Origin of the sequence: Streptomyces sp. NPDC060064, assembly GCF_042736455.1 — a bacterium.
Taxonomy (GTDB): domain Bacteria; phylum Actinomycetota; class Actinomycetes; order Streptomycetales; family Streptomycetaceae; genus Streptomyces.
Window position 1 is genome coordinate 1 of the sequence record NZ_JBHWWF010000038.1, and the last position, 53,928, is coordinate 53,928.

64 protein-coding genes (1 of these 64 only partly in view) are annotated in these 53,928 nt (G+C 69.0%); 18 read left to right on the forward strand and 46 right to left on the reverse strand.

The window, feature by feature from the left end:
• Positions 1 to 91: 91 nt before the first annotated feature.
• The 4 genes from ACFWDI_RS33260 to ACFWDI_RS33275 all read right to left on the reverse strand — a co-directional run bounded on the left by ACFWDI_RS33260 (position 92) and on the right by ACFWDI_RS33275 (position 4,438).
• Positions 92 to 1,216 (reverse strand): GuaB3 family IMP dehydrogenase-related protein, encoded by a 1,125-nt coding sequence (locus tag ACFWDI_RS33260; protein WP_362678409.1) that lies wholly within the window; start codon positions 1,214 to 1,216, stop codon positions 92 to 94.
• Positions 1,217 to 1,329: 113 nt separating this feature from the next.
• Positions 1,330 to 2,832: an IMP dehydrogenase gene (gene guaB, locus ACFWDI_RS33265; protein ID WP_385309808.1), complete on the reverse strand. Its 1,503-nt coding sequence runs from the start codon at positions 2,830 to 2,832 to the stop codon at positions 1,330 to 1,332.
• 164 nt (positions 2,833 to 2,996) lie between these two features.
• Positions 2,997 to 3,572: a sigma-70 family RNA polymerase sigma factor gene (locus ACFWDI_RS33270; RefSeq protein WP_385309810.1), complete on the reverse strand. Its 576-nt coding sequence runs from the start codon at positions 3,570 to 3,572 to the stop codon at positions 2,997 to 2,999.
• Positions 3,573 to 3,826: 254 nt separating this feature from the next.
• Positions 3,827 to 4,438 (reverse strand): response regulator transcription factor, encoded by a 612-nt coding sequence (locus ACFWDI_RS33275; RefSeq protein ID WP_003948568.1) that lies wholly within the window; start codon positions 4,436 to 4,438, stop codon positions 3,827 to 3,829.
• 430 nt (positions 4,439 to 4,868) lie between these two features.
• Between ACFWDI_RS33275 and ACFWDI_RS33280 the strand changes: the two genes are divergently transcribed.
• Entirely contained in the window at positions 4,869 to 5,192 is a 324-nt protein-coding gene (locus ACFWDI_RS33280) for a WhiB family transcriptional regulator (protein WP_327325527.1), read from the forward strand.
• 63 nt (positions 5,193 to 5,255) lie between these two features.
• On the opposite strand, the gene ACFWDI_RS33285 is transcribed toward ACFWDI_RS33280, so the two are convergent.
• Positions 5,256 to 6,152 (reverse strand): LysR family transcriptional regulator, encoded by an 897-nt coding sequence (locus ACFWDI_RS33285; RefSeq protein ID WP_327325526.1) that lies wholly within the window; start codon positions 6,150 to 6,152, stop codon positions 5,256 to 5,258.
• Positions 6,153 to 6,231: 79 nt separating this feature from the next.
• On the opposite strand from ACFWDI_RS33285, the gene ACFWDI_RS33290 reads away from it, so the two are divergent.
• From ACFWDI_RS33290 to ACFWDI_RS33305, 4 genes are all read left to right on the forward strand, one after another.
• On the forward strand, positions 6,232 to 6,900 hold the full coding sequence (locus ACFWDI_RS33290) for an MOSC domain-containing protein (RefSeq protein WP_385309812.1): 669 nt from the start codon (positions 6,232 to 6,234) through the stop codon (positions 6,898 to 6,900).
• A 94-nt stretch (positions 6,901 to 6,994) separates the two neighbouring features.
• The gene (locus ACFWDI_RS33295; RefSeq protein ID WP_385309814.1) at positions 6,995 to 7,768 is read left to right on the forward strand and encodes an SDR family NAD(P)-dependent oxidoreductase; all 774 of its coding nucleotides are present in this window, start codon (positions 6,995 to 6,997) and stop codon (positions 7,766 to 7,768) included.
• A gap of 188 nt (positions 7,769 to 7,956) precedes the next feature.
• The gene (locus tag ACFWDI_RS33300; RefSeq protein WP_385309898.1) at positions 7,957 to 8,943 is read left to right on the forward strand and encodes a hydroxyacid dehydrogenase; all 987 of its coding nucleotides are present in this window, start codon (positions 7,957 to 7,959) and stop codon (positions 8,941 to 8,943) included.
• A gap of 61 nt (positions 8,944 to 9,004) precedes the next feature.
• Positions 9,005 to 9,700 carry an ester cyclase gene (locus tag ACFWDI_RS33305; RefSeq protein ID WP_385309816.1) on the forward strand — a complete coding sequence of 232 codons (696 nt, stop codon included), beginning with the start codon at positions 9,005 to 9,007 and terminating at the stop codon, positions 9,698 to 9,700.
• Between the two features lie 103 nt (positions 9,701 to 9,803).
• Here the strand turns inward: ACFWDI_RS33305 and groL are convergent, their stop codons facing one another.
• The 4 genes from groL to ACFWDI_RS33325 all read right to left on the reverse strand — a co-directional run bounded on the left by groL (position 9,804) and on the right by ACFWDI_RS33325 (position 13,725).
• A complete protein-coding gene (groL, locus tag ACFWDI_RS33310; RefSeq protein WP_385309818.1) occupies positions 9,804 to 11,432 on the reverse strand; it encodes a chaperonin GroEL in 1,629 nt (542 codons plus the stop codon).
• Positions 11,433 to 11,528: 96 nt separating this feature from the next.
• The gene (gene groES / locus ACFWDI_RS33315) at positions 11,529 to 11,837 is read right to left on the reverse strand and encodes a co-chaperone GroES (protein ID WP_266486653.1); all 309 of its coding nucleotides are present in this window, start codon (positions 11,835 to 11,837) and stop codon (positions 11,529 to 11,531) included.
• 326 nt (positions 11,838 to 12,163) lie between these two features.
• Entirely contained in the window at positions 12,164 to 12,802 is a 639-nt protein-coding gene (locus tag ACFWDI_RS33320; RefSeq protein WP_385309820.1) for a polysaccharide deacetylase family protein, read from the reverse strand.
• Positions 12,799 to 13,725 carry a polysaccharide deacetylase family protein gene (locus ACFWDI_RS33325; RefSeq protein ID WP_385309822.1) on the reverse strand — a complete coding sequence of 309 codons (927 nt, stop codon included), beginning with the start codon at positions 13,723 to 13,725 and terminating at the stop codon, positions 12,799 to 12,801. Before ACFWDI_RS33325 ends, ACFWDI_RS33320 begins: the two co-directional genes overlap by 4 nt.
• Positions 13,726 to 13,835: 110 nt before the next feature.
• Here ACFWDI_RS33325 and ACFWDI_RS33330 point away from each other — a divergent pair, with 110 nt between their 5' ends.
• The 9 genes from ACFWDI_RS33330 (at position 13,836) to ACFWDI_RS33370 (ending at position 20,480) form a co-directional block, all read left to right on the forward strand.
• Entirely contained in the window at positions 13,836 to 15,014 is a 1,179-nt protein-coding gene (locus ACFWDI_RS33330) for a methyltransferase domain-containing protein (protein WP_385309824.1), read from the forward strand.
• Positions 15,015 to 15,115: 101 nt separating this feature from the next.
• Positions 15,116 to 15,505, forward strand: coding sequence for a WXG100 family type VII secretion target (locus ACFWDI_RS33335; RefSeq protein ID WP_385309826.1), 390 nt, complete (start codon positions 15,116 to 15,118; stop codon positions 15,503 to 15,505).
• 26 nt (positions 15,506 to 15,531) lie between these two features.
• The gene (locus ACFWDI_RS33340) at positions 15,532 to 15,831 is read left to right on the forward strand and encodes a WXG100 family type VII secretion target (RefSeq protein ID WP_385309828.1); all 300 of its coding nucleotides are present in this window, start codon (positions 15,532 to 15,534) and stop codon (positions 15,829 to 15,831) included.
• Positions 15,831 to 17,501 carry an RNase A-like domain-containing protein gene (locus ACFWDI_RS33345; RefSeq protein WP_385309830.1) on the forward strand — a complete coding sequence of 557 codons (1,671 nt, stop codon included), beginning with the start codon at positions 15,831 to 15,833 and terminating at the stop codon, positions 17,499 to 17,501. The genes ACFWDI_RS33340 and ACFWDI_RS33345 overlap by 1 nt, the downstream gene beginning before the upstream one ends.
• Before the next feature lie 9 nt (positions 17,502 to 17,510).
• A complete protein-coding gene (locus ACFWDI_RS33350) occupies positions 17,511 to 18,155 on the forward strand; it encodes a hypothetical protein (RefSeq protein ID WP_385309831.1) in 645 nt (214 codons plus the stop codon).
• Between the two features lie 37 nt (positions 18,156 to 18,192).
• Complete coding sequence (locus ACFWDI_RS33355; protein WP_385309832.1) at positions 18,193 to 18,492, forward strand: RNase A-like domain-containing protein; 300 nt, start codon at positions 18,193 to 18,195, stop codon at positions 18,490 to 18,492.
• Positions 18,493 to 18,500: 8 nt separating this feature from the next.
• Positions 18,501 to 19,151, forward strand: coding sequence for a contact-dependent growth inhibition system immunity protein (locus ACFWDI_RS33360; protein WP_385309833.1), 651 nt, complete (start codon positions 18,501 to 18,503; stop codon positions 19,149 to 19,151).
• A gap of 17 nt (positions 19,152 to 19,168) precedes the next feature.
• The gene (locus tag ACFWDI_RS33365) at positions 19,169 to 19,825 is read left to right on the forward strand and encodes a hypothetical protein (RefSeq protein WP_385309835.1); all 657 of its coding nucleotides are present in this window, start codon (positions 19,169 to 19,171) and stop codon (positions 19,823 to 19,825) included.
• Positions 19,826 to 19,913: 88 nt separating this feature from the next.
• Entirely contained in the window at positions 19,914 to 20,480 is a 567-nt protein-coding gene (locus ACFWDI_RS33370; RefSeq protein ID WP_385309837.1) for a hypothetical protein, read from the forward strand.
• Positions 20,481 to 20,487: 7 nt separating this feature from the next.
• On the opposite strand, the gene ACFWDI_RS33375 is transcribed toward ACFWDI_RS33370, so the two are convergent.
• From ACFWDI_RS33375 to tsaB, 7 genes are all read right to left on the reverse strand, one after another.
• On the reverse strand, positions 20,488 to 21,135 hold the full coding sequence (locus ACFWDI_RS33375; RefSeq protein ID WP_385309839.1) for a hypothetical protein: 648 nt from the start codon (positions 21,133 to 21,135) through the stop codon (positions 20,488 to 20,490).
• A gap of 62 nt (positions 21,136 to 21,197) precedes the next feature.
• Positions 21,198 to 22,442: an RNA polymerase sigma factor gene (locus tag ACFWDI_RS33380; protein WP_385309840.1), complete on the reverse strand. Its 1,245-nt coding sequence runs from the start codon at positions 22,440 to 22,442 to the stop codon at positions 21,198 to 21,200.
• Positions 22,443 to 22,484: 42 nt separating this feature from the next.
• The gene (locus tag ACFWDI_RS33385; protein WP_385309842.1) at positions 22,485 to 22,841 is read right to left on the reverse strand and encodes a YciI family protein; all 357 of its coding nucleotides are present in this window, start codon (positions 22,839 to 22,841) and stop codon (positions 22,485 to 22,487) included.
• Between the two features lie 107 nt (positions 22,842 to 22,948).
• The gene (locus ACFWDI_RS33390; protein ID WP_385309844.1) at positions 22,949 to 23,203 is read right to left on the reverse strand and encodes a hypothetical protein; all 255 of its coding nucleotides are present in this window, start codon (positions 23,201 to 23,203) and stop codon (positions 22,949 to 22,951) included.
• Between the two features lie 13 nt (positions 23,204 to 23,216).
• Positions 23,217 to 24,326 carry a tRNA (adenosine(37)-N6)-threonylcarbamoyltransferase complex transferase subunit TsaD gene (gene tsaD, locus ACFWDI_RS33395; protein ID WP_385309846.1) on the reverse strand — a complete coding sequence of 370 codons (1,110 nt, stop codon included), beginning with the start codon at positions 24,324 to 24,326 and terminating at the stop codon, positions 23,217 to 23,219.
• 15 nt (positions 24,327 to 24,341) lie between these two features.
• Positions 24,342 to 24,797 carry a ribosomal protein S18-alanine N-acetyltransferase gene (gene rimI / locus ACFWDI_RS33400; protein WP_385309900.1) on the reverse strand — a complete coding sequence of 152 codons (456 nt, stop codon included), beginning with the start codon at positions 24,795 to 24,797 and terminating at the stop codon, positions 24,342 to 24,344.
• 29 nt (positions 24,798 to 24,826) lie between these two features.
• Positions 24,827 to 25,501, reverse strand: coding sequence for a tRNA (adenosine(37)-N6)-threonylcarbamoyltransferase complex dimerization subunit type 1 TsaB (gene tsaB / locus ACFWDI_RS33405; protein WP_385309848.1), 675 nt, complete (start codon positions 25,499 to 25,501; stop codon positions 24,827 to 24,829).
• A 105-nt stretch (positions 25,502 to 25,606) separates the two neighbouring features.
• Here tsaB and ACFWDI_RS33410 point away from each other — a divergent pair, with 105 nt between their 5' ends.
• Positions 25,607 to 26,167, forward strand: coding sequence for a L,D-transpeptidase (locus ACFWDI_RS33410; RefSeq protein ID WP_385309850.1), 561 nt, complete (start codon positions 25,607 to 25,609; stop codon positions 26,165 to 26,167).
• Positions 26,168 to 26,314: 147 nt separating this feature from the next.
• Here ACFWDI_RS33410 and ACFWDI_RS33415 read toward each other — a convergent pair whose 3' ends face one another.
• The 8 genes from ACFWDI_RS33415 to ACFWDI_RS33450 form a co-directional block, all read right to left on the reverse strand.
• Positions 26,315 to 26,497, reverse strand: coding sequence for a hypothetical protein (locus tag ACFWDI_RS33415; protein WP_327325508.1), 183 nt, complete (start codon positions 26,495 to 26,497; stop codon positions 26,315 to 26,317).
• A 149-nt stretch (positions 26,498 to 26,646) separates the two neighbouring features.
• Positions 26,647 to 27,189, reverse strand: coding sequence for a tRNA (adenosine(37)-N6)-threonylcarbamoyltransferase complex ATPase subunit type 1 TsaE (gene tsaE, locus ACFWDI_RS33420; protein ID WP_385309852.1), 543 nt, complete (start codon positions 27,187 to 27,189; stop codon positions 26,647 to 26,649).
• Positions 27,161 to 28,387: an alpha/beta fold hydrolase gene (locus ACFWDI_RS33425; RefSeq protein WP_385309854.1), complete on the reverse strand. Its 1,227-nt coding sequence runs from the start codon at positions 28,385 to 28,387 to the stop codon at positions 27,161 to 27,163. The genes tsaE and ACFWDI_RS33425 overlap by 29 nt, the downstream gene beginning before the upstream one ends.
• 10 nt (positions 28,388 to 28,397) lie before the next feature.
• Positions 28,398 to 29,555, reverse strand: a complete 1,158-nt coding sequence (gene alr, locus ACFWDI_RS33430) for an alanine racemase (protein ID WP_385309856.1) — start codon at positions 29,553 to 29,555, stop codon at positions 28,398 to 28,400.
• Between the two features lie 155 nt (positions 29,556 to 29,710).
• Positions 29,711 to 31,147 carry an NAD(P)H-hydrate dehydratase gene (locus ACFWDI_RS33435; protein WP_385309858.1) on the reverse strand — a complete coding sequence of 479 codons (1,437 nt, stop codon included), beginning with the start codon at positions 31,145 to 31,147 and terminating at the stop codon, positions 29,711 to 29,713.
• 4 nt (positions 31,148 to 31,151) lie between these two features.
• Positions 31,152 to 31,520 (reverse strand): holo-ACP synthase, encoded by a 369-nt coding sequence (locus ACFWDI_RS33440; RefSeq protein WP_327325503.1) that lies wholly within the window; start codon positions 31,518 to 31,520, stop codon positions 31,152 to 31,154.
• Positions 31,517 to 33,364, reverse strand: a complete 1,848-nt coding sequence (gene glmS / locus ACFWDI_RS33445) for a glutamine--fructose-6-phosphate transaminase (isomerizing) (RefSeq protein WP_327325502.1) — start codon at positions 33,362 to 33,364, stop codon at positions 31,517 to 31,519. The genes ACFWDI_RS33440 and glmS overlap by 4 nt, the downstream gene beginning before the upstream one ends.
• Before the next feature lie 107 nt (positions 33,365 to 33,471).
• The gene (locus ACFWDI_RS33450) at positions 33,472 to 35,439 is read right to left on the reverse strand and encodes an Ig-like domain repeat protein (protein ID WP_385309860.1); all 1,968 of its coding nucleotides are present in this window, start codon (positions 35,437 to 35,439) and stop codon (positions 33,472 to 33,474) included.
• A gap of 235 nt (positions 35,440 to 35,674) precedes the next feature.
• On the opposite strand from ACFWDI_RS33450, the gene coaA reads away from it, so the two are divergent.
• Together coaA and ACFWDI_RS33460 are read left to right on the forward strand one after the other, a co-directional pair.
• Complete coding sequence (gene coaA / locus ACFWDI_RS33455; RefSeq protein ID WP_385309861.1) at positions 35,675 to 36,670, forward strand: type I pantothenate kinase; 996 nt, start codon at positions 35,675 to 35,677, stop codon at positions 36,668 to 36,670.
• 21 nt (positions 36,671 to 36,691) lie between these two features.
• Positions 36,692 to 37,639 (forward strand): DUF389 domain-containing protein, encoded by a 948-nt coding sequence (locus tag ACFWDI_RS33460; protein WP_385309863.1) that lies wholly within the window; start codon positions 36,692 to 36,694, stop codon positions 37,637 to 37,639.
• Positions 37,640 to 37,746: 107 nt separating this feature from the next.
• On the opposite strand, the gene glmM is transcribed toward ACFWDI_RS33460, so the two are convergent.
• From glmM to ACFWDI_RS33480, 4 genes are all read right to left on the reverse strand, one after another.
• Positions 37,747 to 39,105, reverse strand: a complete 1,359-nt coding sequence (glmM, locus tag ACFWDI_RS33465) for a phosphoglucosamine mutase (protein WP_385309865.1) — start codon at positions 39,103 to 39,105, stop codon at positions 37,747 to 37,749.
• Between the two features lie 145 nt (positions 39,106 to 39,250).
• Entirely contained in the window at positions 39,251 to 39,778 is a 528-nt protein-coding gene (rpsI, locus tag ACFWDI_RS33470) for a 30S ribosomal protein S9 (protein ID WP_362678348.1), read from the reverse strand.
• A 44-nt stretch (positions 39,779 to 39,822) separates the two neighbouring features.
• Entirely contained in the window at positions 39,823 to 40,266 is a 444-nt protein-coding gene (rplM, locus tag ACFWDI_RS33475; RefSeq protein WP_005313471.1) for a 50S ribosomal protein L13, read from the reverse strand.
• Between the two features lie 357 nt (positions 40,267 to 40,623).
• Positions 40,624 to 42,246 (reverse strand): ABC-F family ATP-binding cassette domain-containing protein, encoded by a 1,623-nt coding sequence (locus tag ACFWDI_RS33480; protein WP_385309867.1) that lies wholly within the window; start codon positions 42,244 to 42,246, stop codon positions 40,624 to 40,626.
• Positions 42,247 to 42,301: 55 nt separating this feature from the next.
• Here ACFWDI_RS33480 and ACFWDI_RS33485 point away from each other — a divergent pair, with 55 nt between their 5' ends.
• Positions 42,302 to 43,300, forward strand: a complete 999-nt coding sequence (locus tag ACFWDI_RS33485) for a hypothetical protein (RefSeq protein ID WP_385309869.1) — start codon at positions 42,302 to 42,304, stop codon at positions 43,298 to 43,300.
• On the opposite strand, the gene truA is transcribed toward ACFWDI_RS33485, so the two are convergent.
• From truA to rplE, 18 genes are all read right to left on the reverse strand, one after another.
• Positions 43,268 to 44,146, reverse strand: a complete 879-nt coding sequence (gene truA / locus ACFWDI_RS33490) for a tRNA pseudouridine(38-40) synthase TruA (protein WP_385309871.1) — start codon at positions 44,144 to 44,146, stop codon at positions 43,268 to 43,270. The two genes, ACFWDI_RS33485 and truA, sit on opposite strands and share 33 nt — an antisense overlap.
• A gap of 74 nt (positions 44,147 to 44,220) precedes the next feature.
• A complete protein-coding gene (rplQ, locus tag ACFWDI_RS33495) occupies positions 44,221 to 44,703 on the reverse strand; it encodes a 50S ribosomal protein L17 (RefSeq protein WP_385309873.1) in 483 nt (160 codons plus the stop codon).
• A 185-nt stretch (positions 44,704 to 44,888) separates the two neighbouring features.
• Positions 44,889 to 45,911, reverse strand: a complete 1,023-nt coding sequence (locus ACFWDI_RS33500) for a DNA-directed RNA polymerase subunit alpha (RefSeq protein WP_003956430.1) — start codon at positions 45,909 to 45,911, stop codon at positions 44,889 to 44,891.
• 131 nt (positions 45,912 to 46,042) lie between these two features.
• Positions 46,043 to 46,447, reverse strand: coding sequence for a 30S ribosomal protein S11 (rpsK, locus tag ACFWDI_RS33505; protein WP_003956432.1), 405 nt, complete (start codon positions 46,445 to 46,447; stop codon positions 46,043 to 46,045).
• A gap of 103 nt (positions 46,448 to 46,550) precedes the next feature.
• A complete protein-coding gene (gene rpsM, locus ACFWDI_RS33510; protein ID WP_307661669.1) occupies positions 46,551 to 46,931 on the reverse strand; it encodes a 30S ribosomal protein S13 in 381 nt (126 codons plus the stop codon).
• A 189-nt stretch (positions 46,932 to 47,120) separates the two neighbouring features.
• Complete coding sequence (gene rpmJ, locus ACFWDI_RS33515; RefSeq protein ID WP_003956441.1) at positions 47,121 to 47,234, reverse strand: 50S ribosomal protein L36; 114 nt, start codon at positions 47,232 to 47,234, stop codon at positions 47,121 to 47,123.
• Positions 47,235 to 47,294: 60 nt separating this feature from the next.
• On the reverse strand, positions 47,295 to 47,516 hold the full coding sequence (gene infA, locus ACFWDI_RS33520; RefSeq protein ID WP_003956442.1) for a translation initiation factor IF-1: 222 nt from the start codon (positions 47,514 to 47,516) through the stop codon (positions 47,295 to 47,297).
• Positions 47,517 to 47,656: 140 nt separating this feature from the next.
• On the reverse strand, positions 47,657 to 48,499 hold the full coding sequence (gene map / locus ACFWDI_RS33525; RefSeq protein WP_327325492.1) for a type I methionyl aminopeptidase: 843 nt from the start codon (positions 48,497 to 48,499) through the stop codon (positions 47,657 to 47,659).
• Between the two features lie 98 nt (positions 48,500 to 48,597).
• Complete coding sequence (locus ACFWDI_RS33530; RefSeq protein WP_385309875.1) at positions 48,598 to 49,263, reverse strand: adenylate kinase; 666 nt, start codon at positions 49,261 to 49,263, stop codon at positions 48,598 to 48,600.
• On the reverse strand, positions 49,263 to 50,582 hold the full coding sequence (gene secY / locus ACFWDI_RS33535) for a preprotein translocase subunit SecY (RefSeq protein ID WP_385309877.1): 1,320 nt from the start codon (positions 50,580 to 50,582) through the stop codon (positions 49,263 to 49,265). Before secY ends, ACFWDI_RS33530 begins: the two co-directional genes overlap by 1 nt.
• Before the next feature lie 249 nt (positions 50,583 to 50,831).
• The gene (gene rplO, locus ACFWDI_RS33540) at positions 50,832 to 51,287 is read right to left on the reverse strand and encodes a 50S ribosomal protein L15 (RefSeq protein ID WP_114037182.1); all 456 of its coding nucleotides are present in this window, start codon (positions 51,285 to 51,287) and stop codon (positions 50,832 to 50,834) included.
• Between the two features lies 1 nt (position 51,288).
• On the reverse strand, positions 51,289 to 51,471 hold the full coding sequence (gene rpmD / locus ACFWDI_RS33545) for a 50S ribosomal protein L30 (RefSeq protein WP_385309879.1): 183 nt from the start codon (positions 51,469 to 51,471) through the stop codon (positions 51,289 to 51,291).
• Complete coding sequence (gene rpsE / locus ACFWDI_RS33550) at positions 51,471 to 52,073, reverse strand: 30S ribosomal protein S5 (RefSeq protein WP_385309881.1); 603 nt, start codon at positions 52,071 to 52,073, stop codon at positions 51,471 to 51,473. The genes rpmD and rpsE overlap by 1 nt, the downstream gene beginning before the upstream one ends.
• 46 nt (positions 52,074 to 52,119) lie before the next feature.
• Positions 52,120 to 52,503, reverse strand: coding sequence for a 50S ribosomal protein L18 (rplR, locus tag ACFWDI_RS33555; RefSeq protein WP_093799540.1), 384 nt, complete (start codon positions 52,501 to 52,503; stop codon positions 52,120 to 52,122).
• 3 nt (positions 52,504 to 52,506) lie between these two features.
• The gene (gene rplF / locus ACFWDI_RS33560) at positions 52,507 to 53,046 is read right to left on the reverse strand and encodes a 50S ribosomal protein L6 (protein WP_108151519.1); all 540 of its coding nucleotides are present in this window, start codon (positions 53,044 to 53,046) and stop codon (positions 52,507 to 52,509) included.
• Positions 53,047 to 53,067: 21 nt separating this feature from the next.
• Positions 53,068 to 53,466, reverse strand: coding sequence for a 30S ribosomal protein S8 (rpsH, locus tag ACFWDI_RS33565; protein WP_003966947.1), 399 nt, complete (start codon positions 53,464 to 53,466; stop codon positions 53,068 to 53,070).
• Between the two features lie 210 nt (positions 53,467 to 53,676).
• Positions 53,677 to 53,862, reverse strand: a complete 186-nt coding sequence (locus tag ACFWDI_RS33570) for a type Z 30S ribosomal protein S14 (protein WP_003956452.1) — start codon at positions 53,860 to 53,862, stop codon at positions 53,677 to 53,679.
• Positions 53,863 to 53,864: 2 nt separating this feature from the next.
• Positions 53,865 to 53,928: the end of a 50S ribosomal protein L5 gene (gene rplE / locus ACFWDI_RS33575; protein ID WP_385309884.1), read on the reverse strand. It continues 494 nt past the right edge of the window; only the last 64 of its 558 coding nucleotides appear in the window; the start codon falls outside the window, past its right edge — the gene reads right to left on this strand; it ends in the stop codon at positions 53,865 to 53,867.

Genomic DNA, 53,928 nt, shown 5'->3' on the forward strand with positions numbered 1-53,928 from the left:
CCACCAGGTGCGGGGCCCCTTCTACGTACTGACCGTACGAGCCGTACCAGCCGTACGACCCGTACAGACCGTACGACCGACGGCGGCGGCGTCAGCGGCGGTGCTGCGAGTCCGCCACCGTCACCTCGACGCGCTGGAACTCCTTGAGCTCGCTGTAGCCCGTCGTCGCCATCGCCCGGCGCAGCGCGCCGAAGAAGTTCATCGAGCCGTCGGGGCTGTGCGAGGGACCGGTGAGGACCTCCTCGGTCGTGCCCACGATGCCCAGGTCCACCAGCTTGCCGCGCGGCACGTCCTCGTGGACTGCCTCCATGCCCCAGTGGTGGCCCTTGCCCGGCGCGTCCGTCGCACGGACCAGCGGGGAGCCGATCATCACCGAGTCCGCGCCGCAGGCGATCGCCTTCGGCAGATCGCCGGACCAGCCCACGCCGCCGTCCGCGATGACGTGGACGTACCGGCCGCCGGACTCGTCCATGTAGTCGCGGCGGGCCGCGGCCACATCGGCGACAGCGGTCGCCATCGGAACCTGGATGCCCAGGACGTTGCGCGTGGTGTGCGCGGCGCCGCCGCCGAAGCCGACCAGGACGCCCGCGGCGCCCGTACGCATCAGGTGCAGCGCGGCCGTGTAGGTGGCGCAGCCGCCCACGATGACCGGCACATCGAGCTCGTAGATGAACTGCTTCAGGTTCAGCGGCTCGGCGGCGCCTGAGACATGCTCGGCGGAGACCGTCGTACCGCGGATGACGAAGATGTCGACGCCCGCGTCCACCACGGCCTTCGAGAACTGCGCGGTGCGCCCCGGCGAGAGCGCGGCGGCGGTCACCACACCCGAGTCGCGCACCTCCTTGATCCGCTGCCCGATCAGCTCCTCCTTGATCGGGGCTGCGTAGATCTCCTGCAGACGGCGGGTCGCGGCGTCCTCGTCGAGCTCAGTAATCTCGTCGAGCAGCGGCTGCGGGTCCTCGTACCGGGTCCACAGGCCCTCGAGGTTGAGCACACCCAGTCCGCCCAGCTCACCGATGCGGATCGCGGTCTGCGGAGAGACCACCGAGTCCATCGGAGCGGCCAGGAACGGCAGCTCGAAGCGGTAGGCGTCGATCTGCCAGGCGATCGAGACCTCCTTCGGGTCCCGCGTACGCCGGCTCGGTACGACGGCGATGTCATCGAACGCGTACGCCCGGCGGCCGCGCTTTCCGCGCCCGATCTCGATCTCAGTCACGATGTGTGGCCTTTCCCTCTACGTCTGCGGTTCCAGTATCCCCGACACACACGGGAGGGGCGGCCCCGGAACCCCGGAGCCGCCCCTCACCGCATGCGTTCAGCACACAGCTGTCAGCGCCTGGTGTAGTTCGGCGCCTCGACCGTCATCTGGATGTCGTGCGGGTGACTCTCCTTGAGCCCCGCCGACGTGATCCGTACGAACCGGCCGCGGTCCTGCAGCTCCGGCACCGTACGTCCGCCGACGTAGAACATCGACTGCCGCAGACCACCGGTCAGTTGGTGCACGACCGCGGAGAGCGGACCGCGGTAGGGCACCTGGCCCTCGATGCCCTCGGGCACCAGCTTCTCGTCGGAGGCCACGCCCTCCTGGAAGTAACGGTCCTTCGAGAAGGAACGCTGCTCGCCACGGGTCTGCATGGCGCCCAGCGAACCCATGCCGCGGTACGACTTGAACTGCTTGCCGTTGATGAAGAGCAGCTCGCCCGGCGACTCCTCGCAGCCGGCGAGCAGCGAGCCGAGCATCACCGTGTCCGCGCCCGCGACCAGCGCCTTCGCGATGTCGCCGGAGTACTGCAGACCGCCGTCACCGATGACCGGGACGCCGGCCGCCTTGGCGGCGACGGAGGCTTCGTAGATCGCGGTGACCTGCGGTACGCCGATGCCGGCGACCACACGCGTCGTACAGATGGAGCCCGGTCCGACACCGACCTTGATGCCGTCGACACCGGCGTCGATCAGCGCCTGTGCGCCGTCGCGGGTGGCGATGTTGCCGCCGATGACATCGACTCCGGCCGCGTTCGACTTGATCTTGGCGACCATGTCGCCGACCAGCCGGGAGTGGCCGTGCGCGGTGTCGACGACGATGAAGTCGACGCCCGCCTCGATCAGCGCCTGGGCCCGCTCGTACGCGTCACCGGCGACACCGACGGCCGCGCCGACGAGCAGCCGACCGTCCTTGTCCTTGGCGGCGTTGGGGTACTTCTCGGCCTTGACGAAGTCCTTGACCGTGATCAGGCCCTTGAGCACACCGGCCTCGTCGACCAGCGGAAGCTTCTCGATCTTGTGCCGGCGCAGCAGCTCCATGGCGTCCACACCGGAGATCCCGACCTTGCCGGTGACCAGCGGCATCGGAGTCATGACCTCGCGCACCTGGCGCGTACGGTCCGACTCGAAGGCCATGTCGCGGTTGGTGACGATGCCGAGCAGCTTGCCGGCGCGGTCGGTCACCGGGACGCCGCTGATACGGAACTTGGCGCACAGCTGGTCGGCCTCGGTGAGCGTCGCGTCCGGGTTCACCGTGATCGGGTCGCTGACCATGCCGGACTCGGAGCGCTTGACCAGGTCGACCTGGTTGGCCTGGTCGGCGATGGAGAGATTGCGGTGCAGCACACCGGCGCCGCCCTGCCGGGCCATGGCGATGGCCATACGGGCCTCGGTGACCTTGTCCATCGCGGCGGACAGCAGCGGGATCTTCACCCGTACGTTCTTCGAGATGTACGAGGAGGTGTCGATCTGGTCGGGCGCCATGTCAGAGGAGCCCGGCAGCAGCAGCACATCGTCGTAGGTCAGCCCGAGTGTCGCGAATTTATCGGGCACTCCGTCGACGTTGGTCATGACACCTTCCCCAAATGGCCTTGATCGGTGCGGATGTCCATGCTAACGGGCTCAGCAGCGGTCTCATTCCACGATCAAGATCAGCGAGCAGCTTTGTGCATTCATACGTACGAAACGCACTGCTCGGTTCAGTGCTCCGCCAACCGTTCGGTTCGGCCCGCGGCCTACTGCTCGGCCAGGGCGCGCAGCCGACTGAGCGCCCGGTGCTGGGCGACACGCACTGCGCCGGGTGACATTCCCAGCATCTGCCCGGTCTCCTCGGCGGTCAGTCCCACGGCGACCCGCAGCACCAGCAGCTCCCGCTGGTTCTCCGGCAGATTGGCGAGCAGCCTCTTGGCCCACTCGGCATCGTCACTGAGCAGCGCGCGCTCCTCGGGACCGAGCGAATCGTCGGGACGCTCCGGCATCTCGTTGGACGGCACGGCCGTCGATCCCGGATGCCGCATGGCCGCCCGCTGCAGATCGGCGACCTTGTGGGATGCGATGGCGAAGACGAAAGCCTCGAAGGGCCTTCCGGTGTCCTTGTACCGCGGCAGCGCCATCAGCACCGCGACACAGACCTCCTGCGCAAGGTCCTCCACGAAGTGACGCGCGTCGCCCGGCAGCCGGCTGAGCCGAGAGCGGCAGAAGCGCAGCGCGAGCGGATGGACATGCGCGAGGAGGTCGTGCGTAGCCTGCTCGTCGCCATCGACGGCACGGTGAACGAGTGCACCGATCACCGTGGTCTCGTCGTCGCGCATCGGTCCATGGTGCCTTGGTGGCTGAGAATCCGTGGCACTGCGTCCAATGTTGTGCACCGAAGCGTTATGAGCAGGTGCGCCGGAACTCATCTCCTGCGCCCTCCCCTCCCGCTCGACCGACTTGTCCCCGAGGAACTCCACATCTCAAGGATGCGGCATCGCGCGGGAAACGGATGCCCACGGCTGTCCGCCGCCCCGCCCGCCGAGTGGCGGGCGGGATCCGTCGTACCGCCGTGGTGACCACTCGCGATTACCTAGCGGACGAGGCCCCAGCGGAATCCGAGCGCGACGGCGTGCGCCCGGTCCGAAGCGCCCAGCTTCTTGAAAAGCCGCCTGGCGTGCGTTTTCACCGTGTCCTCGGAGAGGAAGAGCTCGCGGCCGATCTCGGCGTTCGACCGGCCGTGACTCATTCCTTCGAGCACCTGGATCTCACGCGCGGTGAGCGTCGGCGCCGCGCCCATTTCCGCCGAACGCAGCCGGCGCGGTGCCAGCCGCCAGGTCGGATCGGCGAGCGCCTGGGTGACCGTCGCCCGCAACTCGGCGCGCGAGGCGTCCTTGTGCAGATAGCCGCGGGCACCGGCGGCGACCGCGAGCGCGACGCCGTCCAGGTCCTCGGCGACGGTCAGCATGATGATCCGGGCGCCGGGATCGGCGGAGAGCAACCGGCGGACCGTCTCGACGCCGCCCAGTCCGGGCATGCGTACGTCCATCAGAATCAGGTCCGAGCGGTCGGCGCCCCAGCGGCGGAGGACTTCCTCGCCGTTGGCCGCGGTCGTCACGCGCTCGACGCCGGGCACGGTCGCAACCGCGCGGCGGAGCGCCTCTCGGGCAAGCGGGGAGTCGTCGCAGACGAGGACGGATGTCATGGCCGCCCTCCGCAGCTGATGCGCGTCACCTTGAGCCTCCAGGCTGAGTACGTTTCGTCACCTGTGCGGTTGAACGCTCTCGGACATGTGCCCGAGCGCTTGTTGTTTCAACCGCCTCCGCACTCTCAACGACGGTCACTCGAAAGAGTTACGGGTCGGACAGCCGCCTTCAGCACTCTACGTGAGGGGTCGTGCGCAGAGGAGAGCGCCGCAGGTCATGCGTCCTTCATCAGTCAGCTATGCCCCATTTAGCGGCTTTTCTTCCCTTTTCCTGGTGTCTGTGGCTAGATTCGCAATGAGTCATATTTACATCTACTAACACCGTAGATGTACGGTCGTGGTCACGGTACGAGTGCCGGACCCGACTCGTATCGCGTCTGATCCGACCTGTCCTGTATCCACTCAGCACGGTTTCAAGGGGACAAGCGCTATGGCAGATTTCTCCCGCCTTCCCGGACCCAACGCCGATCTGTGGGACTGGCAGCTCCTCGCAGCCTGCCGTGGGGTGGACAGCTCTCTCTTCTTCCACCCCGAGGGTGAGCGTGGCGCTGCACGAAGTGCGCGCGAGAACTCGGCAAAAGAGGTCTGCATGAGGTGCCCGGTCCGCGCGGAGTGCGCGGCACACGCACTGGCGGTGCGGGAGCCGTACGGCGTGTGGGGCGGACTGACCGAGGACGAGCGCGAGGAGCTGATGGGGCGTGCGCGGCATCGACTGATCCCGGCGAACAGCGTGGGAGGCGTGCCGCGGGGCTGACCCCGCGGTGCGGAAGATTCGAAGAAACGTTCCTGCAGCGGCTCTGCCCTGGGCGAGGGGCGCTCAGGGCCGTCGTGGCGCCGCCAGAGTCAGCTGATCGAGAGTGGCGGCGACCGCCGGGACCTGCGCCAGGTCCGGGAGCGTGAGCGCCACGATCTCGCGCTGGACCGCCGGCTCCACAGTCACGGTGCGCGCGGCCTTGGGCCGAACCGACTCCATGGCCAGCTCGGGCAGCACCGCCACCCCCAGACCCGCGGCGACCAGGCCGATCACCGCCGGGTAGTCGTCGGTGGCGAAGTCGATACGAGGGGTGAAGCCCGCCTCCTCGCAGACCTCGACGAGCTGGCGGCGGCAGCGCGGACAGCCCGCGATCCAGGGCTCACCGGCCAGGTCGCCGATGGTGACGGAGTCCGATTCGGCGAGGCGGTGCCCTTCGGGGACGAGGCCCACGAGGCGGTCGGTGAGCAGCGGGCGGACGATCAGGTCGTCCCACTCCGTGTCTGTCGCCCCGTAACGGAAGGCGAGCGCCACATCACAGTCACCCTCCCGCAGCATCTCCACCGAGCGCGGCGGCTCGGCCTCGACGAGAGAGACCCGGGTGCCCGGGTGGGCCGCGCGCAGGGCGGCGAGCGCGGTCGGTACGAGGGTGGAGCTGCCGCTGGGGAACGAGACCAGCCGGACCCGGCCGGCCCGCAGACCGGCGATGGCGGCGATTTCCTCCTCGGCGGCGGTGAGCCCGGCCAGGATGCCCGAGGCGTGCCGCACGAGCGCCTCACCCGCCTGGGTCAGGCGCATTGCGCGGCCTGTACGAATCAGCAGCGGGGTACCGGCCGACGTCTCGAGCGCCTTCATCTGCTGGCTGACGGCGGGCTGTGTGCAGCCCAGCGTGCGCGCGGCCGCCGAGAACGAGCCGGTGGCGGCAACGGCACGCAGGACACGGAGATGACGGGCTTCGATCACTCTTCGAATATAAGGGGCCCTTGGAGGGAAGACCAATAATTGGATGGTTCGTTTGAGAGCGGGGGGTAGCGTGGCGTCCATGAAGGTTTTGACCGTGAACGTGGGACGGCCGAAGGCCGTCGACTACAGCGACGGCGCGGGCGGCACGACCGGCATCGACAAGCAGCCGGCCGATGGGGCCGTACGGGTGAGGGAGCCGGGCCCCAAGGGGCAAGGGGCCAGCGGGGTCGTCGGGGACACGGTCTGCGATCTGCGGCACCACGGCGGGACCCACCAGGCCGTGTACGCCTTCGCGCGCGAGGATCTGGACTTCTGGGAGCGGGAGTTGGGGCGGCCGCTGGCCAACGGCTCCTTCGGGGAGAACCTCACGACGAGCGGGCTCGATGTGAGCGGGGCGAAGATCGGCGAGTGCTGGCGGATAGGCGACGGGCTGGTGCTGGAGGTGACCAGCGGCCGCATTCCATGTCGTACGTTCGCGAGCTGGCTGGGTGAGAAGGGCTGGGTCAAGCGCTTCACGCGGCACGGCGCGCCCGGCGCGTATCTGCGGGTCGTCGAACCCGGCGAGATCCGCGCGGGCGACGCGATCGAGATCGTGCACCGGCCGGATCACGAGGTGACGGTCGAGCTCTCGTTCCGGGCCGACACCACGGAGCGTGAGCTGCTGCCACGTCTGCTCGCGGCCGGCGAAGCGCTCCACCCCGAACTGCTGAAGGACGCCCGCGAGTACGTCGCCAAGCAGGGCGGGTAGGGAAACCTCGGACAAGGCCTCCGGGAAGGCAAGGGAATTCGGGCGGGCAAGGGGCGTACAGCGCACTCCCACACAGGGCACTAACGTGCCGCCTATGACGACTGCACTGATTACGGGAGCGACCGCGGGTATCGGCGCCGCGTTCGCGCGGCGGCTCGCGGCCGAGGGACACAACCTGGTGCTGGTGGCCCGCGACACCAAGCGACTGCACGAGCAGGCCACCGAGTTGCACGACCGGCACGGCATCGAGGCGGAGGTGCTGACCGCCGATCTGTCGCAGGACGCCGGGATCGCCGCGGTCGAGAAGCGGCTCGCCGACCGGAAGAACCCGGTGGACCTGCTGGTCAACAATGCGGGGTTCGGCAACAAGGGACGCTTCCTCGAGGTGTCCATGGCCGACGAACTGACGATGCTGAAGGTGCACTGCGAGGCGGTGCTGCGGCTGACGGCGGCGGCGGCGGAGTCGATGCGGGAGCGCGGGCGGGGCGGGGTGGTGAATGTGGCGTCGGTGGCCGCGTTCGTGCCGCGCGGGACGTACGGCGCTTCGAAGGCGTGGGTCGTGCAGTTCACGCAGGGTGCCGCGCGGGATCTGGCGGGGTCGGGCGTACGGCTGATGGCCCTGTGCCCCGGATTCGTACGGACGGAGTTCCACGAACGGGCCGGGATGGGGACGGACAACATCCCTGGGTGGATGTGGCTGGACGCGGACAAGCTGGTCTCCACAGCGCTGGCGGACCTGGCCCGCGGGAAGTCGCTCTCGATCCCCGACCCGCGCTACAAGGCGCTGATGGGTGCGGTGAAGCTGGCGCCGCGCGGGCTGCTCGGCGGGATCACGTCCAGGACAGGCCGGAAGTACGGCCCGCAGTGAGCGTGTCGCGGGAACAGTCCGGACGGCGGTTTCCCGACAGTCGCCCCGGCGGGAACGGCGGGAACGGCGGGAACGGCGAGAACGGCGAGAACGGCGAGAACGGCGAGAACGGCGGAGAGCACCACGGCGAGAACCACGGCGAGAGCACCGCAGAAGACTTCGGCGGCCGACCGTCCCTCCTGCTCGCGATGGGCCCCGGCATCGCCGAGCGCCTGCTCGACGACCGCCACCGCGACCGTCTCACCGCCCTCGCCCGCACCGATCCGCACCTGATCGCCCACGATCTGACCGCCCCTTCGCCACCCGTCGCGGACGCGCTCGCCACGGCCGAAGTACTGCTGACGTGCTGGGGCACGACCCCGCTCACCGCCGACGTCCTCGCGGCGGCCCCGCGGCTGCGCGCAGTCGTCCACGCCGCCGGCTCCGTCAAGAACCACATCACAGAAGCCTGCTGGGAGCGCGGCATCGCGGTGACCTCGGTCGTCGCGGCCAACGCCCTGCCCGTCGCCGAGTACACGCTTGCCGCGATCCTCTTCGCCAACAAGCGCGTTCTGCACACCCGGCACCGCTACCGCACGCTGCGCACCCACCACGACTGGGGCCTGGAGCTCGACGGCGCGGGCAACTACGGCCGTACGGTCGGGATCGTCGGCGCTTCCCGGATCGGCCGCCGGGTGATCGAGCTGCTGCGCCCGTTCGACCTGCGGGTTCTGCTGTACGACCCGTACGTCGGGTCGGCCGAGGCCGACGGGATCGGCGTCGAGACCGTGCCGCTGGACGTGCTCTGCGCGGACAGCGACGTCGTCACGGTCCATGCCCCGCAGATCCCGGCCACCCGCCATATGATCGGCGCCCGGCAGCTGGCACTTATGCCCGACGGCGCGACGCTGGTCAACACCGCGCGCGGTTCGCTGGTCGACGAGGAGGCCCTGCTCGCCGAGCTCATCTCCGGACGCCTCGATGCCGTACTGGATGTGACGGACCCTGAAGTCCCGTCCGCCGACTCGCCCTTGTACGACCTGCCGAACGTCCTGCTCACCCCGCACATAGCGGGCTCGCTCGGCCGCGAGCTGCACCGGATGGCCGACCGGGCGCTGGACGAGGTGGAGCGGTTCGCGGCCGGGCTGCCCTTCGCGGACCCGGTCCGTCCCGGGGCACTTAAACATTCCGCTTAGCTCATCATTGGGAACAATTCTCACTAAACTGGACGCATCCCACCCATTTCCGGGAGGCGCCATGAAATTCGTACAGATAGTCGACTACAAGACCGAGCAGTTCGACACCATGAACCAGCTCATGGACAAGTGGGTCGATCAGACCAAGGGCAAGCGGACCGCCACCCACACCCTGACCGGCAAGGACCGCTCCGACGACTCCCACTACGTCGAGATCGTCGAATTCCCCTCGTACGAAGAGGCGATGAAGAACTCCCATCTGCCCGAGACCGACCGGATCTTCCAGGAGATGGTGGCGCTCTGCGACGGGATGCCGTCGTTCACCGACCTCGACGTGGTCCGCGACGAACAGCTGAACGCGGCAGCCGCCCGCCGCTTCTTCCACGAGATCGCCGTCGGAGGCAACCTCGACGCCATCGACGAGCTGTTCGCGGCCGACTACCGGGACCACGACATCATCAGGGGAGAGGACAGCGCCACCGGGTTGGAGAACATGCGCAGCGATGTCACCGGCTGGCGCGACGCGTTCGACTTCACCTTCAACCTGGACAGGCAAGTGACCGAAGGTGACGACGTCGTGACGCTGTGGACCTGGACCGGCACACACAAGGGCGACTTCCTGGGCATCGCCCCCACCGGCAAACAGTGCACCATGACCGGCACCACGATCTTCCGCTTCCAGGACGGGAAGGTCCAGGAGGGCTGGTGGCACTACGACGTCATGCGCCTGATGCGGCAGCTCGGCGCGCTGGGCTAGCCGCCGCGTTTGCTGGGGGCCGGCACACCCGGCCGGACGCCGAAGGCCCCCGTTCCCACCGCCGAGCGGCGGGAACGGGGGCCTTCACATGTGTCGTACGGCGTCAGTGGCTGTGACCGTGACCGTGGCCGTGACCCGCCTCGGCCTCCTCCTCCGCCGGCTTCTCGACGACCAAGGTCTCGGTCGTGAGCAGCAGGGAGGCGATGGACGCGGCGTTCTCCAGCGCGGAGCGCGTGACCTTGACCGGGTCGATGACGCCGGCCTTCACCAGGTCGCCGTACTCGCCGGTCGCGGCGTTGAAGCCCTGGCCGGCCTCGAGCTCGGCGACCTTGGCGGTGATGACGTAGCCCTCGAGACCGGCGTTCTCGGCGATCCAGCGCAGCGGCTCGACGGCGGCGCGACGGACGACGGCGACACCGGTCGCCTCGTCGCCCTCCTTGCCGAGGTTGCCCTCGAGCACCTTCACGGCGTGGACGAGCGCGGAGCCACCACCGGAGACGATGCCCTCCTCGACCGCGGCGCGGGTCGCGGAGATGGCGTCCTCCAGACGGTGCTTCTTCTCCTTCAGCTCCACCTCGGTGGCGGCGCCGACCTTGATCACGCACACGCCGCCGGCCAGCTTCGCGAGGCGCTCCTGGAGCTTCTCGCGGTCCCAGTCGGAGTCCGTGGACTCGATCTCGGCCTTGATCTGGTTGATGCGGCCGACGACGTCCTCGTGCTTGCCGCCACCGTCGACGATGGTGGTGTCGTCCTTGGTCACGGTCACGCGGCGGGCGGAGCCCAGCACGTCCAGACCGGCCTGGTCGAGCTTGAGGCCGACCTCCTCGGCGATGACGGTGGCACCGGTGAGGGCGGCCATGTCGCCGAGCATCGCCTTGCGGCGGTCGCCGAAGCCGGGGGCCTTGACGGCCACCGCGTTGAAGGTGCCGCGGATCTTGTTCACGACGAGGGTGGAGAGGGCCTCGCCCTCGACGTCCTCGGCGATGATCAGCAGCGGCTTGGAGCTACCCGCCTGGATGACCTTCTCGAGCAGGGGCAGCAGGTCCTGGATCGAGGAGATCTTGCCCTGGTGGATCAGGATGTACGGGTCGTCGAGGACGGCCTCCATACGCTCCTGGTCGGACACCATGTACGGCGACAGGTAGCCCTTGTCGAAGGCCATGCCCTCGGTGAAGTCGAGCTCCAGGCCGAAGGTGTTGGACTCCTCGACGGTGATGACACCGTCCTTGCCGACCTTGTCCATCGCCTCGGCGATGAGCTCGCCGACCTGCTGGTCCTGCGCGGAGAGCGCGGCCACGGCGGCGATGTCGGCCTTGTCGTCGATCGGGCGGGCGGTCGCGAGGAGTTCCTCGGACACGGCCTTGACCGCGGCGTCGATGCCCTTCTTCAGGGCGGCCGGGGAAGCGCCCGCGGCGACGTTGCGCAGGCCCTCGCGGACCAGCGCCTGGGCCAGCACGGTGGCGGTGGTGGTGCCGTCACCCGCGATGTCGTTGGTCTTGGTCGCCACCTCCTTCACCAGCTGGGCACCGAGGTTCTCGTACGGGTCCTCGACCTCGACCTCACGGGCGATGGTGACACCGTCGTTGGTGATGGTGGGGGCGCCGAACTTCTTGTCGATGACGACATTGCGGCCGCGGGGGCCGATCGTCACCTTCACCGTGTCGGCAAGCTTGTTGACGCCGCGCTCGAGGGCGCGACGGGCGTCCTCGTCGAACTTCAGGATCTTCGCCATGGGAGCTTCTCTGTCCTCTCGAACGAACTACGCCCCTGGGCACCCGGCTACATATGTCGCGGGGGCCAGGGGCGCAGATCTAAAACTTCGGGTGAATTACTTCTCGACGATCGCGAGCACGTCGCGAGCCGAGAGGACGAGGTACTCCTCGCCGTTGTACTTCACCTCGGTGCCGCCGTACTTGCTGTACAGCACGACGTCGCCGGTCTTGACGTCGAGCGGGAGCCGCTCGCCGTTCTCGAAGCGACCCGGGCCCACGGCGAGGACGACGCCCTCCTGGGGCTTCTCCTTCGCGGTGTCCGGGATGACCAGGCCAGAGGCCGTGGTCTGCTCGGCGTCGAGCGGCTGGACCACAATGCGGTCCTCGAGCGGCTTGATGGCAACCTTGGAGCTGGCGGTCGTCACGATCCGACCTCCCCCTTCGGAGATCTCACGGGGTTAACTGTCTGAGGTGGCGACCAGGTGGATCCGTCGTCGCGGGTGCCGGACCTGCCCGTCGCTGTGTTGGCACTCTCCAGTGGGGAGTGCCAGACCTGAGACTATGACTGCGATTAGCACTCGGTCAAGCGGAGTGCCAATCCGCCGGTGTGGCGTCGTGCTGTCACGGTCGGTCCGATACGGAGAACGTGGCGCGGGCGCCCTGGGTTCCGCGCGGTACAGCAGCAATTCCGCCCGGCACGACAGCAATCACCGCACGGCAGCAATACGGCACCGGCACTACGGCCTGCCCCTCAGACGTAGTCCTCCAGACGCGCCACCGCGTACCCCTGCGCCTGGATACGGCGCAGCATCCGCCCCGTCGTCCTCGTGTGCGCGAGCACGATGTCACCGGGCCGCAGCCGTTCACCCTCCGCATACGCCCGCCCCAGCACCACCGCACGGACCCCGCAGTCGGCTGCCGCCCGCAGTGTGTCGGCGTTGTACGCGCCGTGCGGTGGACGGAGCAGCCGCTCCCGCCGGCGGCAGATCTCGTCGCGCTGGTCCTCGTACGAGAGCGTGCGCAGATCGGTCCTGCCGCCCGTGCGGAACGTACTGATCGGCAGCTTCAGATCGCCGACCATCCGCAGGAACTCCGGATCGCGCTCCACGCCGTCGTCGAAGGTGAGGAAGACGACCTTCTCGCGGGTCGGCACCCGGTTCACCACGTACGGCACCTTGGGCCTGCGCGCGGGCGGCTTCGGCGCGGCCGCGAGCGGCGCGGCCAGCCCCCACCGCTTGTGCGCGGAGCCCGGTACACCCGCGCCCGGGGAGACCTGCTGCGCGGCCTTGCGCCCGAGGCGCTCGATCGGGTCCACCGACTGCGCACACCCCGAGGCGAGAAGCGCACCGGCCGCCAGCACTCCGGCCAGCAGCCGGTGCGCGCGTCTCATACGTAGTCCTCCAGCTTCGCCACGGCGTAGCCCTTGTCGGTGATCGTCTTCATGACCCGCCGGATCAGGTCGGGCATGGTGGCCTTCCACTCCTCGGGGCCGCGGAAGTGCGTCAGGATGATGTCGCCGGGGTGCAGATCCTGGTCCCACTCGCGCCACTCCATGTGGTCCGGAAACGCCTCGGCGGCCCAGAGCGGCACGGCCTTGATGCCGCACGATTTGGCCACGCGCAGCGTGTCCCGGTTGTAGTTGCCGTACGGCGGGCGGAAGAGCGAGGGCCGCTTCCCGTACCGCTCCTCGAGCTTGGTCTGCTGGTTGCAGATCTCCCGCTCCTGCTCGGCGTACGAAAGGCCGGGCAGATAGAGGTGGTTGAGGGTGTGGTTGTACAGCGAGACCCCACGGTCCCGCATCTCCTTGAAGTAGTCGTAGTTGTTGCTGATCAAGTAGTCGCTGAGGAAGGCGCTGTACGGGATCTTGAGCTCGGACATCATCCGCAGCAGGGCGGGGTCCTTCTCCCAGCCGTCGTCGATCGTCAGAAAGACGACCTTGTCCTTGACGGGCACGGTGGTGAAGACGGGCGGCAGGGACTCGCCGTCCTCGACCTCGAAGCCCTCACGGGTGGTGATCTCCGGCTTGACTGCGGGCGGCTGGGGCGCGGCGAGCGGGGGCTTGTCCAGGCCCCACTTCTTGGCTGCGACGGCGCGGGCGGCCTCGGCGCGCTTCACCTTCTCCACATATGCGGTGAGCGCGCCGGCCGGGCCGGACTGCGGCTTCGCCTGCCCGCCGGGGGCGGCTTTGACCCCGCCGGAGGCACCGGGGCCGCCGGAACCGCGCGAACCACCCGAGGACTCGGCCGCACAGGCGGAGCCGAGGGCGGCGACCAGGAGCACAGCCAGGACCGTATAGCCCCGATTGGCTGTCATTTTTCCTTTTTGTCGTACTGGGTGCATGGCGCCGCATCCTGTCAGCGCGAAGCCCTGGCAAGGGGCCGACACCGCCCACCGCGGGCGCACCATCCCCCACCTGGCCCACAATGGGCCGGGTGACCGATCTCGTTCCCTTCTCGACCCTGCTGACCGACGAGGGCCAGGCACTGCTCGCCGCACTGCGGGACTACGACCCGGCCCAGGAACTGGCGGTCGCCTCCCGGCTGCGCCGCGAGCACCCGGTCGGGCTGGTCACGGCGGCGCTCACGCAGGCGCGACTGCGGCAGCGGGCGGTGGCCAAGTTCGGCGCGGCGGACGCACAGCGGATGTTCTTCACCCCGAACGGCGTCGAGCAGGCGACCCGCTCCTCGGTCGCGACGTACCGGGCCGGGCGCTTCGCGGCACTGGGCGTACGGAGCGTGGCGGACCTGTGCTGCGGGATCGGCGGCGACGCGATCGCGCTGGCCCGGGCCGGCATCTCGGTCCTGGCGGTGGACCGCGACCCGCTGACGGCAGAGGTAGCGCGTGCGAACGCGGAGGCGCTGGGCCTGGCCGAGCTGATCGAGGTCCGGTGCGCGGACGTCACGGAGATCGACACGGGTGCGTACGACGCGGTGTTCGTGGACCCGGCCCGGCGGGGCGGCCGGGGCAGGATCTTCGACCCGGAGGCGTACTCCCCGCCCCTCTCCTGGGCGATCGGCGCGGCCCGCACCCGCCCGCACGCTGCCCTCAAGATCGCACCCGGCATCCCGCACGAGGCGGTCCCGGACGACGCCGAGGCGGAGTGGATCTCGGACGGCGGCGATGTGAAGGAGGCCGTGCTCTGGTTCGGCACCCGGCCGGGCACGGTCGGTGCGACGCTGCTGCCCGGCCCGCGCTCGCTGACCGGCCGCGGGCTGCCGGACCCCGAGGTCCGCAAGGTGGGCCGCTTCCTGTACGAGCCCGACGGCGCGGTGATCCGCGCGCATCTGGTCGCCGAGGTCGCGGAGGAGCTCGACGGCGGGCTGATCGACGAGACGATCGCGTACATCACGGCGGACGAGCTGCGGCCGACCCCGTACGCCACCGCCTACGAGATCACCGATGAACTCCCCTTCGGCCTGAAGAAGTTGAAGGCGCTGCTGCGGGAACGCGAAGTCGGCAATCTGACGGTGAAGAAGCGCGGGTCGGCGATCGAGCCGGAGGAACTGCGCCGCAAGGTGAAGCCCAAGGGGCCGAACGCGGCGACGGTGTTTCTGACGAGGGTGGCGGGGGCGCCGACGATGCTGATCGGACGGCCTGCGTAATTCAGGTCACAGGCGCCCCGGAATATACAACCTCTGTGTTGTCAGCCTGAGTTGTTAGGGTTTCGGGTTGGGCGCCACGCAGGGGGAACCAAGGGGGAAGCATGGTGGATCACGCCGATCTCGACGTATCGGACGACGACCTGACCCGGCTCGCCGGGGACCTCGACGACATGCAGCGCCACCTGGACAGCCAGGTGCGCCGGATGGACGCGATCGTCGACCGTATCGAGGCTGGCTGGAAGGGCGAGGCGGCCAAGGGGTACCGGGCGCTGCACAGGGGCGCGGCCGAGGATGCCGTACGGATCCGGGAGATCCTCGTCGTCCTCGAAGAGGCGATGCGGGCGGGCCGGGACGGCTTCAGCCAGCAGGAGCTGGAAAACCTCCGGCGGATGCGCCAGGCCCAGAGCCAGGTGGACGTGGAGCGCGAGGCGCGCGAGCTTTCCGAGGGCACCGCACCGTCCGCGCCGCGCAGCAGCATTCTCGACATCTGACTGATACACACAACGGGGAACAACACATGGCTGACGACCACATAGGCGTCAACTTCGCGACGCTGCGCGAGCTCGCCGGGGACCTCGAGGACATCCTCAAGAAGCTCAACGAGAAGCTCGAGACTCTCTACGACCGCACCGAGAAGGTGGTCCTGAGCTGGGAGGGCGAAGCGCGCGACGCTTTTGTCGACGAACTCGACCGGTGGGACCGGGACATGCAGGACCTCCAGGCCGCCCAAGCCTGGCTCCACGAAGTCGTCACGACCGGGCAGGCCAATTACGGCTCCGCCCACCGCGCCGTCCTCCGCGGCTGGGGAGCCGCCTGATGGGCACTCCGGCCCCGCCGTCCCAGAACGGCACCATCGACGTCACACCGACCCAGCTGTACGGAGTGTCGGGCAACGTGGCCTTCCAGCAGGAGACCCTGCACAAGGGCGCCAACAGCTTCCTCGACGAACTGGAGCGATACCCGGACGGCGGCGGCTACGGCACCGCCGCCTGGGCGTTCTCGACCGCCTACCGGAAGGTCGGCAACCGTTTCCTGGAGGTATGGGCCCGGTCCGTCCTCAGCGTGGGCGGCGCCGCGGTGGGTTTCACGACGACGGCCAACAACTACGCGGCGGCCGACGCCGCAACCCATCCGTCCGGCACCGCAACGCCCACCCACCAGGCCCCTCCCACAGTCATCGACAAACTTCCCGCATACCGGTCGGTGACCGACCTCAAGTGGGCCGACATGGATGAGGGCCAGGACGTCTGGGAAAAGGCCCTTGAAGGGCTGGAGGCGGGCGTGCTGGCGATCATGCGGCCGCTGCTGGAGCACGCCTGCCGATTCGGCAAGGCGGCCGAGATCCTGCCGCTGCCCAATCACCACCGGCTGGACTCCATATCAAAGGCATGGCTGCTTCCCGGAATCTCCGCCGGCTCGGTGGACGGAAACCTCACCGCGGCGCTCACGGGCATCACGAACCAGTCCAACACCGAGTGGTACACCGCGATGCGTACCTTCTGCAGTTCCATATGGGGTACGACCGACTGGGGAAAGTCCCGCGAGGGCCATGTCTGGTCGCACGACAAGGCCGGCAACACCGGGATGAGCCACCCGATCTTCAGCGTGCTCATCGACACATGCGACGGCGTCAGCGATGCCGTCATGGCCTTCGCCAGGGCGGCCGAGGATGTCCGCAGCGACCTGCACGACATCTACTGGCGTGCCGTGCGCGACGCGCTACCGCACGTCGACACCAAGGACGGCATCGGCATCAAGGACGTGAAGAGCGTCATCAAGGGCATCGGCAAAATGGGCAGGAGCCTCGCCGGCGGTATTGTCCTGGAGATCGACGAGGAGGCACTGAACGCCGCGGTCGAGGCGTACAACAACCGAGTCCAGCGGCAGGTGCCCGAGCTCAACAAGTTGCTGCCCGCACTGGACGAGGCATTCCTGAGCGCGCCCACTTTCCGGGCCGAGTCCGCGCGGGCCGAGGCGTTCGGGGCCCGCGCCCTGAACGATTTCAAGAAGAGCCAGCTCTACACCGTGCCCGGCGATGACGAGAGCAACCACAAGTACCCCATCGACCTGGCCAATCAAGAGGGCATCGGCAACAGTCACGTCATCGACAAGCACGTCGGGAAGACGAACGAGCAGCTCGAACAGCGACTGCGCGACCAGCAAATGATCAGGAATGGCGACATTCGGCCGAAGGCGGCATCGTCCTTCGACGACCTCGAGTCCGCGCAGAAACTGACCCAGGCTGTTATGGACGACCCGGACAATGAGCGCAGGATCCAGAATTGGCTCAACGGCAACCCCGGGGAGTCCTCCAAGCGGAACGTCGGACTCACCTTCAACGACCCGACGGGTCGCACCTGGGACCGCGGCGACTCGTCGGCACACGATGCCTACAATGTCATCGTGACCTTGAAGCCGGTGCCGGGCGGGCATCCCCCGTACGTCGTGCTGACATCCATGCCGACCGACCAGGCGCCTCCCCAGTAAGGACACGGAATGGCATTCGACTTCGGCGATCTCTTCGAAGATGGCCCCATTCTGCGGCTTCTCGATTTCACCGACGGGTCTACGCAGGAGGACGACCTCGTACGGTTCTGCCGTACGGTACGGAACTCCCCCCAGGCCGACTGGGTCATGCCGCTCAACGCGGTGGCTGCGCTGCTTGAGCTCACTGCTGAAAAGGTGAGCACCGCCGCCCCGGGGACAATCCCGGAGCGTTTCGGTCAGAAGCTGCACCGAGCCGCTGGAGACATGGCAGGCCCTGAGTATCTGCGCATGCTGGCCGAGCTGATCCGGCCTTTCGACCGGCAGGCCGTCCCGTCGGTCCGCGAACTCCCGCTGGGGTCCCTGGAAATTCGGGTCAGGTTTCCCAGGACCATTGACTTTGGACTGAGCTGGATCGCACCCGGGGAGCATACGACCGACGAAGAGGCGATCACTGCGGGCGTGGAGAGCGAACACCCTTCCCACTGCCTCGACGTAATCCCCTTGCTGGCAGCCGAAGTTCAAGAGCTCCTGATGCTCTTCCCGAGCGACGAAGAACTCACCCACGCGGTGCGCGGTGAGATCTCCTGGGTCTCTCGTCCAGTCCTGGACGACATCATCCGGCTGGCTGCGGCGCATATGGCCCAGCCGCACTGACGATTGACGCATCGTCCCTCTCGATAGGCAGTTGACCATGCGAACCCGCAGCTCCTCCTACCCCGACCGGGAGACCTCCCAGTGGTGCGCTCAGCAGGTGGTGACCCGCAATGAGCAAGTCATCCACCGCTGGCTCGCCCAGTCGACCCGGCAGCGCCTGACCATCGAGGCCGCCTGGCCGTCCCGGTCCGAGCCGGCCGGGCGCGTCCTGCTGCAGGCGATGATGCTCGCCGGACGTGACGCCATCGACGTACGTGCCGCACGAGTGATCCTCAAGCGCGACTCCGCGAGCCCGCACGGCTTCACCGTGCACGCCACGTTCCCGATCTACCTCTAGAGGCATCCGTGTCCCTGATACCGCTCGAACACGACCGCAAGTACGGCGAGTTGGACCAGGTCATCCGCGCGTATCTGGGCCAGCCGGCTGACGACGATCCCGAGAAGCGCTCCGCCGCGCTCGACGCATATCTACGGCACACCTGGCGCACGCGCCCCTGGGCGATCGCCGTCGCCGAGCACCAGCTGCGCGAGTACGCAAAGAATCCGCCGGGCCGACTGCGGCTCCGTCTGGGCGAGTTCTATCCCGTACCTGATGTCGGGCTGCCCGACTCCGCGATCCAGGCATGGCTGGAGCAGCTCGCCGACCACCTCAAGCACAGCATCGAGACCGGCGAGGCCCCGCCGCCCGCCACCCCGCAGACCCACTGGGAGTGGCACGCCCGTTTCCCCGAGCTCGGGCAGCTGCTCGGCGGCTGGTTCTCCCAGGACATGCCGGACGAGTTCGAGAGCCACGACGCCGCGCTCCGGGACTACCTCGACACCACCGACTCCGGCCTGATCGCCCAGCTCACGGGCGAACTGCACGAGCTACTGGCGCTCCCCCTGAACGACTCGGACTACGTGCTCGCCGTGGCCGAGCTGGGTATGGAGGTCGATCCTCCCTACGCCCCCGACGCCTGGCTCACGATGCTGGCCATACGGCTCCGTCGGAGGTGACGTTGAGAGGACCCGCGGTGTCCGACTGGTACCCGGACTTGGCCTGGGCCGACGTCGACCCGGCCCGGCATCCCTTCGACCGGGCGAGTGTCCCCGGAGCCGTGCGCGCCGCCGTGCTCGCATACGACCTGACACCGGACGAACCGCCCTGGCACTGCTGCCACACACGTGGGGTCGCCTACGGACTCGCTCAGCGATACGGAGGCTGGGCCGGTGGCTGGGCCTGGGCCACGGACCCGGAGCCACACTCGGGTGCGACGATCCACAGCATGTCCCTTCCCGTGCCCGAAGTAAGGGGCCCGGAGAAGAAGACGGAGTGGTTCAGCGACATCCTGCTGCAGTGGCGAGCCTGGCTCGAGCAAGTCGCCGAAATGCTCAAGGAACTGTCCGACGCACCACGAGAGCTCGGTGTGGCCCCGGTGGTCGCCCTGGTCGAGAAGCAGACCGGCGGCGGTGAACGGTGGCTGGCCGAATGCTCCCAGGTCCTCACTTGGTACCTGGAGTCCACCGGGGTACCGACCCGACAGGCGGAGGACGTTGCCGACGATCTCGCCTACCAGCACCTGCGGGAGTGGGGGGCGGTGCGCGAGCATGAGGTCGTCAGCCTCGCTCGGGCTGTCGGGCAGCAGACGGCCGAGTTCTCCCTCGCCTCGCTCCCACCCCGGGAGGGATGAGCATGGCGTTGCACCCCGAAGGCATCTTCACCAGCGGCCCGCTGTTCCAGCTCGTGAGCCTGGCCGCCTGGCACGACGATCCGCTGGAGTGGCAGGTCCTGCGACTCAAGCGGATCTGCGGACCGAGTACTGGGATGCGCACTGGCGCGATCCGATGCAGCCCCTTGCCTCCCAACTCGACTACATGGCTGCCACTCTCACCAAGAACTTCTTCGCGTCCTGCCCTCCTGCGGCGCAGGAAGCCTGGACCACCGCCGCCGGGAACAAGACCGTCGCCGAGTTCATGACGGAGCTCGCCATGCTGCTTCGCGTCGCGGACCGGGACCTGGATCCCGACTACGACGAGATACCGCTGGTCGAGTGGGAGGTACGGGCACGCTTTCCGCTCCTGCTCGCGCTCGACAACTGGGCGTACGACGACGAGTACGACTCGTTCGAATCGAGCGTCCAGGGACGCATCGAGGCCGAACACCCCTTCTGCGACCGGGAACTCGTCCCGATCATCGCTCAGGCGATGGAGGCTTTGGCACTCTGCGCGCAGTCCGAACGCTTCGCAAGCGCCCTTGAGTCGTACGCGTCCGGCGCGACGTCCGCCGCCCTGGCCACGCTCGCCGACCTCGGCCACGCACACATGCGCACACGCCACCGCCCCTGAGGCGAGGTCAGCGGTGCGCGCCGCCGCCCACCCGTGCCGGGACGACCGCCACCAGCCGCACCGCCCACCGGTAGTGGCTCACCGCCTTCGCGATGCCGAGCAGACCCGTCAGCCAGAGGATGAAGCCCATCCCCATCAGCAGGATGACCTCCGCGTACGTCTCATGCCCCTGCTTCGCGCCGGCCGGGACCGCGAAGCACAGCCACAGGCCCACCGCGCACAGCAGGAACGACGGCACGAACCAGCACAGGCTCTCGCCGGGCGACCGGTAGCGGGCGTCGCGCGCCGGGTCGCGGTCGAGCGACGACCACTGGCGCAGGCGTTCACGCACCTGGCCGTCGTGGCGGATGCCGAACCCGATCACGATTCCGGTCGGCACCATGAACGCGAGTCCGACGCCCAGGAAGATCACGCCGAACAGGACGTCGAACGGGTCCGAGCGCTCAGTGAAGGTCTGGAGCGCCGCGCCGACCAGGCCCCAGCCCGCCACGAAACCGGCCACCGTCAGCCACAGCAGCAGCAGTCGCGACAGCCCGATGCTGAGCCTGCTCAACTCGCCCATCGCGCCGGCCCGGTCGGTGAGCAGCGCCTCGCGGTCGGGCCAGGCCCGTATGTCCTCGGGCGGCGGAGGCGGTGGCAGCGTACGGCTGGGCATGCGGTTCCTTCTCGGGTGTGGTGGGCCGGTGGACGCCCCGACCGTATCGGAGGATTGATCGCCTACGGTCGGCCGCACTCCTCCGCCCGCGCCCGCAGCAGTTCACGCTCGCGCTCATTGCGCGTCAGCGACGCCGCCCGCTCGAACTCCGCCCGGGCCTCCGCCCGTCGGCCGAGGCGCGCCAGGAGATCGCCGCGCACGCTCGGCAGCAGGTGGTACTCCTTCAGCGCCGGTTCCGCCGCCAGTTCGTCCACCATCGCGAGCCCCGCCTCCGGTCCTTCCGCCATCGAGACCGCGACCGCACGGTTCAGCTCCACCACAGGGGACGGGGCGATCGCCGCGAGCTGGCCGTACAGGACGGCGATCGTGGACCAGTCCGTCTCCTCGTAGCGCACCGCCTGTGCGTGGCAGGCGGCGATCGCGGCCTGGAGGGCGTACGGGCCGGGGGGACCGCCCGCAGCCGCGTTCGCCCGTGCCAGCGCCGCGAAGCCGCGCCGGATCAGCAGCTGGTTCCAGCGGGAGCGGTTCTGGTCGGCGAGCAGCACCGGCTCGCCGTCCGGGCCGGTGCGCGCCGCCGTGCGGGATGCCTGGATCTCCAACAGCGCTACCAGGCCATGGACTTCGGGCTCCTGGGGCATGAGGCCGGCCAGCACACGGCCCAGCCGCAACGCGTCCTCGCAGAGCGCCGGGCGCTGCCAGTCGTCGCCCGTGGTCGCCGAGTAGCCCTCGTTGAAGACGAGGTAGATGACTTCCAGGACCGACGAAAGGCGTTCGGCGCGCTCGGGGCCGTACGGGACCTCGAAGGGGACGCCCGCCTTGGCGAGGGCGCGTTTCGCCCGGACGATGCGCTGCGCGACCGTCGGCTCCGTGGCCAGGAAGGCGCGCGCGATCTCCTCGGTGGTGAGGCCGCCGAGGAGTTTCAGCGTGAGGGCGATCCGTGCGTCCGTCGACAGCACGGGGTGGCAGGCGGTGAAGATCAGCCGCAGCAGGTCGTCGTCGATGTCGTCGGGACCCGATGGCTCAGGCGGCGGCACGTCCTCCAGGTCGCGCCCGACCTCCGCCAGCTTGCGGGCGTACGTCTCCTTGCGGCGTACGAGATCGATCGCCCGGTGCTTGGCGGTGGCCATGAGCCAGGCGCCCGGCTTGTCCGGCACACCTGACTCCGGCCACTGCTCCAGCGCGGCGACCAGAGCGTCCTGCGCGATCTCCTCGGCGATGCCCACGTCGCGCACGATGCGGGTGACACCGGCGATGATCCGCGCCGACTCGATCCGAAATACCGCTTCCACCGCGCTTGCTGCCGTCACGGACAACCATCAGAGCAGCCCCGAAGCGCAGCGGCAAACAGCTCAGCCCTCGGCGATCTCGCGGAGCTCGCAGGTGACGTTCCAGTTCTCCGGGTGAATCTCCAGGAAGCGCTTGGTCCATTCAAGGGCCTCGGCCTTGTCCTTGCACTGCATGAGGGCGTAGCCGCCGACGACTTCCTTGCTCTCGGTGAAGGGCCCGTCGGTGTACGACACCTTGCCGTTCGACCAGGACACCCGGGTGCCCTCGGCGGTCGGGGTGAGACCGGCCGTATCCAGCATGACGCCGGCCTTGGTGATCTCCTCGAGCAGCTTGCCCATGCGCTCGTTGAAGTCCTCGGGGAAGTCCTCCCCGGACATCTCGTTCTCGTTGATACGGACCATCGACAGGTAGCGCGGCATTGCGACTCCTCGGGTCGGGAGGGCGGGGCCGTTCCCCGCCTCTCACCCATGCGTCGAACGGGAGACGGCCGGATCGACATCGTCACCGGAATTCTTCCGAGGAATTCTCAGCCGAGCGACTCGAAGCGCCAGCGGTGCACCGGCCGTGTGATCAAGTCAGCCGTCGGCTCCGGCAGTTCCGGCAGCTCGGCGCCCACGTCGGACCCCTCCCACCAGGTGATCACCAGCACCCGGTCCTGCGGGGCGCGGAAGGTCTCACGGCGCAGCGGCTCGTGCGCCAGCTCCTGGGCCCGCGCCCATTCGAGCAGCTCCGCGCCCCGGCCCTGAACCGCCCGGGCCTCCCACATCAGCGCGACCGTCATGAGTACCCGACCGTCATGAGTAGAGGTTGTCCTTGCTGATCTCGTGCACATGGTCATGCGTATGCCCATGCGTAGGCATCCGGCCCGGCACATGCGGATCCGTCACCGGCAGCGAAGAGTCCGCCGACAGCTCCCAGTCCGAGGCCGGCCTGCCCCGCGCCACCATCTCCGCGCCCAGCGCCGCCACCATCGCACCGTTGTCCGTGCACAGCCCCGGCCGCGGCACCCGCAGCCGGATCCCCGCCCGCTCGCACCGCTCCAGCGCCAGCGCCCGCAGCCGCGAGTTGGCGGCCACACCTCCGCCGATCATCAGGTGGTCCACACCCTGGTCCTTGCAGGCGCGCACCGCCTTGCGGGTCAGCACATCCACGACCGCCTCCTGGAAGGACGCCGCCACATCCCGTACCGGCACCTCCTCGCCGGCCGCCCGCCTGGCCTCGACCCAGCGGGCCACCGAGGTCTTGAGTCCCGAGAAGGAGAAGTCGTACGCCGGGTCGCGCGAGCCGGACAGCCCGCGCGGGAACGCGATCGCGGCCGGGTCGCCCTCCTTCGCCAGCCGGTCGATCACCGGACCGCCGGGGAAGCCGAGGTTCAGCACCCGAGCGATCTTGTCGAAGGCTTCGCCGGCCGCGTCGTCGATCGTCGCGCCCATCGGCCGTACATCGCTGGTGATGTCCGGCGCGAGCAGCAGCGAGGAGTGGCCGCCGGAGACCAGCAGCGCCATCGTCGGCTCGGGCAGCGGGCCGTGCTCCAGCTGGTCGACGCAGATGTGCGAGGCCAGGTGGTTCACCCCGTACAGCGGCTTGTTCAGCGCATACGCGTACGCCTTCGCCGCGGAGACTCCGACCAGCAGCGCGCCCGCCAGGCCGGGACCGGCCGTCACCGCGATGCCGTCGAGGTCGCGCGCCGAGACGCCCGCCTCCTTCAGCGCGCGCTCCACGGTCGGCACCATCGCCTCGAGGTGCGCGCGCGAGGCGATCTCCGGGACCACACCGCCGAAGCGGGCATGCGTGTCCACGCTCGACGCGACGGCGTCCGCGAGCAGGGTCGTACCGCGGACGATGCCGACGCCGGTCTCGTCGCAGGAGGTCTCGATGCCGAGTACGAGCGGTTCGTCAGCCATCAGTCAGTCCAGCCATCAGTGAGTCTCTGTTCCTTGTACGTGGAGCCGCATGACGAGGGCGTCGATATTGCCGGGCTGGTAATAGCCGCGGCGGAATCCGATGGGCTCGAAGCCGAAGCGCTCGTACAGCTTCTGGGCCCTGGTGTTGTCCACGCGCACTTCGAGGAGCACCTCGTCGCACTCGAAGGCGGTGGCGTGCTGCAGCAGGTCGGTGAGGAGCCGGGAGCCGAGGCCCGTGCCCCACTGGCCGCGGGCGACGGCGATGGTCTGTACGTCTCCGAGCCCGCCGACCGCGGCCAGCCCGGCGTACCCGACGATCTCCCCGTCCTCCTCGGCGACCACATAGCGGCGGGTGGCCTGCGGGCCGCGCGCATGCGCGAGCTCGGACCAGAACATCCCCGGCGACCAGGCGTCCTCCGGAAAGAGCGCATGCTCGAGCGCGAGCACCGGCTCCAGGTCCCACCAGCGCATCTCACGCAGCACAGCGGTCGCTCGGGCGGTCACTTCGGCGTGACCACCTTGTAGTTCTTGGGTACCTGTGCGTCGGGCCTGCGCAGATAGAGCGGCTTCGGCGGCAGGCCCCCCTGGTTCTGGAAGAACTCGGTCTCACCGGCGGCCAGCTTCTCGGCGGCCAGCGCGGCGAGCGCTCCGGCCGAGACGTGCTCGGGCGCGCGGGCGTCCGGGAAGGTGTCGGGGTAGAGCAGCGCACCGGCGCCGACGGTGGGCAGGCCCGCGACCTGCTCCGCGATATCGGCGGGCCGGTCGACGGCGGGTTCGCCCACTCGCTTGCGGGAGGAGTCGTACCGGGCCCAGTAGACCTCCTTGCGGCGCGCGTCCGTCGCGACCACAAAGGGCTCGTCGAGGCCCGACGCGTACGCCAGCCCGTCCAGCGTGCACAACCCGTACACCGGCACCCCGAGCGCCGAGCCGAGGGTCGTGGCGGTGACCAGGCCGACGCGCAGTCCGGTGTACGGGCCGGGTCCGACCCCGACCACCAGACCGGTGACGGCGTCGAGTTTCACCCCGGCCTCGGCGAGGACGCGGTCTACGGCGGGCAGCAGCAGCTCCCCGTGCCGGCGCGCGTCGACGCGACTGGACTCGGCGACGACGGAGCTGCCGTCGTGGAGGGCGGCGGTGACGGCGGGCGTGGCGGTATCAACGGCGAGCAGGAGCACGCAAACAGCCTACGGCTCCGGAGACCGGGCACGGTGCCCCGTCGGACAGGGTGCCTGCTGCTAACGTCACCACGGATACGTACGTACGAAAGGTGGGCCGGCACGGTGGCACGGAGCAGCTCGGGACTGGTGGCCGGGCTCACAGCGGCCGCTCTGGCCGTCGTCGGCTTCCTCGCCTACCAGGCGTCGGCAACCGCTCCCGACCGTCCGGGCAAGCCGAGCAACCCGAGTGCGGTCCCGTCCGCGCAGGCCTCCGGCGGCCCCAAGCAGAAGCCCAGGAACCCGCTGACGGTGCCGGCGAAGTCGGGCGTGGGCGTGCGCGTCGTGTACTCGCTGGGCGACCGGCGGGTGTGGCTGGTGGGCGAGAAGGCGCAGCTGAGGCGGACCTTCCAGGTCATGCCGTCGACGGTGAGCCCGCAGCCCGGTGTGTACCCGGTGACCTCGCGGTCGGGGACGGTGCCCGGCTCGGACGGGGTGCCGATCGAGCATGTGGTGCGGTTCGCGAGCGTCGGCGGTGTGCCGATCGGTTTCAGCGCGGCGCGGGACGGGTCGATGGCGAGCCCGGACCCGGAGAAGAAGACCGGCGGTGTACGGATGAAGCGGGCGGACGGCGACGCGCTGTGGAAGTTCGCGGCGATCGGCACGAGGGTCGTCGTCGTTCCCTAGCCGTCGTTCCCCAGCCGGCCGTCGTTCCCCAGCCGTCGTTCTCCAGCTCCCACGGCTACCCCGGGCTCCCGTAGCTCCCCGAAATCGCGCGGACCCGACGGGTCGTCCCGAAGCTCTCGCAGCCCTGACGAATATCGCCCGTATGAATTACGCCGCGTCGCGGCGCGGGGCACGCTCCTCGGCGAGGCGTTCCTCACGGGGCGGTGTGGAGACCGCGCTGGCCGCCGCGCACGACGCCAGCAGATCACTCATCGACAGGGCCGACGGCTTCAGCGTCGCCGGCTGTGCCGACTGCTGCCGTGGCAGCGATTCGCGCTCGGATGCCGGCATGGACGCCTCCTGGGTCTCCGGGAGCAGGCGTGGTTAGGTAGACCTAACCAGGTCTCCTTACCATGTGACCACGCGCGGCAGGGCCCGCGCAACACTTTGCCGACGTCTTGTCGGAACGACCAACCTTTCGGGCTCAGCCCGGCGGGGCGTCAGCCGGCCAGGAGAGCCGGATCCACCTGGGCCCAGCGCGCGCCGTACCCGGTCAGGGTGACCTCGCGGCGGTCGTCGTCCGTGTCGCCCACGACCCGGTGGATCAGCACATGCAGCCGGTCCTCCGTGAGGTCCTCGACCTTGCCGTCGCCCCACTCCACGACCACCACCGACTCCGGCAGCGAGACATCGAGATCGAGGTCCTCCATCTCGTCGAGGCCGCCACCCAGCCGGTACGCGTCCACATGGACCAGGGCCGGGCCGCCGGTCAGCGAGGGGTGGACTCGCGAGATGACGAAGGTCGGGGACGTGACGGCGCCACGGACCCCGAGGCCCTCCCCCAGACCGCGGGTCAGCGTCGTCTTGCCCGCCCCGAGCTCACCCGTGAGCATCACCAGATCGCCGGGGCGCAGCAGTTTCGCGAGCCTGCGCCCCAGCTCCTGCATCTGCTCGGGCGATTCAACGGCAAGGCGGGCGGTGACGGTGACGTTGGCGGTGATGGCGGCGGTGGTCTCAGCCGCCGGGCTGTGCGGTGCTTCCATACGGGCCAACGTTAGCCGCTGCCGGAACCGCCCCGACCCGGGCCAGCAGGTCCGCAAGCCGGTCGGTGACGACCTCCGGGTGCTCCAGCATCACCAGATGCCCGCCGTCCGGCACGATCACCAGCTCCGAGTCCGGCAGCAGGTCCGCGATCGCCTCGCTGTGCGAGCTCGGCGTGACCAGGTCCTTGTCACCGGCCAGGACCAGCACCGGCACCTCGAGGAAGACGGCGAGCGCCTCGGCCTTGTCGTGCTCCACGAACGCCGGATAGAACTCCGCGACCACATCGATCGGGGTCGACTCGATGAGCCGCTCCGCGAACCGCGCCACCGCCGGGTCCACGTCCTTGGACGAGAAGGAGTACCGCTTGATGAGGCCGGCGAAGAGATCGGCGGTGGCCCGGCGGCCCCGCTCGACCAGTTCGGCCTGCGAGCCGAGGGCCTTGAGCACACCGGGCAGCACCCGCCGTACCACGTTCACGCCCGCGACCGGCAGCCCGTAGTTGACCTCGCCGAGCTTTCCGCACGAGGTGCCGACGAAGGCGACGCCGACGACCCGCTCCCGTACCAGCTCAGGAAAGTGGTCGGCGAGCGCCATGATCGTCATGCCGCCCATGGAGTGGCCGACCAGTACCAACGGGCCCTCGGGCGCGGCCGCGTCGATGACCGCCTTGAGGTCGCGGCCCAGCTGGTCGATGGAGACCGGCACGCCGTCCGGGCCGGCCTGCGCCGCGCCGCGGGCCGAACGACCGTGGCTGCGCTGGTCCCAGTGGACCGTACGCACCAGACCGCGCAGCGCGGCCCGCTGGAAGTGCCAGGAGTCCTGGCTCAGACAGTAGCCATGGCTGAAGATCACGGTGACCGGCGCCGGCGCCTTGCGGCCGAAGAGCCGGCGCCGGCGCGGGCCGCCCGCCTCCGGGTCCACCTCGTCGGCCTCGTAGTAGAGCTCCGTGCCGTCGTCGGCGAGCGCCTTGCCCGGCAGGCCGCGCAGTGAGCCGTACGGCCCGGACGCGTCCAGCGCCAGCCGCGCCTTCTGGCGCATACCGCGGCCGACTGTCATCCGCTCGATCGCCACGCCCGCCGCCGCACCGGCCGCGATCACACCTATCGCGGCGCCGGCGATGCCCGCCCGGCGCCAGTTGCCCGTCGTGGCAGCCGTCGCCGCGGCCGCCACGGCGTCCCCCGTGCTGCTCTCGCTCACCGTGCCGCTCCTACTCGTCGGAGTCCTCGTTCAGATAGACGCGCGGAACCCTCGTTCCGATGCGGGTGACGATCTCGTATGCGATGGTGTCCGCCGCCTCCGCCCAGTCCTCGGCGGTCGGCTCGCCCCGGTCGCCCGGTCCGAACAGCAGCGCTTGTGCCCCTTCCGCGACCGAGCCGCCGTCCGGGCCGAGGTCGACCACGAACTGGTCCATCGCCACCCGGCCCGCGACCCGGTGCCACTCGCCGCCGACCAGCACCGGGCCGCGGCCCGAGGCATGGCGCGGAATGCCGTCCGCGTAACCGAGGGGAATCAGGCCGAGCGTCGTCTCGCGCGTCGTGACGTAGTGATGCCCGTAGCTGACGCCGTGCCCGGCCGGTACCTGCTTGACCAGCGCCACGGACGCGGCGAGCGTCATCACGGGCCGCAGCCCGAGGTCCGCGGGCGTGCCCAGCTCGGGGCTGGGCGAGACGCCGTACATCGCGATGCCGGTCCGAACGAGATCGAAGTGCGCTTCCGGGACGGTCAGTGTCGCCGGGGAGTTGGCCATGTGCCGGACCTCGGGCTCGAGGCCCGCCTTCTCGGCGTACGCCACCACCTCGCGGAACACGTCCAGTTGCGCGGCGATCGACGGGTGTCCCGGCTCGTCGGCGCAGGCGAAGTGCGACCAGAGACCGGTGACCTTGACGGTGCCCTCGGCCTCGGCGGCGAGCGCGGCCGCGACCAGCTCGGGCCAGTCGGCGGGCTGACAGCCATTGCGCCCCAGGCCGGTGTCGGCCTTGAGCTGGATACGGGCCGTACGCCCGGCCTCCCGGGCCGCCGCGGTGACTTCGCGCAGCGCCCACAGGGCGCTCACCGACATGTCGAGATCGGCCTCGACGCCTTCGCGCCAGGGGTCGCCCGGCGTCCACAGCCAGCACATCACCCGCCCTTGGATGCCGGCGGCGCGCAGCGCGAGGGCCTCATGGGGCGTGGCGGTGCCGAGCCAGGTGGCGCCGGCCTCCAGCGCCGCCCTGGCGCAGGGCACCATGCCGTGTCCGTACGCGTCCGACTTCACCACGGCCATCAGGGCAGCGCGGGGCGCGCGGGCGCGCAGCGCGCGCACATTGGCGCGCAGGGCCGCGAGGTCGATCTCGGCGCGGGCTCGGAGGGGCAGTGTCGTGCTCATCGCGCCCAGTGTCTCAGAGCCGTACGACAACACTCGTACCACCAGGGGCGCAACCAGCGGCGGCTGCGTCACACAGGCGCGTCAGGCAGGCGCGTCGGGCAGTCGTGTCACACCGGCGCGCCACGCCCGCATCACGCCCCCATCACGCCCGCCCGTCAGTCGTGCACGTCGCGCCAGGCGGCCGGGAGCGCCGCCGCCACCTCGTACGCCGTGATCGGCGTGCCCCGGGACGCCGCATGGCGGGCAGCCAGCCCGTGCAGATACGCGGCGGCCGACCCCGCGTCCCGCGCGTCGAGCCCCGCGGCCATCAGCGAGCCGGCGAGGCCGGAGAGCACATCGCCGCTGCCTGCCGTGGCCAGCCATGGCGTGCCCATCGGATTGACCCGGACCGGGGATCGGCCGTCGTCCGGCGCGGCAACCAGTGTCGTCGAGCCCTTGAGCAGCACCGTCGCTCCATAGCGCGAGGCCAGCTCCCGTACGGAGGCCAGCCGCGCCGACTCCACCTCCTCGCGCGCCACGCCGAGCAGCGCGGCCGCCTCCCCGGCGTGCGGGGTCAGCAGCGTGGGCGCGCCGCGGTCCCGTACCGCCGCCGCGTCCAGCAGCCGCAGCCCGTCCGCGTCGACCAGCACGGGGACGTCGGAGTCCAGGACTTCGCCCACCACGTCGGCGTCGTCACCGATCCCCGGCCCGACGACCCACGCCTGGACCCGTCCCGCCTTCGCGGGCGGCCCCCTGTGCACCAGGGTCTCCGGGAAGCGGGCGATCACCGCGTCGGCCGCGGGCCCGACATACCGCACGGCCCCGGATCCGCCGCGCAGCGCACCCGCCACCGAGAGCACCGCCGCGCCCGGATAGCGCGCGGACCCGGCGACGACACCGACGACACCCCGCCGGTACTTGTCGCTCTTCGCGGCCGGCGCCGGCAACAGCCATGCCACATCCTCGTGTTGGAGCGCCTCGAGATCGGGCACGGACGGCAGATGGTCCTCGAGCCCGATGCCGACGAGCCGCACCGTCCCTGCGTACTCCCGCGCCGGGTCGATGAGCAGCCCCGGTTTGTACGTACCGAAGGTCACCGTCGCATCCGCGTGCAGGGCCTCGCCCCGCACCTCACCGGTGTCCGCCTCGACGCCGCTCGGCAGGTCGACGGCGACCACGGCGGCGTTGGACCCGCGCGCCGCCCGCACCACCGGCACCGTGTCGGGACGCAGCCCGCCGCGCCCACCGATCCCGGTGACGCCGTCCATGACCAGGTCCGCGACGGCCAGTACCTCGAAGGGGTCGTCCGCGACCCGTCCGCCGGCGCCGAGGAGGGCCGCGAGGCCGCCCTCGTGTGCGCGGGCCCCCAGCAGCACCGCCGCGACCCCGGCCCCGCGGCGGGCCAGCCGGGCCCCCGCGTACAGCGCGTCGCCGCCGTTGTCCCCGCTCCCGACGAGCAGGACGACCCGCGCCCCGTACACCCGGCCCAGCAGAGCGGCGCAGGCGGCGGCCAGTCCGGCGGCCGCGCGCTGCATGAGCGCGCCTTCCGGCAGCCGCGCCATCAGCTCGGCCTCGGCGGCCCGTACGGTCTCCACGCTGTAAGCGGTACGCATACGGTCAACCCTCCGCGATCACCACGGCCGACGCCACTCCCGCGTCATGGCTCAGCGAGACATGCCACGACCGCACACCGAGTTCCGCCGCCCGTGCCGCGACCGTCCCGCGCACCCGCAGCCGCGGCTGCCCGCTGTCCTCGACGTACACCTCGGCGTCCGTCCAGTGCAGCCCGCCGGGCGCGCCGAGCGCCTTGGCGACCGCCTCCTTGGCGGCGAACCGTGCCGCCAAAGAGGCGTAGCCGCGCTGTTCACCGCTCGGCAGCAACAACTCCCGGTCCAGGAACACTCGTCCGGCCATCCCCGGTGTACGCCGCATCGACGCGGCGAAGCGCTCGATCTCGGCAACGTCGATCCCCACCCCGATGATCACTCCACTGTCACCGACTTCGCGAGATTCCTCGGCTGGTCGACCTCGTTGCCGCGCGCCGTCGCCAGTTCGCACGCGAAGACCTGCAGCGGCACGGTCGCGACCAGCGGCTGCAGCAGCGTCGGTGTCGCCGGGATCCGGATGAGATGGTCCGCGTACGGCACGACCGTCTCGTCCCCCTCCTCCGCGATCACGATCGTCCGCGCTCCGCGTGCCCGGATCTCCTGGATGTTCGAGACGATTTTGTCGTGCAGTACGGAGCGTCCGCGCGGCGACGGCACGACGACCACCACCGGCAGATCCTCCTCGATCAGCGCGATCGGCCCGTGCTTGAGCTCACCCGCCGCGAACCCCTCCGCGTGCATGTACGCCAGCTCCTTGAGCTTCAGCGCGCCCTCCAGCGCCACCGGATAGCCCACATGCCGGCCCAGGAACAGCACGGTGTTCTTGTCCGCGAGCGAACGCGCCAGCGCCCGCACCGGCTCCATGGTCTCCAGGACCCGCTCGACCTCGCCGGAGATCTGGGCCAAGTCCCGGACGACGGCCCGGATTTCGTCACCCCATTTGGTGCCGCGCACCTGCCCCAGATACAGCGCCACCAGATAGCAGGCCACCAGCTGCGTCAGAAACGCCTTGGTCGACGCGACGGCGACCTCGGGCCCCGCGTGCGTGTACAGCACGGCGTCCGACTCCCGCGGGATCGTCGAGCCGTTCGTATTGCAGATGGCCAGCACCTTCGCGCCCTGCTCGCGCGCGTGCCGCAGCGCCATCAGGGTGTCCATGGTCTCGCCGGACTGCGAGATCGCGATCACCAGCGTCCGCTGGTCCAAAATCGGGTCCCGGTAGCGGAACTCGCTGGCCAGCTCGACCTCGCACGGGATGCGCGTCCAGTGCTCGATGGCGTACTTGGCGATCATCCCGGCGTGGAAGGCGGTGCCGCAGGCGACGATGACGACCTTGTCGGCCTCCCGCAGCACGGACACCGGAATCCGCACCTCGTCGAGGCTGAGCGAGCCCTCCGCGTCGATCCGGCCGAGCAGGGTGTCGGCGACCGCCTTCGGCTGCTCGGCGATCTCCTTGAGCATGAAGTAGTCGTATCCCCCCTTCTCCGCTGCCGAGACGTCCCAGTCCACGTGGTACGACCGCACCTGAGCGGGCGCCCCGTCGAAGTCCGTCACCGTCACGCCGTCCCGACGCAGCTCCACCACCTGGTCCTGGCCCAGCTCGATGGCGGACCGCGTATGCGCGATGAAGGCGGCCACATCGGAGGCGAGGAAGGACTCGCCCTCGCCGACACCCACCACCAGCGGGGAGTTGCGCCGGGCGCCCACCACCACGTCCGGCTCGTCCGCGTGCACCGCGACCAGCGTGAAGGCGCCCTCCAGCTGTCGGCACACCTGGCGCATGGACTCCGCCAGGTCCCCGCACGACGAGAAGGACTCGGCGAGCAGATGTGCCACGACCTCGGTGTCGGTCTCCGACGTCAGCTCGTGGCCGCGCGTCTCCAACTCGGCCCGCAGAGCGGCGAAGTTCTCGATGATGCCGTTGTGCACAACGGCGACGCGCCCCGCATTGTCCAGATGGGGATGGGCATTGGTGTCGGTCGGGCCGCCGTGCGTGGCCCACCGGGTGTGCCCGATGCCGGTGAACCCGCTCGGAAGCGGCCGGTCCACCAGCTCCTTCTCCAGATTGACGAGCTTGCCCGCCTTCTTCGCCGCGGCGAGACCGCCGTCGGCGAGTACCGCCACACCGGCCGAGTCGTAGCCCCGGTACTCGAGCCGCTTGAGGCCCGCGATGACCACATCAAGCGCCGACTGTCCGCCGACGTACCCCACGATTCCGCACATGTCGGCAGCCTACGGCGGCACACCCGGATTCCGGGACATGGCGTCAGCCGGAGCGGCCCCCGCACGCGCGCGGGGGCCGCTCTCCTGCCGAGTGGGCGTCGCCGGGTCTAGTTGGAGAAGTAGATGTACTTCCAGGCCCCGTGGGTCGTGTAGTTCGCGCTGTCGCCGGAGGAGCCGTCGATGTAGGAGGAGCGCATCCGGGCGCGGATGCCGGACTCGCCCGGTGCCTCGAGGCTGACGGCGGACTTCCCGTTGGTGCCCAGGGCGAAGTACTGGGAGCCCGCGGCCTGCCACTTGCCCTGGTAGTACACCTGGAGCTGGAACAGCTGCTTGCGACCCTTGTAGTAGCTCATCGTCGTGGTGAAGACCGGTGCGGTCTTCTTGTGGAAGTAGTAGTAGGTCGTGGAGCCGATCCTGCCCGTCTTGTAGTGCTTGGAGACGGAGGTGGAGACGTTCACCCTGGCGTACGCGGTCGACTTCACTGTCTTCGGCGCGTAGCGGGCGTCGCCCGCGAAGACGGCGGTGACGGTGGTGTCGCGGGTCATGTCCACGGTGACCGACAGGTTGCCGCCGGAGTTGACCGTGCCCTTCTTGATGAGCCTCTTCGGTGTGTCGCCGTAGGGGTCGGACCAGATCTCGACGACACGGTTCTTGTACGTGGTGCCGAGGCGGGCGGTGAAGGACACGTCGGCGCCGTACGCGTGGACGCCGCCGTTGCGGTTCAGGGTGAGGGAGCTCACGGCCCGGGCGATGTCCACCGAGGCGGACGAGGTCGCCGCGGCGTGCGTCGCGTCACCCGCGTACGTGACCTTGTAGGTGGCCTTGCCGCCGGCGGACGGCGTGTCCGTGAAGGAGAAGCTGCCGTCGGACTTCGTTGTGACGGAGGGCAGCGCCTTGCCGTTCGGGGACTCGATGTCCGTACGGGTCACCTTGAGGGATTCGCCCACCGGGGGCGCCGACTTCGAGGTCAGCTTCCCGGTGACGGTGAGCTTCGTGCCCCGGGTGCCCTTGGCGGGAGCCGACACCTTCAGGGTGGGGAGCTCCTTGGTGGGGTCGGTCAGCGCGCGCAGGCTGAACGTGCCGTAGCTGTTCTCCGACACCGCGAACACCCGGCTGCGGTCCGGCGCCCAGGCCAGCGCGCCGTCGACCAGGGTGTCGCCGCCGCTGCTGTTGCCGGTGTTGGGGAACTCGTACTCACGCGTCGGCGCGGGGTCGCCCGGCCGGTGGATGTGAACGTCGGGCTCGTACCAGGAGGAACTGCCGCCCGCGACGGTGCCGTCGGGCGCGACGGCCACGGCGTTCGGGTAGGCGTCGGTCGGGTACCTGCCGACCTGCTTGAGGTCGGAGGTGGAGTACGCGGGGAGCCCGTACCCGACGCCGCTGCCGTCCCAGGACGTGAGCACCTGCTGCCCGTCGGGCGTCAGATCCAGCTGCCTCACGGCGGTGTCCATGCTGCCGGAGACGCGCAGCGCGGCCCCGTCGGCCGAGACGTCGTACACGGCGAGCGTGCTGCCCCACCCCGCCACCAGGACGCCCGGCGCCGACGGGTCGGCGCCGAGGAGCGGCGCGGTTCCGAAGCCGACGCCCCCGTTCTGCGCGAGCTTGACGACGGGCTCGGCGCCGGAGATGTCGAGCGATCCGAGGCCCCCGCCGTAGCCGAACCACAGACGGCCGTCCACGGCCTCCAGAGTGGTCGGGGAATCGGCGCCGTTCAGCTGGTAGCTCGCCGTCTGCGTGTATGTCTGCGTCTCCACCGAGACGATCCGGTCGTCGCCCTTGACGGCCGCGTACACCTGGCCGGAGTCGGCGGACAGGGCGAGGCCGCTGACACCGGGCAGCCCGGTGACCGTCGCCTTGACGCTGCCCTCGTAGTCCGTGACCACGATCTTTCCGCCACTCGGGTCGGAGACGTAGACCCGCTGGTGGACGCCGTCCACAACGAGGTCGCCGACCGACTTCACCGACAGGATTTTGCTGGAGTCCGCCGCGGCCGACCCCGCCGAAGCCGCGACCAGCGCGGCCGAGCTGAAGAGGACCGCGAGCGCCGTCGCGGTCGAGATGCTGCGCGTACGCACAGTGATGTGTACCCCCACGAAAGAAACCCGGTGATGGCCGGGTGACAAGAGAAGGCCGCACGACACCCCCGTGCGCCGCCCCTGAGGCGCGGTGCGCGGCCAATGCACGCAGGCTATGTCATGGCACTGACACTTGAGGCCTGGTTTCCGCCGCGATGTCCTTGATCCCACGCCCCCGATCCCACGTGACCGACTCCACCCCCCACTGATCCGCCCTAGCCACGACAATGTTCAGGTGATCTCTTCGCCGCCACGAAGCGCCCACCGCCGGGCCGAACCAGCGTCGACGCCCTACGTCGACCTCACCCGCGCGGAGTGGAGCGCCCTGCGCGACAGAACCCCGCTCCCCCTCACCGCCGAGGAAGTCGAAAAGCTGCGCGGACTGGGCGATGTCATCGACCTGGACGAGGTACGGGACGTCTACCTCCCGCTGTCCCGTCTGCTCAATCTGTACGTACAGGCCACGGCCGGTCTCCGCGGCGCGCTCAACACCTTCCTCGGTGACGCCGGCAACGGCCACGGCGAGCAGCACGGCACGCCCTTCGTCATAGGAGTCGCGGGCTCCGTCGCGGTCGGCAAGTCCACCGTCGCCCGTGTCCTCCAGGCGATGCTGGCCCGCTGGCCGGAGCATCCGCGGGTCGAGCTGGTCACCACCGACGGCTTCCTCTACCCCATGGAGGAGCTCAAGCGGCGCGGCCTGATGTCGCGGAAAGGTTTCCCCGAGTCGTACGACCGCCGGGCCCTGACCCGTTTCGTCGCCGACATCAAGGCCGGCAAGGAAGAGGTCACCGCGCCGGTCTACTCCCACCTGATCTACGACATCGTGCCGGACGAGCGCCTCACCGTCCGCCGCCCCGACATCCTGATCGTCGAGGGCCTCAATGTCCTCCAGCCGGCCCTGCCCGGCCAGGACGGCCGCACCCGGGTCGGCCTCGCCGACTACTTCGACTTCAGCGTGTACGTCGACGCGCGCCCCGAGGACATCGAGACCTGGTACCTCAACCGCTTCCGCAAACTGCGCGAGACGGCGTTCCAGAACCCCTTCTCGTACTTCAGGAAGTACACCCAGGTCTCCGAGGACGAGGCCCTGGACTACGCCCGTACGATGTGGCGCACCATCAACAAGCCCAATCTGCTGGAGAACGTGGCACCGACGCGCGGCCGCGCCACGCTGGTGCTGCGCAAGGGCCCCGACCACAAGGTCCAGCGCCTGTCCCTCCGCAAACTCTGAGGACTCCGAGGAGCCCAGCGCGTGCTGCATCTGCGCCTGATCACCCCCGCCGACCGGACCGCCGAAGTCGTCCGGCTCATCGAGCGGACGGTCGGCACGACGCACCTCGCGGTCGTTCCCGGCGCCGCCCGCAATCCCCAGGGGGACCTGGTGCTGTGCGACGTGGCCCGGGAGGCGGGCGACGAACTGATCAACGGACTGCGGGCGCTCGGCATCGACGAGTCCGGCTCGATCGCCGTCGAGAACATCGACCTGTCACTGTCCAGGCGGGCGGACAAGGCCGAGGAAGAGGCTCCGGGCGAGGGTGCGGACGCGGTGCTCTGGGAGCACCTGACGGACGCGACGCACGAGGAGTCGACGCTCAGCTTCACGTACATCACGTTCCTGGCGCTGGCGACGATGATCGCGGCGTGCGGTGTGGTGCTGGACAACGCGATCCTGATCGTGGGCGCGATGGCGGTGGGCCCGGAGTTCGGCCCGCTGGCCGGCTTGTGCACGGCGCTGGTCCAGCGCGCCCCGCGGCTGGCGTGGCGCTCCCTCCTGGCACTGATCGCGGGCTTCGCCGTGGCGATGCTGGTGACAGTGGCCTTCAGCTACTTCATGGACTGGGTGAACCTCTTCGAGGCGGCGAAGCTGCAGGCGGAACGACCCAACACGAACTTCATCTACCGCCCGGACTGGTTCTCGTTCGTCGTCGCGGTGCTGGCAGGCGCGGCGGGCATGCTGTCGCTGACGTCGGCCAAGTCGGGCGCGCTGGTGGGCGTGGCGATCTCGGTCACGACGGTCCCGGCGGCGGCGAACGCGGCGGTGGCGTTCAGCTACCAGGACTACCGGCAGGCGTGGGGCTCCGCGGAGCAGCTGCTGCTGAATCTGCTGGGCATCGTGCTGGCGGGGACGTTGACGCTGCTGCTCCAGAAGTACCTGTGGGCGAAGCAGCGGCAGCGGGCGGCGGCAAAGTCCCTGCTGTAGAAACGCGATACGCCGCGCGGCCCCGTGGGGACCGAGCGGCGTATCGACGATTTCTGAGGTCGACGATTTCTGAGGTCGGCGACTTCTGAGGTCGGCGACTTCTGAGGTCAGCCCAGCGCGGACTTGACGACGTCGGCGAGACGGCCGGCCACCGACCGGGCCTGCTCGATGTCGGCGGCCTCGACCATCACCCGTACCAGCGGTTCCGTGCCCGACGGGCGCAGCAGTACGCGACCGGTGGCACCCAGCTCGTGCTCCGCCTCGGCGACGGCGGTCGCCAGCTCCGCGGAGGTCTTCACCCGCGACTTGTCGACGTCGGGCACATTGATGAGCACCTGCGGCAGCCGCTGCACGACCGAGGCCAGTTCGGCCAGCGAACGGCCCGTCGCGACGACGCGGGCCGCCAGCATCAGGCCCGTGAGCGTGCCGTCGCCGGTCGTCGCGTGGTCGAGCACGATCACGTGACCGGACTGCTCGCCGCCCAGCGCGTACCCCTCGGCCTTCATCGACTCCAGGACGTACCGGTCGCCGACCGCGGTCTGCACCAGCTGCACACCCTCGCGCTCCATCGCCAGCTTGAAGCCGAGGTTGGACATGACGGTGGCGACGACGGTGTCCCCGCGCAGCGTTCCGGCCTCGCGCATGGCGAGCGCCAGCACAGCGAGGATCTGGTCGCCGTCGATCTCCTGGCCGGCGCCGTCCACGGCGAGGCAGCGGTCCGCGTCACCGTCGTGCGCGATGCCGAAGGCCGCGCCGTGCTCGACGACGGCCGCCTTCAGCAGCCCCAGGTGCGTGGAACCGCACCCGTCGTTGATGTTGAGCCCGTCCGGCTCGGCGCCGATCGTGATGACCTCGGCCCCGGCCCGCGCGAACGCCTCGGGCGAGACACGGGAGGCCGCGCCGTGCGCCTCGTCGAGGACGACCTTCAGCCCGTCGAGCCGGTTCGGCAGTACGGCGATCAGATGCGCGATGTACTTGTCGAAGCCCTCGTCGTAGTCGGTCACCCGGCCGACACCGGCGCCGGTCGGCCGCTCCCACGGCGCGCCGGTCCGGTGCTGCTCGTACACCGTCTCGATACGGTCCTCGAGTTCGTCGGCCAGCTTGTGCCCGCCGCGGGCGAAGAACTTGATGCCGTTGTCCGGCATGGCGTTGTGGCTCGCGGAGAGCATCACACCGAGGTCGGCACCCAGCACACCGGTGAGGTACGCCACGGCAGGGGTCGGCAGCACACCGACGCGCAGGACGTCCACGCCCGCGCTCGCAAGACCCGCCACGACGGCGGCCTCCAGGAACTCGCCCGAAGCACGGGGGTCACGCCCGACCACCGCTGTCGGCCGATGGCCTGCGAATGTGCCCGCCTCGGCAAGCACATGCGCCGCAGCGACCGACAGGCCGAGCGCGAGCTCAGCCGTCAGATCCGCGTTGGCGACACCGCGCACACCGTCCGTGCCGAAGAGTCGTCCCACAGCTGTCCTCCGAAATGCTCCGAAAATGCAAGCCTCTGAGCGCCATAGCCCGTTATACGCCCGAGGTGGTCCATGAACGAACGCCGCCCCGGCAGCACTGAGTGCCGCCGGGGCGAACGAAAAGCCGTACAGGCCAGCGTGCGATTTAGCGCTTGCTGTACTGCGGGGCCTTGCGGGCCTTCTTGAGACCGGCCTTCTTGCGCTCGACCGCACGGTCGTCGCGGCTCAGGAAGCCGGCCTTCTTCAGCGGGGCGCGGTTGTTGTCCACGTCCGCCTCGTTCAGGGCGCGGGCCACACCGAGGCGCAGGGCGCCGGCCTGACCGGAGACGCCGCCACCCGAGATACGGGCGATGACGTCGTAGCGGTTGTCGAGCTCGAGCACCTTGAAGGGCTCGTTGACTTCCTGCTGGTGCACCTTGTTGGGGAAGTACTCCTCAAGGGTGCGACCGTTGATCTTCCACTTGCCGGTGCCCGGAACGATCCGGACGCGGGCAATGGCGTTCTTGCGACGGCCCAGGCCGGCAGCCGGCTGGGGGTCGCCGAAGCGGGACGCCAGCGACTCGCTGGTGTACTCGCCCTCGACGGGAACCTCCGACTCGAAGGTGGTCACCTCGGCGAAGGTCTCTTCAGCCTCGGTGCCCTCGACGGGGGTCTCTGCAGTGGTCTCGGCCACGATTCTCCTCAGATCTTTCTGTACGTCTTAGGGGGTGGCCGGAACTACTGCGCGACCTGGGTGATCTCGAACGGGACCGGCTGCTGAGCAGCGTGCGGGTGCTGGTCGCCCGCGTAGATCTTCAGCTTCGAGAGCATCTGACGACCCAGGGTGTTCTTGGGGATCATGCCCTTGATGGCCTTCTCCACAGCCTTCTCCGGGCTCTTGGCAAGCAGCTCGTCGTAGCGGACGGAGCGCAGACCACCCGGGTACCCGGAGTGGCGGTACGCCATCTTCTGGGTCTTCTTGTTGCCGGAGAGGTGAACCTTCTCGGCGTTGATGATGATGACGAAGTCGCCCATGTCCATGTGGGGGGCGTAAGTCGGCTTGTGCTTGCCCCGGAGGAGGTTCGCTGCCGTAGTCGCCAGACGGCCCAGGACAATGTCCTGCGCGTCGATGATGTGCCACTGGCGCGTGACATCGCCGGGCTTGGGGCTGTACGTACGCACGGTCGTAGCCTTCGCTTCTTCAGTGAGTGGGTCCTGACAGGGCCACCCGGACGATCACGACAGCCATGGCGGCACCTCGGGGACGCAACCCGTGTGCCTGCCGCTGGTCATCGGCCCGGCGGACCGGCGTAAGGGCCTCTCACGTGAGAATGAACAAGCCAATACGCATAACGAACCAGAAGAATACCCGCGGTCCCCCGCCCGGGTCAAAATGGCCCTGCGACCGGGACCGCAGCCCCCATGCTACGCCCGGGTAGGTGCGCATGGCCCGCTGTACGCCCGGTCGGCGCGACGCGCCCGGACCGCGCCCCAGCCCGACCGCTCCCCGGCCCCACCGCTCCCCCGGACCTCACCACGTCACCGCACCCGCTCCACCCTCCGCTCGTCCCATACCGGCTCCGCCGTCTCACGCACCACCCCGTCCGACCCGAACACCAGATACCGGTCGAACGACTTCGCGAACCACCTGTCGTGCGTGACGGCCAGCACCGTCCCCTCGTACGCCTCCAGCCCCTCCTGAAGCGCCTCCGCCGATTCCAGGTCCAGGTTGTCCGTCGGCTCGTCCAGCAGCAGCGCCGTCGTGCCGGCCAGCTCCAGCAGCAGGATCTGGAAGCGCGCCTGCTGTCCGCCCGACAGCTTTTCGAAGGGCTGGTCCCCCTGCCGCTCCAGCTCGTACCGCCGCAGGACCGACATCGCCCCGCCCCGGTCCTTCGCATGCTCGGTCCACAGAATGTCGACCAGCGTCCGCCCCAGCAGCTCCGGATGCGCATGCGTCTGCGCGAAGTGCCCGGGCACCACCCGCGCGCCCAGCTTCCACGCCCCCGTGTGCGCCACCGAGGCGTCCCCCGCCAGCAGCCGCAGGAAGTGCGACTTGCCCGAGCCGTTCGAGCCGAGCACCGCCACCCGCTCCCCGTAGAAGACCTCCAGGTCGAACGGCTTCATCAGCCCGGAAAGCTCGAGCCCGGCACAGGTCAGCGCCCGCACACCGGTCCGCCCGCCCCGCAGCCGCATCCGGATCTCCTGCTCGCGCGGCGGCTCCGGCGGCGGTCCCGCGTCCTCGAACTTCTTGAAGCGGGTCTGCATCGCCCGGTAGCGCGACGCCATGTCGGGGCTGATCGCCGCCTGGTTCCGCAGCCGCAGCACCAGTGCCTTCAGCCGCGCATGCTCCTCGTCCCAGCGCCGCTTCAGCTCCTCGAAGCGCGCGAACCGCTCCTTGCGGGCCTCGTGGTACGTACCGAAGCCGCCGCCGTGCACCCACACGTCCGACCCCGCCGGACTCGGCTCCACACTCACGATCCGCTCCGCCGCCCGGGACAGCAGCTCCCGGTCGTGCGAGACGAAGAGGACCGTCTTACGGGTCTCCTTCAGCCGCTCCTCCAGCCACCGCTTCCCGGGGACGTCCAGATAGTTGTCCGGCTCGTCGAGCAGCAGCACCTCGTCAGGACCCCGCAGCAGCGCCTCGAGCACCAGCCGCTTCTGCTCGCCCCCGCTCAGCGTCTTCAGCTCGCGGAACTGCGCCTTCTCGTACGGGACGCCCAGCGCCGCCATCGTGCACATGTCCCAGACGGTCTCGGCCTCGTACCCCCGCGCCTCCGCCCAGTCGCTCAGCGCCTGCGCGTACTTCATCTGCGCGGCCTCGTCGTCGACCGTCATGATCAGATGCTCCGCGGCATCCACCTCGGAAGCCGCTTCCCTGATCCGCGGCTGGGCCACCGACACCAGCAGATCCCGCACGGTCCGCTCGTCCCGTACCGATCCGACGAACTGCGGCATCACTCCCAGCCCGCCGCTGACCGACACCGTCCCGCCGTGCGGCTGCAGCTCCCCCGCCATCATCCGCAGCAGTGTCGTCTTGCCGGCGCCATTGGCACCCACGAGGGCCACCACCGCGCCCTCCCCCACCCGGAACGAGGCGTCGCCGAGGAGCACCCGTCCGTCCGGTAGGTAGTACTCCAGATGCGCGGCCTCAAGATGTCCCATGCTCCGATTCTCGCCGCCGCCACCGCCCTCGCCCAACAGGTTTAGGATGCGCGGCATGAGCTTTGGGCAGGGGGGACCTCAGTGGAGCCCCGGTGGACAGAACCAGTTCCCGTCCGGGAGACAGGGCCAGGACCCGTACGGGGAACAGAATCAGGACCCGTACGGCGGGCAGCGCCAGGACCCGTACAACCCCCTTCCGGCGCCACCGGATCCGTTCGGCCTGCGGGCAAGCGCGGCGGCGGACACGCCGGACTGGGCCGCGCTCGCCACCGCCTCCGCCGCACGCACCCGCCGCAGGCGGTGGCTTCTGATCGGCGGTGGCGCGCTCGCGACCGCCGCGATCGCCGGCATCGTGGCGACCGCGATCGTCTCGTCCAACAGTGACGACAACACCGGGGCCGCGGACAAGAACGCGAGCGAACTGCCCGCGCCTGCCGACCTGCCCAACGACACCACCCAGCCCGAGCCGTCCTTCTCCTCGGTGGCCCCGCTGCCCCCGCCGAACCCGAAGGACTTCATCTCCGACAAGAAGAAGGACACCGCGCCGCTCAGCGCCGACACCCTCTTCCCGGGCAAGAAGCTGACGATGGGCGACCGCGCCTACACCAAGGGCGCCACGGCCCGCACCGGCAACTGCGGCTCCGTCACCACCGGCGCGCTCGGCGGGATCCTCGAGAACAACAACTGCGAGCAGGTCTTCCGCGCCACGTACAGCGCCAACGGCATCGCGGTCACCGTCGGCGTGGCCACCTTCGAGAACGAGGCGAAGGCCAAGAAGGCCGTACAGCAGGCCCAGGGCAGCATCGCGCCGCTGCCCGGCTCCGACGTCCCCGCCTTCTGCAAGGGCGGCCCGGTCTGCCGGTCCACGTACAACTCCTACGGCCGGTACGCCTACTTCACCACCACCGGCTACACCAAGGCCAAGTCCGTCACCAAGGGCGACGCCAAGGCCTTCCAGATCGGTGACGACCTGGCGGAGTTCACCTTCCGTCAGATCGTCCGCCGCGGTGAGGCCCAGGCCTCAGCAGCAGCCACCGCTCCCGCCGGACAGTGAACCGGGCAGGGTCCGCTTGTTGCGGGCCTCCCGGTTCCGGGCGGCCAGCAACTCGTCGGCGGGGTAGCCGACTTCCTCGAGCGTGAGGCCGTGCGGCCGTACGACATGGACTGCCGAGTCCCGTACGCCCGCGGCCAGCACCTTCGCGGGCCACTCCACCGGCCGGTGCCCGTCGCCCACGAACAGCAGCGCGCCGACCAGCGAACGCACCATGTTGTGGCAGAAGGCGTCCGCCCGCACGGTCGCGGTGATGATCCCGGCCGCGTCCCGCTCCCACCGCAGCGTCTGCAGCGTACGAATGGTCGTGGCGCCCTCACGCTTCTTGCAGTACGCCGCGAAGTCGTGCTCCCCGACCAGCCCGGCCGCCGCGGCGTTCATCGCCGCCACGTCCAACGGCCAGTCGTGCCACAGCACATGACCGCGCAACAGCGGATCCACGCCTCCGGGGTTGTCGGTCACCCGGTACGCGTACCGCCGCCAGATCGCCGAGAAGCGCGCGTTGAACCCGGCAGGCGCCTCGGCCACACTCCAGATCCGCACATCCCGCGAGAGCCGCCCGGCCAGCCGCTTCAGCAGCTTCTCCCGGTGCTCGTCCCACACGCCCTGCGGCAGATCGACATGCGCGACCTGCCCCCGCGCGTGCACACCCGCGTCCGTGCGGCCCGCGACGGTCAGTTCGTACGTCGTCGAGGACCGCGTCACCGTACGCAGCGCGTCCTCGATCTCCCCCTGGACCGTCCGCAGGCCACGGCCACTGGGCTGCTTGGCCCAGCCGGAGAAGTCCTTGCCGTCGTACGACAGGTCCAGCCTCACCCGTACGTATCCGGGCTCCACCTCATCGCTCACGCGCTGATCCTCTCAATGCGGAACGGGCCCGCACCCCCGAAGGGATACGGGCCCGTCCGTCAGCCTCAGAACGCTCAGGCGTCCTTGGACTCCTCCGCCGGAGCGGCGTCCTCGACGACCTCGTCCTTCTTGAGGGCGTCTTCCTTGACCGCGCGCTTGGCAGCGGCCTCGGCCTCGGCAACGGTCGCCTTCTTCGCGATCTCACCCTCGACCAGCTCGATCACAGCCATCGGGGCGTTGTCGCCACGACGGCCGCCGATCTTGGTGATACGGGTGTAGCCACCCGGGCGCTCGGCGTACCGCGGAGCGATCTCGGTGAAGAGCGTGTGCACGATGCCCTTGTCCGTGATCGTCTGCAGGACCAGGCGACGGTTGTGGATGTCGCCCTTCTTCGCCTTGGTGATCAGGCGCTCGGCGACCGGACGCAGGCGGCGGGCCTTGGCCTCGGTCGTGGTGATGCGGCCGTGCTCGAAGAGCGACTTCGCGAGGTTCGCAAGAAGCAGCTTCTCGTGCGCAGCGCTGCCGCCCAGACGGGCACCCTTGGCGGGCTTCGGCATGGTGTTTCTCCTTGTGTGCTGCACCGGCCGTATCAGGTACCGGTGTCAGTTCCCGCGAGGCGGCCGCCCAGCGGAAGTCGGAATCACGCGCGAACGGCACCCTGCGGCCCGTCCGGCGTTTGAGGACAAGTCCTCAGCCCCGGCGCGGGCACCCGGGAAAACCCGGGCACCCCGCCGGAGGTGGATCAGTACTGCTCGGTCTCCACGAAGCCCGCGTCCGCGTCGTCGTCGGCGCCGAAGGCGTCGGCGGCAGCGGTCGGGTCGAATCCGGGCGGGCTGTCCTTGAGCGCCAGGCCCATGCCGGCCAGCTTCGCCTTGACCTCGTCGATCGACTTCGCACCGAAGTTGCGGATGTCGAGCAGGTCCGCCTCGGAACGCGCCACGAGCTCACCCACGGAGTGGATGCCCTCGCGCTTGAGGCAGTTGTACGAGCGAACCGTGAGCTCGAGCTCCTCGATCGGCAGCGCCAGATCGGCGGCGAGCGCGGCGTCCGTCGGGGACGGACCCATGTCGATGCCCTCGGCGTCGATGTTGAGCTCGCGCGCCAGACCGAACAGCTCGACCAGGGTCTTACCGGCCGAAGCCATGGCGTCACGCGGACGCATGGCCTGCTTGGTCTCGACGTCGACGATCAGCTTGTCGAAGTCGGTGCGCTGCTCGACACGGGTCGCCTCGACCTTGTACGTGACCTTGAGCACCGGCGAGTAGATGGAGTCGACCGGGATACGGCCGATCTCCTGGCCCACCTGCTTGTTCTGCACGGCGGAGACATAGCCGCGACCGCGCTCGACGGTCAGCTCCATCTCCAGCTTGCCCTTGCCGTTCAGCGTGGCGAGGACCAGGTCGGGGTTGTGCACCTCGACACCGGCCGGCGGGGCGATGTCAGCAGCGGTGACCAGGCCGGGACCCTGCTTGCGCAGGTACATCACGACCGGCTCGTCGTGCTCCGAGGAGACGACCAGCTGCTTGATGTTCAGGATGAGGTCGGTGACGTCCTCCTTGACGCCCGGCACGGTGGTGAACTCGTGCAGGACACCGTCGATCCGGATGCTGGTGACAGCAGCGCCGGGGATCGAGGAGAGGAGCGTACGGCGAAGGGAGTTACCGAGCGTGTAGCCGAAGCCCGGCTCCAGCGGCTCGATGACGAACCGGGAGCGGTACTCGTCGACGACCTCTTCGGTCAGCGACGGACGCTGAGCGATAAGCATGGGAAATGCCTCCAGTCTTGGCACCCACTATTTGATGCCAACAGAAACAAGGGTACGGGCGGTACGGCACCTGAGCGCCGTACCGCCCGCAAACCATCCCTATTCCCCCGGTGAAGGGGGCAGGGACAGGGTCAGACGCGGCGGCGCTTCGGGGGGCGGCAGCCGTTGTGCGGGGTGGGGGTGACGTCCTGGATCGAACCGACCTCGAGGCCCGTGGCCTGGAGGGAGCGGATCGCGGTCTCACGGCCGGAGCCGGGACCCTTGACGAAGACGTCAACCTTGCGCATGCCGTGCTCCTGCGCGCGGCGGGCGGCCGACTCGGCGGCCATCTGCGCGGCGAAGGGGGTGGACTTGCGCGAGCCCTTGAAGCCGACGTGGCCGGCGGAGGCCCAGGAGATCACGTTGCCCGAGGGGTCGGTGATCGAAACGATGGTGTTGTTGAACGTGCTCTTGATGTGGGCGTGCCCGTGAGCGACGTTCTTCTTTTCCTTGCGGCGCACCTTCTTGGCAGCGCCCTGACGACCCTTGGGGGGCATCTATAACTCCTACGGGAGGTGGTCGGTCCTACAGCGAAGACCGCTTGATGTGCGGGGGTCCGGGGGTCGCCCCCGGAAAGACCGCAGTGCGTCCGGCTGAGGACTACTTCTTGCCCGGCTTCTTCTTGCCGGCGATCGCGCGACGCGGGCCCTTGCGGGTACGAGCGTTCGTGCTGGTGCGCTGACCGTGGACCGGCAGGCCACGGCGGTGCCGCAGACCCTGGTAGCAGCCGATCTCGATCTTGCGGCGAATGTCGGCCTGGACCTCGCGACGGAGGTCACCCTCGGTCTTGAGGTTGGCGTCCACGTACTCGCGGAGCTTGACCAGGTCCTCTTCGGGCAGGTCACGAACGCGGGTGTTGGGGTCGACACCGGTGGCCGCAAGGGCTTCCTTGGACCGGGTACGCCCGATACCGAAGACGTAGGTGAGGGCGATCTCAACGCGCTTCTCGCGCGGGAGGTCAACGCCGGAAAGGCGTGCCATTCATGGCTCCTGTTGATTTCGGAGGTCTTCCGCAGAGCCGTTCCGTGGCCGCCGACCCGAGAAAGGAGGGTGGTACGGACCAGGTCCCCGGCCTCCGCCGGAGGTATCGCCAGCCCTAGGGCCAGGCGGGCTCTGCGTATGTACGTTTTACGTGCGTCGCGCGAAGAACTGCGAGGTGCAGGTCGTGCTTCAGCCCTGGCGCTGCTTGTGGCGCAGGTTGTCGCAGATGACCATGACCCGGCCGTGACGGCGGATCACCTTGCACTTGTCGCAGATCTTCTTGACGCTCGGCTTGACCTTCATGGGGTGAGGTTCTCCGGGTCAGTGCCACCCACCCACGCCGAAGCGGGGTGCGGGCAAGATCTACTTGTATCGGTAGACGATCCGGCCACGCGTCAGGTCGTACGGAGACAGCTCCACGACAACCCGGTCGTCCGGGAGGATACGGATGTAGTGCATCCGCATCTTGCCGGAGATGTGCGCGAGGACCTTGTGACCGTTCTGGAGTTCCACCTTGAACATGGCGTTCGGGAGGGACTCGATCACGGTGCCCTCAATTTCGATGGCACCTTGCTTCTTGGCCACGCTTCGCCTTTCGAATCGGCTACCTTGATCGACTCGCGCTACCGTATGCAGACACACGGATACACGAGAGCCGACGCATCAGTCTACGACAGGCCACTCGAAAAGACGAATCCGGCAAGTTTGCCCATCCACGGAGATCCTTAAGCCGAGGCAAGAGGGTCGGGAGCGGCCGTGATTCCCAGCTCCGCCAGCTTCGCCCGGCCGCAGTCCGGCGCCGTCAGCACCAGCGGGCCCTCCTCGGTCAGCGCGATCGAGTGCTCCCAGTGCGAGGACCAGGTGCCGTCCGTCGTGATGACGGTCCAGTCGTCCTGCAGGACCTCGGTGTGCGGGGTGCCGAGCGAGACCATCGGCTCGATCGCCAGGCAGAAGCCGGGGACCAGCTTGGGGCCGCGGCCGCGCTTCTTCGAGACGTAGTTCAGCAGATGCGGATCCATGTGCATCTCGGTGCCGATGCCGTGGCCGCCGTACTCCTCGATGATCCCGTACTTGCCGGTCGCGGGACGCGGCTGACGGCGGATGTACGTCTCGATGGCGCGGGAGACGTCGATCAGCCGGTTGCCGTTCTTCATCGCGGCGATGCCGGCCCACATCGACTCCTCGGTGACCCGGGAGAGCTCGATCAGCTCCGGCGCATGGCCGGTGCCGACGAAGGCGGTGTACGCGGCGTCACCGTGCCAGCCGTCGATGATCGCGCCGGCGTCGATGGAGATGATGTCGCCGTCCTTGAGGACGGTCTTCTCGTCCGGGATGCCGTGGACGACAACCTCGTTGACCGAGGTGCAGATCGTCGCGGGGAACCCGCCGTACCCCAGAAAGTTGGACTTCGCACCATGGTCGGCGATCACCTTGCGGGCGACCTCGTCCAGATCCTTGGTGGTGGCGCCCGGCACCGCTGCCTCACGGGTGGCCGCGTGGATGGCGGCGACGACCAGCCCCGCCTCACGCATCTTCGCGATCTGCTCGGGGGTCTTGATCTGCACCATTGCGGCAGGCGCCTTTCTGGGTCGACTCGGTAAAAGGGCTATTCAACAGTACGGCCGCGGCGCCCTGAGGACACCGCGGCCGTATTTGTGGGGACTGCTCAGGCCTGCGCGGCCCGGTCCACCTGCAGTGCTTCCATCGCCCGGGCGGTCACATCGGTGACCTTGCCGAGCGCGGAGATGGTGACCACCAGGCCCTGGGCCCTGTAGTAGTCGATGATCGGCTCGGTCTGCGTGTGGTAGACCTCGAGCCGCGTGCGCACGGTCTCCTCGGAGTCGTCGTCGCGCTGGTACAGCTCACCGCCGCACTCGTCGCAGACACCCTCGACCTTCGGCGGGGAGTACGACACGTGGTAGACGTGCGCGCTGTTGTTGCGGCAGACACGACGGCCTGCGATCCGCTTCACGACCTCGTCCTCGGGGACCTCCAGGTCGAGAACGGCGTCCAGCTTCAGGCCCGCGCTCTTGAGGAACTCGTCGAGCGCCTCGGCCTGCCCGACATTGCGCGGGAAGCCGTCGAGCAGGAAGCCGTTCTCGGCGTCCGGCTGCTGCAGACGGTCCTTGGCCATCCCGATGGTGACCTCGTCGGGTACCAGCTTGCCGGCGTCCATGTACGCCTTGGCCTGCTTCCCGAGCTCCGTGCCCTGACTGATGTTGGCGCGGAAGAGGTCGCCCGTGGAGATGTGCGGGATCGACAGGTTCTTGGCAAGGAACGCAGCCTGCGTTCCCTTGCCGGCACCGGGCGGTCCGACGAGGACGATTCGCATCAGCGGAGGAACCCTTCGTAATTACGCTGCTGGAGCTGGCTCTCGATCTGCTTCACGGTCTCCAGACCCACACCCACGATGATGAGGATGCTCGTCCCGCCGAACGGGAAGTTCTGGTTCGCGCCTCCGAAGCCTGCCAACGCCATCGTCGGGACAAGAGCAATCAGACCCAGGTACAGCGAGCCCGGCCAAGTGATCCGGTTGAGCACGTAGCTCAGATACTCGGCAGTAGGACGACCAGCCCGGATGCCCGGGATGAAGCCACCATACTTCTTCATGTTGTCCGCGACTTCCTCGGGGTTGAACGAAATCGCCACATAGAAGAAGGCGAAGAACACGATCAGGAGGAAGTACGTGACGATGTAGTACGGGTGGTCACCCTTGACGAAGTGCGTTTGGATCCAGGTCTTCCAGCCCGCTTGGGAGTTGGAGAACTGGGCGACCAGCGCCGGGATGTAGAGCAGCGACGACGCGAAGATGACGGGAATCACACCCGCCTGGTTGACCTTGAGCGGGATGTATGTGGACGTACCGCCGTACGACCGCCGCCCGATCATGCGCTTCGCGTACTGCACGGGGATACGGCGCTGAGCCTGCTCGACGAAGACGACCAGGGCGACCATCACGAAGCCGATCAGGATGACCGTGCCGAACTCGATCCAGCCCTTGGCGAGCTTGCCGGTCTGCTTGATGGCCCACAGGGCGCCGGGGAAGCCGGCAGCGATCGAGATGAACATCAGGATCGACATTCCGTTGCCGATCCCGCGGTCGGTGATGAGCTCACCGAGCCACATGACGGCCGCGGTGCCCGCGGTCATGGTCACCACCATGACGATGGTGGTGAAGATCGAGCGGTTGGGAACGATCTGGTCGGCCACCTGGCAGCCGCTGAAGAGTGCACCACTGCGGGCGGTGGCCACCAGGCCGGTGCCCTGCAGGATGGCGAGCGCCACCGTGAGGTAACGCGTGTACTGCGTGATCTTCGCCGTGCCGGCCGAACCCTCCTTCTTGAGGGCCTCCAGCCGCGGAATGACCACGGTCAGCAGTTGCAGAATGATGCTCGCCGTGATGTACGGCATGATGCCGAGCGCAAAGATGGTGATCTGCAGCAGCGCCCCGCCACTGAACATGTTCACCAGGCCGAACAGGCTGTTGTTGCCCTTCTGGGCCGCTTCCACACAGATCTGTACGTTCTGGTAATTCACGCCCGGGACCGGGATATGTGACCCGAGCCGGTACAGCACGATGATGGCGAGTGTGAAGAGCAGCTTCTTGCGCAGGTCGGGCGTCTTGAACGCCCGGGCGAACGCGGTGAGCACGGTGCCTCCTGCGACCCCCGCGCTACTGCGTCAGAGGTGACGGTATTGAGGATCGACGGATACGTATCAGCAAACCCGCACGATCTTAATCGGACAGACCGAGCGGCTCGGGGGCAGAACCCCCTTTGTTTACAGCAACAGTGCACGCCACCTTACCGGCGACAGTGCCCCCTAGGAACGACCAACCGGGGATGCCCCTTTTGGGAGGCATCCCCGGTCGGATTTCAGCTTTCAGCCACTGAACTCGTCTCAGACGAGCTCGGTGACGGTGCCGCCGGCAGCGGCAATCTTCTCCTTGGCGGAGCCGGAGACGGCGTCAACCGTCACCTGCAGCGCCACGGAGATCTCGCCCTGGCCCAGGACCTTGACGAGGCTGTTCTTGCGCACCGCGCCCTTGGCGACCAGATCGGCCACCGTGACCTCTCCACCCTCGGGGTAGAGAGCGCCGAGCTTGTCCAGGTTCACAACCTGGTACTCGGTGCGGAACGGGTTCTTGAAGCCCTTGAGCTTCGGGAGACGCATGTGGAGGGGCATCTGCCCACCCTCGAAGCGCTCCGGAACCTGGTAACGGGCCTTGGTGCCCTTGGTACCACGACCTGCGGTCTTACCCTTGGACGCCTCACCACGACCCACACGGGTCTTGGCGGTCTTGGCGCCCGGGGCAGGACGGAGGTTGTGGACCTTCAGCGGGTTCTGCTCCGCCATGTCAGTCGACCTCCTCAACCGTCACGAGGTGGCGGACGGTGTGCACCATGCCGCGGAACTCGGGACGGTCATCCTTGACAACCACGTCGTTCAGGCGCTTGAGCCCGAGCGAACGCAGGGTGTCGCGGTGGTTCTGCTTGCTGCCGATGTACGACTTCGTCTGCGTGATCTTGAGGCGAGCCATTACGCACCCGCTCCCGCACGTGCACGAAGCAGAGCCGCGGGGGCGACGTCCTCGAGGGGCAGACCACGGCGAGCCGCGATCTCCTCGGGACGCTGCAGGCCCTTGAGGGCCGCCACGGTCGCGTGCACGATGTTGATCGCGTTGGACGAGCCGAGCGACTTCGACAGGATGTCGTGGACGCCGGCGCACTCGAGCACGGCACGCACCGGGCCACCGGCGATAACACCGGTACCGGGGGAAGCCGGCTTGAGCAGCACGACGCCGGCAGCCTTCTCGCCCGTGATCGGGTGAGGGATGGTGCCCTGGATACGCGGGACCTTGAAGAAGTTCTTCTTGGCCTCTTCCACGCCCTTGGCGATGGCCGCGGGAACTTCCTTGGCCTTGCCGTATCCGACACCTACGGTGCCGTCACCGTCGCCCACCACGACCAGCGCGGTGAAGCTGAAGCGGCGACCACCCTTGACAACCTTGGCGACGCGGTTGATCGCGACAACGCGCTCAACGTATGCGGTCTTCTCGGCGGCAGGGCCACCGTCGCGACCCTTCCGGTCCCGCCGCTCGCCGCCACCGGCACCGCTTCCGCGGCGCTGGGGTCCAGCCATTGGATTTACCTCTCTCTGTTACGTCCGTTAGTCCCGGAACCGGGGCCTAGAACTTCAGCCCGGCTTCGCGGGCGGCGTCAGCCAGAGCGGCAATGCGCCCGGCGTACCTGTTGCCACCACGGTCGAACACGACAGCCTCGACGCCGGCAGCCTTAGCACGCTCGGCGACGAGCGCGCCGACCTGCTGGGCCTGGGCGCTCTTGTCGCCCTCGCCACCACGGATCGAGGTGTCCAGGGTCGACGCCGACGCGAGCGTGTGGCCCGCGATGTCGTCGATGACCTGCGCAACGATGTTGCGGTTGGAGCGCGTCACGACCAGGCGCGGACGCTCCGGCGTACCGGAGACGTGCTTGCGGACGCGGATGTGGCGGCGCTTGATGGCAGCGCGCTTGTACGCGTCGCCCTTGGCAATCTTCACACCGTATGCCATGGCTTACTTACCCGCCTTTCCGACCTTGCGGCGGATGACCTCGCCCGCGTACTTGACGCCCTTGGCCTTGTACGGGTCGGGCTTGCGCAGCTTGCGGATGTTCGCGGCGACCTCGCCGACCTTCTGCTTGTCGATGCCCTCGACCGAGAACTTGGTCGGCGACTCGACCTTGAAGGAGATGCCCTCGGGCGCCTCCACCAGGATCGAGTGGCTGTAACCGAGCTGGAACTCCAGGTTGGAGCCCTTCGCGGCGACGCGGTAACCGACACCGCTGATCTCGAGCGCCTTGACGTATCCCTGGGTCACGCCGGTGATCATGTTCGCCACCAGCGTGCGGGACAGGCCGTGGAGGGCCTTGTTCTGACGCTCGTCGTTCGGACGGGTGACGTTGAGAACGCCCTCCTCGCCCTTAACGATCTCGATCGGCGCGGCAACGGTGTGGGAGAGGGAACCCTTGGGGCCCTTCACGGCGACCGTACGGCCATCGATGGTGACGTCCACACCGGCGGGAACCTGGATGGGGAGCTTGCCGATTCGCGACATTAGCTTTTCCTCCGTTCCCTACTACCAGACGTAGGCGAGGACTTCCCCACCTACGCCCTTCTTGCCTGCCTGCTGACCGGTCAGAAGACCGTGGGACGTGGAGATGATCGCCACGCCCAGGCCGCCAAGGACCTTCGGCAGGTTGGTGGACTTCGCGTACACGCGCAGACCCGGCTTGGAGATGCGCTTGATGCCGGCGATCGAACGCTCGCGGTTCGGGCCGAACTTCAGCTCCAGGACGAGGTTCTTGCCGACCTCGGCGTCCTCGACCTTCCAGCCGGTGATGAAGCCCTCCTGCTGGAGGATCTCCGCGATGTGCGACTTGATCTTGCTGTGCGGCATCACGACGGAGTCGTGGTACGCCGAGTTCGCGTTACGCAGACGCGTGAGCATGTCTGCGATGGGATCAGTCATGGTCATGAATTGGCCTTCGGCCTCTCTCGCCGGGGTTTCCTGTATGCGCCATCCCTCTCCCCACTCATAGGCGGGACGGGTGCGGTGCGGGGACCTACGGCGTAGTAAGTCGGTCAGGGCGGCAGGCGCCCAACCCCACAAGCCTACGGCATGTGAGGGAGGGCTCCCGCCGACCAGATACTTACCGAGAGCCTCCGGTAATTCCCAAGTAGGGAATTACCAGGAGCTCTTGGTCACGCCCGGCAGCTCGCCACGGTGAGCCATCTCACGAAGGCACACGCGGCACAGGCCGAACTTGCGGTAGACGGAGTGCGGCCGGCCGCAGCGCTGGCAGCGGGTGTACGCGCGCACACCGAACTTCGGCTTGCGGGCGGCCTTAGCGATCAGAGCCTTCTTCGCCACGGTCAGTTCTCCTTGAACGGGAAGCCGAGGTGACGAAGCAGGGCCCGGCCCTCGTCGTCGTTGGTC

Bases quoted from the DNA above. Each gene is read 5' to 3' on its own strand.
- ACFWDI_RS33275 (WP_003948568.1), bottom strand. From the start codon at position 4,438: ATGACATCCGTCCTCGTCTGCGACGACTCCCCGCTTGCCCGAGAGGCG.
- guaB (WP_385309808.1), bottom strand. From the start codon at position 2,832: ATGACCAACGTCGACGGAGTGCCCGATAAATTCGCGACACTCGGGCTG.
- ACFWDI_RS33330 (WP_385309824.1), top strand. From the start codon at position 13,836: ATGGGCCGGGTGACCGATCTCGTTCCCTTCTCGACCCTGCTGACCGAC.
- ACFWDI_RS33345 (WP_385309830.1), top strand. From the start codon at position 15,831: ATGGGCACTCCGGCCCCGCCGTCCCAGAACGGCACCATCGACGTCACA.
- glmS (WP_327325502.1), bottom strand. From the start codon at position 33,364: ATGTGCGGAATCGTGGGGTACGTCGGCGGACAGTCGGCGCTTGATGTG.
- rpsM (WP_307661669.1), bottom strand. From the start codon at position 46,931: ATGGCACGCCTTTCCGGCGTTGACCTCCCGCGCGAGAAGCGCGTTGAG.
- ACFWDI_RS33375 (WP_385309839.1), bottom strand. From the start codon at position 21,135: ATGCCCAGCCGTACGCTGCCACCGCCTCCGCCGCCCGAGGACATACGG.
- ACFWDI_RS33335 (WP_385309826.1), top strand. From the start codon at position 15,116: ATGGTGGATCACGCCGATCTCGACGTATCGGACGACGACCTGACCCGG.
- ACFWDI_RS33385 (WP_385309842.1), bottom strand. From the start codon at position 22,841: ATGCCGCGCTACCTGTCGATGGTCCGTATCAACGAGAACGAGATGTCC.
- rpmJ (WP_003956441.1), bottom strand. From the start codon at position 47,234: ATGAAGGTCAAGCCGAGCGTCAAGAAGATCTGCGACAAGTGCAAGGTG.
- ACFWDI_RS33320 (WP_385309820.1), bottom strand. From the start codon at position 12,802: ATGAGACGCGCGCACCGGCTGCTGGCCGGAGTGCTGGCGGCCGGTGCG.
- rplF (WP_108151519.1), bottom strand. From the start codon at position 53,046: ATGTCGCGAATCGGCAAGCTCCCCATCCAGGTTCCCGCCGGTGTGGAC.
- ACFWDI_RS33295 (WP_385309814.1), top strand. From the start codon at position 6,995: ATGACGACTGCACTGATTACGGGAGCGACCGCGGGTATCGGCGCCGCG.
- ACFWDI_RS33290 (WP_385309812.1), top strand. From the start codon at position 6,232: ATGAAGGTTTTGACCGTGAACGTGGGACGGCCGAAGGCCGTCGACTAC.
- alr (WP_385309856.1), bottom strand. From the start codon at position 29,555: ATGAGCACGACACTGCCCCTCCGAGCCCGCGCCGAGATCGACCTCGCG.
- ACFWDI_RS33350 (WP_385309831.1), top strand. From the start codon at position 17,511: ATGGCATTCGACTTCGGCGATCTCTTCGAAGATGGCCCCATTCTGCGG.
- rpsH (WP_003966947.1), bottom strand. From the start codon at position 53,466: ATGACCATGACTGATCCCATCGCAGACATGCTCACGCGTCTGCGTAAC.
- groL (WP_385309818.1), bottom strand. From the start codon at position 11,432: ATGGCGAAGATCCTGAAGTTCGACGAGGACGCCCGTCGCGCCCTCGAG.
- ACFWDI_RS33485 (WP_385309869.1), top strand. From the start codon at position 42,302: ATGAGCTTTGGGCAGGGGGGACCTCAGTGGAGCCCCGGTGGACAGAAC.
- ACFWDI_RS33415 (WP_327325508.1), bottom strand. From the start codon at position 26,497: ATGCCGGCATCCGAGCGCGAATCGCTGCCACGGCAGCAGTCGGCACAG.
- rimI (WP_385309900.1), bottom strand. From the start codon at position 24,797: ATGCGCTGGTGGGACCTGGAGCCGGTGCTCGCGCTCGAGCATGCGCTC.
- ACFWDI_RS33355 (WP_385309832.1), top strand. From the start codon at position 18,193: ATGCGAACCCGCAGCTCCTCCTACCCCGACCGGGAGACCTCCCAGTGG.
- ACFWDI_RS33500 (WP_003956430.1), bottom strand. From the start codon at position 45,911: ATGCTTATCGCTCAGCGTCCGTCGCTGACCGAAGAGGTCGTCGACGAG.
- rpmD (WP_385309879.1), bottom strand. From the start codon at position 51,471: ATGGCTCGCCTCAAGATCACGCAGACGAAGTCGTACATCGGCAGCAAG.
- rplQ (WP_385309873.1), bottom strand. From the start codon at position 44,703: ATGCCGAAGCCCGCCAAGGGTGCCCGTCTGGGCGGCAGCGCTGCGCAC.
- rplR (WP_093799540.1), bottom strand. From the start codon at position 52,503: ATGGCATACGGTGTGAAGATTGCCAAGGGCGACGCGTACAAGCGCGCT.
- ACFWDI_RS33305 (WP_385309816.1), top strand. From the start codon at position 9,005: ATGAAATTCGTACAGATAGTCGACTACAAGACCGAGCAGTTCGACACC.
- tsaD (WP_385309846.1), bottom strand. From the start codon at position 24,326: ATGGCTGACGAACCGCTCGTACTCGGCATCGAGACCTCCTGCGACGAG.
- tsaE (WP_385309852.1), bottom strand. From the start codon at position 27,189: ATGGAAGCACCGCACAGCCCGGCGGCTGAGACCACCGCCGCCATCACC.
- ACFWDI_RS33270 (WP_385309810.1), bottom strand. From the start codon at position 3,572: ATGCGCGACGACGAGACCACGGTGATCGGTGCACTCGTTCACCGTGCC.
- map (WP_327325492.1), bottom strand. From the start codon at position 48,499: ATGGTGCAGATCAAGACCCCCGAGCAGATCGCGAAGATGCGTGAGGCG.
- ACFWDI_RS33480 (WP_385309867.1), bottom strand. From the start codon at position 42,246: ATGGGACATCTTGAGGCCGCGCATCTGGAGTACTACCTACCGGACGGA.
- ACFWDI_RS33300 (WP_385309898.1), top strand. From the start codon at position 7,957: ATGGGCCCCGGCATCGCCGAGCGCCTGCTCGACGACCGCCACCGCGAC.
- ACFWDI_RS33280 (WP_327325527.1), top strand. From the start codon at position 4,869: ATGGCAGATTTCTCCCGCCTTCCCGGACCCAACGCCGATCTGTGGGAC.
- rpsE (WP_385309881.1), bottom strand. From the start codon at position 52,073: ATGGCTGGACCCCAGCGCCGCGGAAGCGGTGCCGGTGGCGGCGAGCGG.
- ACFWDI_RS33530 (WP_385309875.1), bottom strand. From the start codon at position 49,263: ATGCGAATCGTCCTCGTCGGACCGCCCGGTGCCGGCAAGGGAACGCAG.
- rplO (WP_114037182.1), bottom strand. From the start codon at position 51,287: ATGGCGGAGCAGAACCCGCTGAAGGTCCACAACCTCCGTCCTGCCCCG.
- ACFWDI_RS33435 (WP_385309858.1), bottom strand. From the start codon at position 31,147: ATGCGTACCGCTTACAGCGTGGAGACCGTACGGGCCGCCGAGGCCGAG.
- rpsK (WP_003956432.1), bottom strand. From the start codon at position 46,447: ATGCCCCCCAAGGGTCGTCAGGGCGCTGCCAAGAAGGTGCGCCGCAAG.
- ACFWDI_RS33340 (WP_385309828.1), top strand. From the start codon at position 15,532: ATGGCTGACGACCACATAGGCGTCAACTTCGCGACGCTGCGCGAGCTC.
- ACFWDI_RS33325 (WP_385309822.1), bottom strand. From the start codon at position 13,725: ATGACAGCCAATCGGGGCTATACGGTCCTGGCTGTGCTCCTGGTCGCC.
- ACFWDI_RS33390 (WP_385309844.1), bottom strand. From the start codon at position 23,203: ATGACGGTCGCGCTGATGTGGGAGGCCCGGGCGGTTCAGGGCCGGGGC.